This window comes from Chitinophaga deserti, assembly GCF_003149455.1.
Classification (GTDB): Bacteria; Bacteroidota; Bacteroidia; order Chitinophagales; family Chitinophagaceae; genus Chitinophaga; species Chitinophaga deserti.
In genome coordinates this window covers 112,394-170,064 of record NZ_QFFK01000005.1, presented here as the reverse complement: position 1 = coordinate 170,064, position 57,671 = coordinate 112,394, and the positions used below count along the sequence as shown (strand labels likewise).

General features: G+C 49.7%; 49 protein-coding genes, 6 tRNA genes and 1 other RNA gene (2 of these 56 running past the window's edge). 16 read left to right on the top strand and 40 right to left on the bottom strand.

Features of this window, described 5'->3' with window-relative positions; genetic code table 11:
• Positions 1-898: the beginning of a SusC/RagA family TonB-linked outer membrane protein gene (locus DEV76_RS13060; RefSeq protein ID WP_109698356.1), read on the bottom strand. It extends 2,597 nt beyond the left edge of the window; only the first 898 of its 3,495 coding nucleotides appear in the window; it begins with the start codon at positions 896-898; the stop codon falls past the left edge of the window.
• Between the two features lie 247 nt (positions 899-1,145).
• Here DEV76_RS13060 and DEV76_RS13055 point away from each other — a divergent pair, with 247 nt between their 5' ends.
• From DEV76_RS13055 to DEV76_RS13045, 3 genes are all read left to right on the top strand, one after another.
• Positions 1,146-1,700, top strand: a complete 555-nt coding sequence (locus tag DEV76_RS13055) for a sigma-70 family RNA polymerase sigma factor (protein ID WP_109698355.1) — start codon at positions 1,146-1,148, stop codon at positions 1,698-1,700.
• Between the two features lie 35 nt (positions 1,701-1,735).
• Positions 1,736-2,848 carry a FecR family protein gene (locus tag DEV76_RS13050; RefSeq protein ID WP_109698354.1) on the top strand — a complete coding sequence of 371 codons (1,113 nt, stop codon included), beginning with the start codon at positions 1,736-1,738 and terminating at the stop codon, positions 2,846-2,848.
• 343 nt (positions 2,849-3,191) lie between these two features.
• Positions 3,192-3,740, top strand: a complete 549-nt coding sequence (locus tag DEV76_RS13045) for a CAP domain-containing protein (RefSeq protein WP_109698353.1) — start codon at positions 3,192-3,194, stop codon at positions 3,738-3,740.
• Here DEV76_RS13045 and DEV76_RS13040 read toward each other — a convergent pair whose 3' ends face one another.
• The 13 genes from DEV76_RS13040 to rplK form a co-directional block, all read right to left on the bottom strand.
• A complete protein-coding gene (locus tag DEV76_RS13040; protein WP_109698352.1) occupies positions 3,741-4,520 on the bottom strand; it encodes a DUF4846 domain-containing protein in 780 nt (259 codons plus the stop codon). It abuts the gene before it with no gap.
• A gap of 865 nt (positions 4,521-5,385) precedes the next feature.
• A tRNA-Gln gene (locus DEV76_RS13035) sits at positions 5,386-5,456 on the bottom strand.
• Between the two features lie 106 nt (positions 5,457-5,562).
• Entirely contained in the window at positions 5,563-6,576 is a 1,014-nt protein-coding gene (locus DEV76_RS13030) for a glycosyltransferase family 9 protein (protein WP_109698351.1), read from the bottom strand.
• Positions 6,554-7,165, bottom strand: a complete 612-nt coding sequence (locus DEV76_RS13025; RefSeq protein WP_109698350.1) for a DUF4254 domain-containing protein — start codon at positions 7,163-7,165, stop codon at positions 6,554-6,556. Before DEV76_RS13025 ends, DEV76_RS13030 begins: the two co-directional genes overlap by 23 nt.
• Before the next feature lie 445 nt (positions 7,166-7,610).
• Positions 7,611-9,041 (bottom strand): APC family permease, encoded by a 1,431-nt coding sequence (locus DEV76_RS13020; protein WP_109698349.1) that lies wholly within the window; start codon positions 9,039-9,041, stop codon positions 7,611-7,613.
• A gap of 74 nt (positions 9,042-9,115) precedes the next feature.
• Complete coding sequence (locus DEV76_RS13015; protein ID WP_109698348.1) at positions 9,116-9,715, bottom strand: OmpH family outer membrane protein; 600 nt, start codon at positions 9,713-9,715, stop codon at positions 9,116-9,118.
• 183 nt (positions 9,716-9,898) lie between these two features.
• The gene (locus DEV76_RS13010; protein ID WP_109698347.1) at positions 9,899-10,921 is read right to left on the bottom strand and encodes a glycerophosphodiester phosphodiesterase; all 1,023 of its coding nucleotides are present in this window, start codon (positions 10,919-10,921) and stop codon (positions 9,899-9,901) included.
• Positions 10,922-11,148: 227 nt separating this feature from the next.
• On the bottom strand, positions 11,149-15,447 hold the full coding sequence (gene rpoC / locus DEV76_RS13005; RefSeq protein ID WP_109698346.1) for a DNA-directed RNA polymerase subunit beta': 4,299 nt from the start codon (positions 15,445-15,447) through the stop codon (positions 11,149-11,151).
• 169 nt (positions 15,448-15,616) lie between these two features.
• Positions 15,617-19,426 (bottom strand): DNA-directed RNA polymerase subunit beta, encoded by a 3,810-nt coding sequence (rpoB, locus tag DEV76_RS13000; RefSeq protein WP_109698345.1) that lies wholly within the window; start codon positions 19,424-19,426, stop codon positions 15,617-15,619.
• A 211-nt stretch (positions 19,427-19,637) separates the two neighbouring features.
• Positions 19,638-20,009, bottom strand: coding sequence for a 50S ribosomal protein L7/L12 (rplL, locus tag DEV76_RS12995; protein ID WP_109698344.1), 372 nt, complete (start codon positions 20,007-20,009; stop codon positions 19,638-19,640).
• A 76-nt stretch (positions 20,010-20,085) separates the two neighbouring features.
• Entirely contained in the window at positions 20,086-20,625 is a 540-nt protein-coding gene (gene rplJ, locus DEV76_RS12990; RefSeq protein WP_109698343.1) for a 50S ribosomal protein L10, read from the bottom strand.
• 69 nt (positions 20,626-20,694) lie between these two features.
• The gene (gene rplA / locus DEV76_RS12985) at positions 20,695-21,384 is read right to left on the bottom strand and encodes a 50S ribosomal protein L1 (RefSeq protein WP_172621379.1); all 690 of its coding nucleotides are present in this window, start codon (positions 21,382-21,384) and stop codon (positions 20,695-20,697) included.
• Positions 21,385-21,429: 45 nt separating this feature from the next.
• A complete protein-coding gene (rplK, locus tag DEV76_RS12980) occupies positions 21,430-21,873 on the bottom strand; it encodes a 50S ribosomal protein L11 (RefSeq protein WP_109698341.1) in 444 nt (147 codons plus the stop codon).
• Between the two features lie 410 nt (positions 21,874-22,283).
• Between rplK and DEV76_RS12975 the strand changes: the two genes are divergently transcribed.
• Positions 22,284-23,354, top strand: coding sequence for a lactonase family protein (locus DEV76_RS12975; protein WP_157962873.1), 1,071 nt, complete (start codon positions 22,284-22,286; stop codon positions 23,352-23,354).
• A 71-nt stretch (positions 23,355-23,425) separates the two neighbouring features.
• Positions 23,426-23,986, top strand: a complete 561-nt coding sequence (locus tag DEV76_RS12970; RefSeq protein ID WP_109698637.1) for a DUF1579 domain-containing protein — start codon at positions 23,426-23,428, stop codon at positions 23,984-23,986.
• Positions 23,987-24,453: 467 nt separating this feature from the next.
• On the opposite strand, the gene nusG is transcribed toward DEV76_RS12970, so the two are convergent.
• From nusG to rpsU, 11 genes are all read right to left on the bottom strand, one after another.
• Positions 24,454-25,020: a transcription termination/antitermination protein NusG gene (gene nusG, locus DEV76_RS12965; RefSeq protein ID WP_109698339.1), complete on the bottom strand. Its 567-nt coding sequence runs from the start codon at positions 25,018-25,020 to the stop codon at positions 24,454-24,456.
• Positions 25,020-25,214: a preprotein translocase subunit SecE gene (gene secE / locus DEV76_RS12960; RefSeq protein WP_109698338.1), complete on the bottom strand. Its 195-nt coding sequence runs from the start codon at positions 25,212-25,214 to the stop codon at positions 25,020-25,022. Before secE ends, nusG begins: the two co-directional genes overlap by 1 nt.
• 134 nt (positions 25,215-25,348) lie before the next feature.
• Positions 25,349-25,419: transfer RNA gene (locus DEV76_RS12955), tRNA-Trp, on the bottom strand.
• Between the two features lie 116 nt (positions 25,420-25,535).
• The gene (gene tuf, locus DEV76_RS12950) at positions 25,536-26,723 is read right to left on the bottom strand and encodes an elongation factor Tu (RefSeq protein WP_109698337.1); all 1,188 of its coding nucleotides are present in this window, start codon (positions 26,721-26,723) and stop codon (positions 25,536-25,538) included.
• Between the two features lie 227 nt (positions 26,724-26,950).
• A tRNA-Thr gene (locus DEV76_RS12945) sits at positions 26,951-27,022 on the bottom strand.
• 17 nt (positions 27,023-27,039) lie between these two features.
• Positions 27,040-27,112: transfer RNA gene (locus DEV76_RS12940), tRNA-Gly, on the bottom strand.
• A 62-nt stretch (positions 27,113-27,174) separates the two neighbouring features.
• Positions 27,175-27,258, bottom strand: a tRNA-Tyr gene (locus DEV76_RS12935).
• A gap of 17 nt (positions 27,259-27,275) precedes the next feature.
• A tRNA-Thr gene (locus tag DEV76_RS12930) sits at positions 27,276-27,349 on the bottom strand.
• Positions 27,350-27,581: 232 nt separating this feature from the next.
• Complete coding sequence (locus DEV76_RS12925) at positions 27,582-27,881, bottom strand: HPF/RaiA family ribosome-associated protein (protein ID WP_109698636.1); 300 nt, start codon at positions 27,879-27,881, stop codon at positions 27,582-27,584.
• Positions 27,882-28,134: 253 nt separating this feature from the next.
• A complete protein-coding gene (locus DEV76_RS12920; RefSeq protein ID WP_109698336.1) occupies positions 28,135-29,097 on the bottom strand; it encodes a tyrosine-type recombinase/integrase in 963 nt (320 codons plus the stop codon).
• Positions 29,098-29,177: 80 nt separating this feature from the next.
• Positions 29,178-29,375: a 30S ribosomal protein S21 gene (gene rpsU / locus DEV76_RS12915; RefSeq protein ID WP_109698335.1), complete on the bottom strand. Its 198-nt coding sequence runs from the start codon at positions 29,373-29,375 to the stop codon at positions 29,178-29,180.
• A gap of 124 nt (positions 29,376-29,499) precedes the next feature.
• On the opposite strand from rpsU, the gene DEV76_RS12910 reads away from it, so the two are divergent.
• The 4 genes from DEV76_RS12910 to truB are packed head-to-tail and all read left to right on the top strand — an operon-like array spanning position 29,500 to position 32,957.
• Positions 29,500-30,108 carry a riboflavin synthase gene (locus DEV76_RS12910; protein ID WP_109698334.1) on the top strand — a complete coding sequence of 203 codons (609 nt, stop codon included), beginning with the start codon at positions 29,500-29,502 and terminating at the stop codon, positions 30,106-30,108.
• A complete protein-coding gene (locus DEV76_RS12905; RefSeq protein WP_109698333.1) occupies positions 30,105-31,094 on the top strand; it encodes an NAD(P)H-dependent flavin oxidoreductase in 990 nt (329 codons plus the stop codon). Before DEV76_RS12910 ends, DEV76_RS12905 begins: the two co-directional genes overlap by 4 nt.
• On the top strand, positions 31,091-32,245 hold the full coding sequence (locus tag DEV76_RS12900; protein ID WP_109698332.1) for an MFS transporter: 1,155 nt from the start codon (positions 31,091-31,093) through the stop codon (positions 32,243-32,245). Before DEV76_RS12905 ends, DEV76_RS12900 begins: the two co-directional genes overlap by 4 nt.
• 19 nt (positions 32,246-32,264) lie before the next feature.
• A complete protein-coding gene (gene truB / locus DEV76_RS12895) occupies positions 32,265-32,957 on the top strand; it encodes a tRNA pseudouridine(55) synthase TruB (RefSeq protein WP_109698331.1) in 693 nt (230 codons plus the stop codon).
• Here the strand turns inward: truB and tamL are convergent.
• On the bottom strand, positions 32,945-35,374 hold the full coding sequence (gene tamL / locus DEV76_RS12890; protein ID WP_157962872.1) for a translocation and assembly module lipoprotein TamL: 2,430 nt from the start codon (positions 35,372-35,374) through the stop codon (positions 32,945-32,947). The two genes, truB and tamL, sit on opposite strands and share 13 nt — an antisense overlap.
• 47 nt (positions 35,375-35,421) lie before the next feature.
• On the opposite strand from tamL, the gene DEV76_RS12885 reads away from it, so the two are divergent.
• On the top strand, positions 35,422-36,198 hold the full coding sequence (locus DEV76_RS12885) for a TrmH family RNA methyltransferase (RefSeq protein ID WP_109698329.1): 777 nt from the start codon (positions 35,422-35,424) through the stop codon (positions 36,196-36,198).
• Here the strand turns inward: DEV76_RS12885 and DEV76_RS12880 are convergent.
• Positions 36,191-37,414, bottom strand: coding sequence for an ABC transporter permease (locus tag DEV76_RS12880; RefSeq protein WP_109698328.1), 1,224 nt, complete (start codon positions 37,412-37,414; stop codon positions 36,191-36,193). The genes DEV76_RS12885 and DEV76_RS12880 overlap by 8 nt on opposite strands.
• 44 nt (positions 37,415-37,458) lie before the next feature.
• Here DEV76_RS12880 and DEV76_RS12875 point away from each other — a divergent pair, with 44 nt between their 5' ends.
• A complete protein-coding gene (locus DEV76_RS12875; RefSeq protein WP_109698327.1) occupies positions 37,459-38,751 on the top strand; it encodes a type IX secretion system plug protein in 1,293 nt (430 codons plus the stop codon).
• Between the two features lie 132 nt (positions 38,752-38,883).
• Here DEV76_RS12875 and DEV76_RS12870 read toward each other — a convergent pair whose 3' ends face one another.
• From DEV76_RS12870 to DEV76_RS12845, 6 genes are all read right to left on the bottom strand, one after another.
• On the bottom strand, positions 38,884-40,233 hold the full coding sequence (locus tag DEV76_RS12870; RefSeq protein WP_109698326.1) for an NAD(P)/FAD-dependent oxidoreductase: 1,350 nt from the start codon (positions 40,231-40,233) through the stop codon (positions 38,884-38,886).
• Between the two features lie 254 nt (positions 40,234-40,487).
• On the bottom strand, positions 40,488-41,195 hold the full coding sequence (locus tag DEV76_RS12865; RefSeq protein ID WP_109698325.1) for an MIP/aquaporin family protein: 708 nt from the start codon (positions 41,193-41,195) through the stop codon (positions 40,488-40,490).
• 38 nt (positions 41,196-41,233) lie between these two features.
• Entirely contained in the window at positions 41,234-42,730 is a 1,497-nt protein-coding gene (gene glpK, locus DEV76_RS12860) for a glycerol kinase GlpK (RefSeq protein WP_109698324.1), read from the bottom strand.
• 174 nt (positions 42,731-42,904) lie between these two features.
• A complete protein-coding gene (gene fsa, locus DEV76_RS12855; protein ID WP_109698323.1) occupies positions 42,905-43,555 on the bottom strand; it encodes a fructose-6-phosphate aldolase in 651 nt (216 codons plus the stop codon).
• 106 nt (positions 43,556-43,661) lie between these two features.
• Positions 43,662-43,761: signal recognition particle sRNA small type (gene ffs, locus DEV76_RS12850), an RNA gene on the bottom strand.
• Positions 43,762-43,869: 108 nt separating this feature from the next.
• On the bottom strand, positions 43,870-44,574 hold the full coding sequence (locus tag DEV76_RS12845; RefSeq protein ID WP_157962870.1) for a hypothetical protein: 705 nt from the start codon (positions 44,572-44,574) through the stop codon (positions 43,870-43,872).
• Between the two features lie 96 nt (positions 44,575-44,670).
• On the opposite strand from DEV76_RS12845, the gene DEV76_RS12840 reads away from it, so the two are divergent.
• A complete protein-coding gene (locus DEV76_RS12840) occupies positions 44,671-45,471 on the top strand; it encodes a class I SAM-dependent methyltransferase (protein WP_109698321.1) in 801 nt (266 codons plus the stop codon).
• A 15-nt stretch (positions 45,472-45,486) separates the two neighbouring features.
• Here DEV76_RS12840 and DEV76_RS12835 read toward each other — a convergent pair whose 3' ends face one another.
• A complete protein-coding gene (locus tag DEV76_RS12835; protein ID WP_109698320.1) occupies positions 45,487-46,437 on the bottom strand; it encodes a nitrilase family protein in 951 nt (316 codons plus the stop codon).
• Positions 46,438-46,545: 108 nt separating this feature from the next.
• On the opposite strand from DEV76_RS12835, the gene DEV76_RS12830 reads away from it, so the two are divergent.
• Complete coding sequence (locus tag DEV76_RS12830; protein ID WP_109698319.1) at positions 46,546-46,911, top strand: DUF4406 domain-containing protein; 366 nt, start codon at positions 46,546-46,548, stop codon at positions 46,909-46,911.
• 86 nt (positions 46,912-46,997) lie between these two features.
• Here the strand turns inward: DEV76_RS12830 and DEV76_RS12825 are convergent, their stop codons facing one another.
• The 3 genes from DEV76_RS12825 to DEV76_RS12815 all read right to left on the bottom strand — a co-directional run bounded on the left by DEV76_RS12825 (position 46,998) and on the right by DEV76_RS12815 (position 50,184).
• Positions 46,998-47,720, bottom strand: coding sequence for a shikimate dehydrogenase family protein (locus tag DEV76_RS12825; protein WP_109698318.1), 723 nt, complete (start codon positions 47,718-47,720; stop codon positions 46,998-47,000).
• Positions 47,721-47,792: 72 nt separating this feature from the next.
• Positions 47,793-48,557 carry a phosphosulfolactate synthase gene (locus tag DEV76_RS12820; protein ID WP_109698317.1) on the bottom strand — a complete coding sequence of 255 codons (765 nt, stop codon included), beginning with the start codon at positions 48,555-48,557 and terminating at the stop codon, positions 47,793-47,795.
• A 196-nt stretch (positions 48,558-48,753) separates the two neighbouring features.
• Positions 48,754-50,184, bottom strand: coding sequence for a tetratricopeptide repeat protein (locus DEV76_RS12815; RefSeq protein ID WP_109698316.1), 1,431 nt, complete (start codon positions 50,182-50,184; stop codon positions 48,754-48,756).
• Positions 50,185-50,331: 147 nt separating this feature from the next.
• Between DEV76_RS12815 and DEV76_RS12810 the strand changes: the two genes are divergently transcribed.
• Positions 50,332-50,742 carry a hypothetical protein gene (locus DEV76_RS12810; protein WP_109698315.1) on the top strand — a complete coding sequence of 137 codons (411 nt, stop codon included), beginning with the start codon at positions 50,332-50,334 and terminating at the stop codon, positions 50,740-50,742.
• Positions 50,743-51,137: 395 nt separating this feature from the next.
• Here DEV76_RS12810 and DEV76_RS12805 read toward each other — a convergent pair whose 3' ends face one another.
• From DEV76_RS12805 to pafA, 3 genes are all read right to left on the bottom strand, one after another.
• Positions 51,138-51,800, bottom strand: a complete 663-nt coding sequence (locus DEV76_RS12805; RefSeq protein ID WP_109698314.1) for a hypothetical protein — start codon at positions 51,798-51,800, stop codon at positions 51,138-51,140.
• Between the two features lie 67 nt (positions 51,801-51,867).
• On the bottom strand, positions 51,868-52,641 hold the full coding sequence (locus DEV76_RS12800; RefSeq protein ID WP_109698313.1) for an enoyl-CoA hydratase/isomerase family protein: 774 nt from the start codon (positions 52,639-52,641) through the stop codon (positions 51,868-51,870).
• 112 nt (positions 52,642-52,753) lie between these two features.
• Positions 52,754-54,430: an alkaline phosphatase PafA gene (pafA, locus tag DEV76_RS12795; protein ID WP_232826939.1), complete on the bottom strand. Its 1,677-nt coding sequence runs from the start codon at positions 54,428-54,430 to the stop codon at positions 52,754-52,756.
• 138 nt (positions 54,431-54,568) lie between these two features.
• Between pafA and DEV76_RS12790 the strand changes: the two genes are divergently transcribed.
• Positions 54,569-55,810 carry an aminotransferase class I/II-fold pyridoxal phosphate-dependent enzyme gene (locus tag DEV76_RS12790; protein ID WP_109698312.1) on the top strand — a complete coding sequence of 414 codons (1,242 nt, stop codon included), beginning with the start codon at positions 54,569-54,571 and terminating at the stop codon, positions 55,808-55,810.
• 793 nt (positions 55,811-56,603) lie between these two features.
• On the top strand, positions 56,604-57,671 hold the 5' end (the start) of the coding sequence (locus DEV76_RS12785; protein ID WP_157962869.1) for a TonB-dependent receptor. It continues 1,275 nt past the right edge of the window; the window shows 1,068 of its 2,343 coding nt (coding positions 1-1,068); the start codon lies at positions 56,604-56,606; its stop codon lies off the right edge, out of view.

The window sequence follows — 57,671 nt, the reverse complement described above, 5'->3', positions numbered from 1 at the left end:
AAATGTTTTCGATATCGTTAGGATTGATGGAATTCATGTTTCCTTCATAAGGAAAATTATCCAGGACGATAAGCGGCCCTTCAATGGAAGTAGTAAGAGTACTCAGTCCCCGTAACCGAAGATTCCTGGGCTGAACACCATCCACACCGGGCTGTAGCCTGTTCCGGTCTGTCAGAATACTGGAAGTAAGCCCATCCAGCCGGCTGAGAACATCAGGGCCCAGCTTACGGTTTACCTGTTCATTTGTAACGAACTCAAACGCACCTGTAGCACGTTCCTTTGGTACTTCCTGATAACCTGTGGAAAAAACCTCTACCTCATTGATAGTACGGACATCGCGCTTCAGCGCCAGTTGTAATACAGCGCTGTTACGCACACTCCACTCTGCCGGATGAAATCCCGTATAGCTGACGACCAATATGGCTCCGCGCGGTACATCCGGTATCTGAAATCTGCCTTCCCCATCGGTGGTGCTGCCCTGTGTGGTGTTTTTCACTAACACGGTAGCCCCGGCAAGACCACGCCCTTCCGGATCCGTAATCTGCCCCCGCAGGTTATAAGCCGTATCAGCCACAGTGCCCATGGAAGAGGCTTTCGGCCGGAGGATAATGACCTCATCCCGCAGCTCCCACTCAAGGGGTTTTCCTTTAAACAAGGCAGTAAAAACATCATGGACTTTGGTGCGGTAAAAACGGATGGTCCGGGTTTCGGAATCGTTTACCAGGCGATCGGCATACATAACACGCAAATCCGTTTGCTTATGTATTTCCCGGAAAATATCCCGCAAAGGCATGCGTACGGCATCCAGGGTTACCAGATCATTTGCCTGGCGTAAGGCGGCCCCCTGCGCAGTATACGACAGGAGCCATGCGCAAACAAAACAGTAGAATAGTTTCATGACAGCAAGTATCAAATAGTGGTTCGAACAGCTTAGCTAAGAAGCGGAGAAATCATGTCTGGCTGTCTTAAATGGTAACAGGGAAACAAATGGTATACTCACTAATACCGGATCCGGAAGCCGGGGGAGTAAACGGACCATAAAAAAATATTTCACAAACTCATTGGAGGGCTGGCAATCAGAAAATATCCCTACTTTTAATGTGTATACGCTCCACTTATTATCTACCGCAACTTACCCATACCGAATGGCCGACGTTTGCAACGAGGTGGCTCTGCTGTTGCATCTACAGCAGGGAACCGGCGAATACGCATCCTTCTACCGTCATTACCGCAAATGGCTGCTCATTGCGGCTACCGCCATCCTTCAGCAGGAGCAGGAAGCGGAAGAGCTGGTACAGGAGTTTTTCACTGATTGCTGGGAACGGCAGTTATATCTCCGTATACCTGCCATCAGCAGAGACGCTATCCGTAATTATCTCTTTATTGCCATCAGGAACCGTTGCCTCAACCGTATGGCAGTTGCCGATACCCGGCGCAAAAGGCTAGCCATGCTCACGGATAGGCTGGAAGACGTTACTTACCCCGTATACAAAATGGAAACACAGGAACTGGGGAGGTCGCTGGAAGATGCTATCCGAAAGCTTCCGCCCCGGCAGGGTACTGTTTTCCGTTCCGCTTACCAGGAGGATAAATCGCGCCGTGAAATTGCCATAGAAATGAATATCAGCGAAAAAACCGTCAAGAAGCAAATGCAGCTGGCGCTCAAAAACCTGCGCGGGCTGCTGCGGCATTTGTATTAAGCTTACTCCGCACCAGCGGAAAAATTGTATTTCACATGATGATGACTGAAGGAGAACATATATTCAAACTGATGACGATGCGGCTTGCAGGGGATACAACGCCGGAAGAAACTGCAGAGCTGGAACGTCTTATCCAGACAGACCCTGCCATCAGGGCCAGCTGGGATATTATGTGTGCCACCTTCAGTAAGGAGGATATTGATAATAAATTCAGGCGGCTGGATCATAAACCCTGGGCCCCCATCTCAATAAAGCGTTCAGGACCTTTGCGTGCAGTACTCGCCGCAGCAGCCATAGCAGCCCTGCTGGCAGGATGCATCTGGTGGCTGCTGTCACCCTCCCGGACACAGCTTAGCCACGTAACTGCAATACAGGCAACCGGAGGCGTTACATTGTCGACCACATCCGGCCAAACGGTGGATCTTTCTCACTCATCAGGGACCAGCTCTATTAAAGGCTGGCAGGCGGAAGCCGACAGTCAGGTACTCCGAATTAATTCCATTGCCGAAGGCACATCCGGCCTCAACCGGCTGACTGTTCCACCCGGGCTCACCTACCGGGTAGTACTTCCTGACGGCAGCAAAATATGGCTCAATAGCGCTTCCGTACTCGATTTTCCTGGCAGTTTCCAGGGAAGTGAAAGGAGAATCCGCCTCAAAGGGGAAGCCTGGATGGAGATACAGGCAAACCCGCAACAGGTATTTGTTGTAGAAACTGAGGGCATGACGGTTACCGTACTGGGGACCGATTTTAATCTGCAGGCTTACGACCCGTCAGCCATACAATTATCCCTCATGTATGGTGCGGTGCGTGCGGAAGCTAATGGCCGGCAGGTTACATTACGCCCCGGCCAGCAGGCCTCATTGCAAAATGGCAACCTTACTACCGGAACATTCGATGAATCGGTAGTATCAAGCTGGCGAAACAATAAGTATTACTTTCAGCAAACCACCCTGCGCAATATAGCCTCGGTGCTGCAAAGAGCATATGAAATTGAAGTGGTAATCGATGACCCGGAGGCTGCAGAGCAGGCATTCAGCGGCTTACTCAATCAGCGTAAGCCGGTTAAAGTATTCCTCGATAACCTTCAAAGCACAACTGCCATCAGATACTATTTCGACGATAAAGGAAAACTGCATTTCAAATAACCCGTACTAACAGGTCAACCAGGTAACGCCCTCAGGCAGGCGAAAAACAACCGTAAAGCAAGCATCTCCCCTCTCCTTACGATCATCGGGACCATTGACGATGGTCATTGAACCGGTTTTACCGGTTACTTACATTTGTATCAGATTGAAGAAAGCACTGATGCAAAGTTGATGCGCCACCCGGCCCGAACCAATACACCGACAAACTATAACCTCCGTCTTCATTCCCAATTAATCCTTTACTGAAACCGACTGCTCCGGCAGACTGGCTTTCGCATGCCTGCGAGATACAGCTTTATCCGGCTGATGCCCGTTCCACCGGCAGCATTCTCAAAAGTGTTGTATGAAAAATCTGACGTTCGCATGCATTACGGCATGCCTGACCATCCTTTGTGCCTGTACTAAAGAACCACTCGAAGAATTCATTCCTCCCAATGGCACCTCCTCCACAACAAACTTTATAGTTAAAGACTCTACATTCGTTATGAACCCGCGGGTAGATAGCGCAAATATGCTGGCGCTGATTAATGCTTACCGCAGTAAAGGCTGTAATTGTGGTGATACCTGGATGCCACCCGCACCACCCCTGACATGGAATATCAGGTTGGAAAAAGCGGCATGGTTACATAGCAAGGAGATGAACGACAGCATTTATATGAGTCATACCGGGAAGAACGGAAGCACTGGTGGGGACCGTATTCGGAAAATGGGTTACAACTGGAAGTCTTATGCGGAAAACCTGGCATTGGGGATACTAACTGAAAAAACTGTTGTAGCCGGGTGGATGGGTAGCAAGTCGCATTGTTTGGCCATGATGAACCCGCTCCTGAAAGAAACCTGTATCGCCCGCATCAGCAATTACTGGACACAGGAAATCGGGTTGTCCTATTAACTACTGCGCAAAACGCATTAAAGCACTGCTCTTTCCAAACACCCATTCAGGGGTAACTAAATTTCCAACAGGTAATGGGTACCAGGCATTGGAAGCGGAAGGGTTCCGCAGCAGATGGATATCCTGAGCCGGCATATAACTCTGAGCAAGCAGGAACATCTTTTGTCCATGTTGATTGACAGCCACATCCATTACAATTACCGCATGACCCGGGGAACCAGCTTCAATGAATACATCACCCGGGATTACATCTTTTACATTCTGCACAGTTTTTAATTGCTTTTTCAGAGATATAGTTCCGGCGTAGGAGAATATGAATTCGAGGTAAGATTCGAGACACTGCCTTCCCTGACATGGTGAACCGCTATTAACTTTCATCAGTTTACTGCCGCGCAACTTCCAGCGCGTGCCGCGTTGCCAGCCAGCATAATCCAACACTGTACCATCGGTGGCATTGAAACTGATACGGTTCGTTTTTTGAGTGGCATATAGGTATTCCGCATAGAGACGCATTACTGCATCTGCACATTGCTGTAGATCTTTCTTACCGGTTGATATATTGAGGACTGCCACCTGGGCCGACTGGTTTCGTTTCTTCTCTCCATTAAAAAGATATACGGTAGAACTTTGTTTCAAAGGTACTTTTCGAAGCCATGCCCCAAACGAAGCCGTCGGTTGTGTTATCCTGCTATAACCTGCTGGTAATGGCCAGTTACCTACGGTCTGTGCATGGGCAATACCCACAAAAAAAACAGAAAGGATAATCAGGAAGGTGCGCATATTGAATAGATGCAGAAACCTGGTACTTCCATAAACCGGTGAACATTTAAGCTAGTGACCCTGGCTTATCTTCCTGTAATCAATATGCAATATTTAGGCTAAAGGGATGGAACACGAAGTGAACTCGGGGTGTACACCGGGTGAAATGGCAGTCAATTGCGGACAAAAGGTGGACTTGATGTGGAGATGATATGGAGGTCGGCTTAAGATGACAGCAGACAGATAAAGGGATGATCAGGTTTCTGTATCACATAACACTGAATGCCGGAGGATTGGCCTGCCGGGTAGTTTTTTTATGGCGATATGTTATTCCCATTGAAAGTTCGGTTGTTCGATTTGAGCATGGAGCGTTATAAGATTACCAAAACAATGAGTTCCTGCTATACCTGAATATACGTAACACGCAACAAAACGATGGCTTGAATGCAGTGAAGAATATTTAGCACTACCGCAGTACACTTTGCAGGATTTCAAAAGACGATGGAAGTGGGGTTAAATAATCCCTAAGCCAGCTTTCATCAGGCGTTAGAAGTTTTCGAAAATAATAATGACCTGGGATCGCGGTTGGCCTTTAGATTGGAAGAGGTATACCGGGCTTACTTTCCTGCAGAGAAAAGACATTTAAAAAAAGATGACACGACAGTATATTGATGTTGAAGAGGCGCGACTTATTACTGACTTCTTGAAATTAACCAAGTTGCATCAGCTATATTCCAGGGAAAAGTAATTGCATTTATAATAAGTGAGAGAAGTGCCGGAGCAAAGGAGGTTCTCTATTTCAGACAGGCTGAATTGAATGCGTATTACAATCCCGCTATAAACAAAAATCCGCAACAGTGATAAAACTATTGCGGATTTTCCCTTGTTGCCCGACCAGGATTCGAACCTAGACAAACAGAACCAAAATCTGTCGTACTACCATTATACTATCGGGCACCGTTCGTTGGGATTGCAAAAGTATAACTTTTTTTATTTCTGCAAAAAAATTGTTCGGTTTTTTGAAAACTTTTCACTGAAACTCACTGATACCAAGCCTTTCAACTTATAATAGCCGCATTACCTTATCCACAATGTGCTCCGGTGCCAGCTCCTCCATACAGGCATGATCTCCTCTGAAACAGGGCTTGCTGCCGAATACTGAACAAGGGCGGCAATACAGGTCCAGCTGCACTGCATTCTCTTCCTTCTGGCCGAATCCCATAAATCCTGCAGAAGGGTGTGTAGCGCCCCATACAGACACTACAGGTACCCCGAAGAGTGAAGCCAGGTGCATGTTAGCGGAGTCCATACTAACCATAACAGAAAGACCGCTTATGATACTTAATTCCTCTTCGAGAGAATGTTTTCCGGCTACCACCTGCAATCCATCCACACGTGATGCCAGGGCTTCCAGTTGCAGAGTTTCCTCCTTACCGCCGCCAAACAGCAGGATATCTGCCTTCGTTTGTTCGCGCAGCTGGCGGATGGCAGTTTCCATGCGGGAAATGGGGTAAGTTTTCTCACGATAAGTGGCAAATGGTGCAATGCCGATCTGCTGTTTACCGGATAAAGCACGGGGGAATGTTCCTGAAGCATTCGCATCCACCGGGTAACCCAGCTGTGCGAAAACGGCGCGGTAGCGGTTGATAGTCGTTGTAAGAGGCTGGAGGATTTTATTTTCCTTCCGGGTGAGAGCCTTCTTCCCTGCCCTGCCCTTATCTATCACAGCTACTTTCACAGCTGATAAACGGAAAAAGGAACGAAGTATCTGGCTGCGGAGCACCTGGTGGAGGTCAGCCATGGCACGGATACCGGGATACTGCGCACGAACTGAGCGGAAAAGACGGAAAAGGCCATTAACACCCTTATGCTCACCTTTCAGGTCGGCAGGTACGAAAATCAGCCGGGGAATCCCCTTACAGAGCGCACCCCAGTTTTTATTGGTGACGAAAACGATCGTGAGATCGGGATAGGTGTCCAGCACCTGCTTCATAACGGGAATGGTCATGGCCACATCGCCCATGGCGCTGAAGCGGACGGCCAGGAGGGTGGACTTACTGTCCGTTTTTTTGCCCATACAGTACAGGGTTGAGCGAAGGATCGTTGTACATTTTCATTTGCTTGTACACTTTCATGTACTTGCGGCCTTTAGAGATATCTTCCAGCAGCTCCTCAATCGCTTTGGAAAGATCCCGCTGCTGCTCCAGCAACACATCAAGCTTACGGCTGCATGCCTGGCGGTGCTCTTCTGTAGCATCGGCCCGGGTAGCTTCTTCGCGCATATGCCAGATTTTCAAACCCAGGATCGAAAGGCGGTCGATGGCCCAGGCGGGGCTTTCAGTATTGATTGCGGCGCCGGGTGCCGGAATTATGTTCTTGTATTTATCGAGGAAGTAACTGTCGATATACTCCACCATGTCCGTCCGTTCCTGGTTGGAGCGGTCGATCCAGCGCTTCATTTCCAGTGCTTTAACGGGGTCGATGGCCGGGTTGCGGATAACATCTTCCAGATGCCATTGCACTGTATCAATCCAGTTTTTGGAATAGAGTAAATGTTCGATGGAGGCGTTTTCATAAGGATTCCGGGCCGACTGGTGGATATCGTCTGCCACATGGTAATCGCGGATGCTCTGGTCAAAAATTTCGATGCAAAGTGCGGTAAACATGCAGCAAATGTAAATAAAAAAGCACGCTGTGGAAACAGTGTGCCGGGCATAAAATCATGTGAATGTTCGAGAATGCAATTGTGTAGGCTTTCAATGGTACTCTAAAGAGGGCTTCGATTTTCTTCCGAAACAAACGAAACCTTCCGGTGACCATATGATGCCGGCATGTTGGAGACGCCCGCAACAGTGCCGGCAACAATAGTCAGATATAATTGATGGGAAAATCCAAAGTGGAGATTTTCCGTGCCTTTCTGGTTAAATAAATTTTCAGGAATGCGTTCAGGGTTACAATCTGGGTCGCTGTCTTGCTAAATTGGCATTTCCTGGTCTTCTAAGTCTAAATTACGCCGCATGCCTGTATTATTCCTGCAGTGGTGAAAATTCTGTATTAAAAAAAGCCGCGCAACCATAATGGCAGCGCGGCTTTATGTCCGAAAAAACAAAACTACTTCACTTCTTTCCTGGCGGCATAATACAAGGGTATGCCTAAGAGGATGATACCCAGGCCCGGAACTGCATATTCAGGCTCATAAATGAGCAGCAGCACGGCCAGTGAAAGGGCTACTAGCACATAAATGGCAGGGAGAACGGGATATCCGAAGGCTTTATAGCTCCGGGGTACATCAGGCCGGGTTCTCCGCAGTACAAATATGCCAATGATGGTGATCACGTAAAACAGCAGTACGCCGAAAATAACCATGGTCAGCAGGTCGCCATATTTACCGGAAAGGCATAATAACGAGGCCCAGAGGCACTGAATCCAGAGGCCGGTGCCGGGCACGTCAAATTTGTTAAGCTCGCCTGCCTTGCGGAAAAACAGGCCGTCTTTTGCCATTGTGTAGTAAATCCGGGCGCCGGAGAGGATCAGGCCGTTGTTACAGCCAAAAGTAGAGATGATGATCATTACTGCAATGGCCGTAGCGCCCAATCCGGGGCCGAAAATTCGCTCCGCAGCTGCAACCCCTACTCTTTCATGCTCCGCAAAGGCAATCTCGTTAAAAGGCAGTACAGCGAGGTACATGAGGTTTGCAGATACGTAGATAATCGTTACGATGAAAGTGCCAAGGAAAAGCGCCCGACCGATGTTTTTCTGGGGATTTTTGATTTCCCCGGCTATAAAGGTCACATTGTTCCAGGCATCGCTGGAAAACAGGGTCCCTTTCATGGAAACAGCTATGGCACCCAGGAAGGCCATTCCGCTCAGCGCTGTGGTTACCAATTGGCCATCCACCATCTTGAGATTGGCAGTTTCCCAGGCATTGGTCCAGTTGGCGTTCCAAATTTCAGCTTTTGCTCCTATCAGCAACCCGAAAATGATCAGGCCGAAAAGGGAGAAGAGCTTGGTGAAAGTAAATACGGTCTGAATGATCTTCCCGTTTTTAACACCTTTTGTATTGATCCAGGTAAGGAGCACAATGGAAAGTATGGCGATTATCTGGGCCATATTGACCGAAAATGCCCACCCTCCCAATGGAATTTTAAATAACACGTTGGTTTCTCCCAATCCCGGGGCAAGATACCCGAGGTATTTGGCGAATGCCATGGCCACGGCTGCAATGGTGCCTGTCTGGATAACACCGAACTGCGTCCAGCCAAAGAGAAAAGCGATAAATGGATTGTAGGCTTCGCGGAGGTATACGTATTGTCCGCCGGCTTTCGGGAACATCCCGGAAAGCTCCCCGTAACTAAGGGCCGCAATAAGTGTAACGATACCCGCCAGCACCCACATTGCCATCATCCACCCGGAAGAGCCCATAGACCGGGCTACTTCGGCGGAAACAATGAAAATGCCGGAGCCGATCATCGAGCCTGCCACGATCATTGTGGCATCAACGAGACTAAGCGTTGGCTTGAAAGAATGTTCCTGATTGGACATGAAGAGGTTGATAAAATGGTTGATAAAAGAAAATCCCGGTAGCTACACCGGGATCAAACGTAGAAATCGTTCAATTATTTTTTGGGAGTCGCGTCGTTCAACGCTTTGATCACTTCTTCCGTAACATCATATGCATCGTCTTTGTAAAGGATGTTGGATGCACCTGCACGGTATGAGAAAATGAAAGCATAACGCTTGTCTGCGTTCACCTGTTTGATTGTTTCTTCAAGTCTTTTCTGCAGATCTTCGGAAAATTGTGCTTCCTGTGTTTGCAGTTGCGCGATGAGGTTCTGACGGTTTGCTTCATGCTGCTGAGCCTTGCGCTGGAGCGTAGCTTCAGCGGCCTGACCTTCTGCCTGCGTCATAGTCGGGGCTCTTTGCTGGAGTACCCGCAGTTCGTTCTGCAGTGCCTGTTCTTTGCTGGCAATTTCGTTCTGCGCAGCTTCCTTCTTACGGTCCAGCTCAGTTTTCTTGTCTTTGAAATAAACGTAGTGTGCTTCCAGCGAATCAATATCTACAAAGGCCAGCTTTTGCCCGCCGCCGGCAGACTGCACGGAAGAATCTTTGCCGGATGTAGAAGCCGTTTTGCCGTTGTTTTGCTGACAGGCCGCAAATACGCCGGCTATAGCCATCAGAAATAAACCATTTTTCACAATAAGTTGACGGGTGTGCATGTTGATCGGTAGATTTTTTTACGCTTGGATATAATTTAGTATTTCTTGCAGCGGCTAAAATAAGATTTTTGGGATATAAAAAAACGTTAAAAAGAAAATAGTGGAAAGATATGATAGGCAAGGGTTTGCGGGGCATTCCCCCCGTAAAAACGAAAAAGGGAGGCATCGCCCCCCTTCTCCTGGTTATTTTTTCACCTTTTCAAGTGCAATTTCCGGCTCGTCTGTGGTCAGGTAATCGGTTCCTGCCTTTAAATAAGTATCCATCTGGACAGGATCGTTTACCGTCCAGATATTTACGGTTACATTATTCTTCTTTGCCTCCTGGAAGATATTCATGTCTTTATCAATCACTTTGGAATTATAATCAAATCCCCAGATACCGTCTGCCTTTAACTGGGCAGGCGTTTTGTCGCCATTGAGGTAGGCCACTTTTGCATGCGGGTCGAGTGCTACGAGTTTCTTACAGATATTGTAATCAAAGCTGATGTACAGCATCCAGGCCTGCGATTTATGCTTGCGGATAAGATCGTAGCAGCTTTGTGCCAGTTGCTCGCCGCGGCCGGTTTTAGAGGGTTTCAGCTCCAGAACGAGGCGGGTCACATTCTGTTTCATACCTTCTTCGAGGTATTCTTCAAAAGTAGGCACACGGTCGCCGTTTTTCAGTTCGATGGTAGTAAGTTCAGCCAATGGTGTTTCTTCCACTACTTTACCGCCGATATGGGGGTCGTGGGAAAGAACGGGAACCCCGTCTTTGGAAAGCCACACGTCAAATTCTGAGCCTTCACATCCCAGGCGGGATGCTTCCCGGAGGGAGGTAATGGAATTCTGGCTGCCTGCAGTATGCTTCCAGGCTCCACGGTGTGCAACCACCTTATTGCGTGCGAAGTCGTCTTTCACAAAAATGAAAGATTCTTTCTGTCCGCCCAGCTCCAGCGTTACCGCATATTGAACAGCAGAAGCTTCATGGATGCTTTTCTTCTTCTTCAGTTTCACTTCTCCTTTCTTTCCGATCATAAACAGGCCGGAGGTATCTTCCGCCAGCTTCACTCCTGCAGCTGGTCCCTGAGGGGTAAATACCTGCCCGATAACCCCACCGGATTTCCCTTTGGGAATGGTGTAATTGTTTAAATGAAACGCGGGAGCCTGCCCGTTCACCGCCGCAGCGGCCAGTAATGCCGGGATCATGAATCGATAACGTAGACGCATGGTATTGTGTTTTCTATGCTTGATTGAATATTTCAACAACTTACGGAATATTATGTTCTGCTTTCAAATCAGTTACATAAGCTTACAAAATACGGTGGCGAACGGATAATTCAAAGGGGTTACTTTAGTTTTTAATGAGAACTTAATAATAGCTGAGGGTGGTGATTGTAGCATAAAAAAAGGCCGTCCCGGAAAGGGACGGCCTTGGAATATAGATCGGTATAAACCTATTCTTCTTCGTCGAACTGGAACACTTCTTTGGAAGATGCGAGGATGTCGTATTCTTCTTTGGAGCCTACGATCATGTTCTCGAATTCTCTCAGACCTGTACCAGCCGGGATGAGGTGACCGGTGATAACGTTCTCTTTCAGGCCAAGCATATCGTCCGTTTTGCCGTTGATGGCTGCGGAAGACAGTACTTTGGTTGTTTCCTGGAAGGATGCGGCAGAGATCCAGCTGTGCGTACCCAGAGAGGCCTTGGTGATACCGAGCAGAAGCGGGCTTGAAGTAGCCGTTTCAGCATCACGGTATTCAACAAGTTTCTTATCGGAACGGCGCAGTACGGAGTTTTCTTCGCGCACCTGGCGGAGCGTTACGATCTGACCTGCCTTCATGGTAGCGGATTCACCAGCTTCGGTTACTACCTTCTTGTCGAAGATCTGATCGTTTTCTTCGAAGAACTCGAACTTGTCGGTAGTATCGCCTTCGAGGAAGCGGGTATCTCCCGGATCTTCGATGGTTACTTTGCGCATCATCTGGCGAACGATCACTTCGATGTGTTTGTCGTTGATCTTTACACCCTGCAGGCGGTAAACCTCCTGGATCTCATTCACCAGGTATTCCTGTACGGCGAACGGACCTTTAATGGAGAGGATATCCGCAGGAGTGATAGAACCATCGGAAAGTGCGGTACCTGCTTTCACGAAGTCACCGTCCTGAACCAGGATGTGGCGGGTCAGCGGAACGAGGTACTTCTTCACATGTTGTTCGCGGCTTTCGATGATGATCTCACGGTTACCACGCTTGATGTTACCGAATGCTACTACACCGTCGATCTCAGATACGATAGCGGGGTTGCTCGGGTTACGTGCTTCGAAAAGCTCGGTAACACGCGGCAGACCACCGGTGATGTCGCGGAGCTTACCGATCACACGCGGGATCTTAACGATCACCTGACCGGATTTCACGCTAACACCTTCTTCCACGATGATGTGGGAGCCTACCGGAAGGTTATAGGATTTAACTTCCTTATTACCATCCACGAGGAGCGACGGGATCTTGTTTTTATCTTTTGTTTCGATAACCACTTTCTCACGGTGACCTGTTTGCTCATCAGCTTCTTCACGGAAGGTGATACCTTCAATGATGCTGTCGAAACGGATCTTACCGGCGATTTCAGAAACGATAACGGCGTTGAACGGATCCCATGTGCAGATCACATCACCTTTCACCACTTTCTGACCATCTTTCACTACCAGGGTAGATCCATAAGGAATGTTGTTAGTGATAAGGAGACGATCATTCTTCACATCCATGATCCTTAACTCACCGGTACGTCCGATAACCACCTGTACTTTCTCGCCTTCGTTGTTTTCGAAGGTAGTGGTACGGAGACCATCGAATTGGATTGTACCGTCGAATTTCGCAGCCAGGGTAGATTCTACTGAAGCAGAACCGGCCACACCACCTACGTGGAACGTACGAAGTGTCAGCTGTGTACCAGGCTCACCGATGGATTGTGCAGCGATGATGCCCACGGCGTCACCACGCTGTGCCGTGTAACCGGTAGCGAGGTTTTTACCATAACATCTTACGCACACACCACGTTTGCTTTCGCAAGTGAGTACGGAACGGATTTCAACTGTTTCGATCGTGCTTTCTTCGATCTTACGGCCAATTTCTTCCGTAATCTGTTCGCCGGCAGCAACAAAGAGTTCTTCGTCGTTTGCAGGGTTGAACACATCGTGGAGAGAAGTACGGCCAAGGATACGGTCGTACAGTGGTTCTACTACTTCCTCATTATCTTTCAGCGCAGAAGTTGCAATGCCACGGAGGGTACCGCAATCTTCTTCGGTGATAACCACGTCCTGTGCAACGTCTACGAGACGGCGGGTCAGGTAACCGGCATCCGCCGTTTTGAGCGCCGTATCCGCAAGACCTTTACGGGCACCGTGCGTGGAGATGAAGTATTCCAATACGTTCAGACCGTCCTTGAAGTTGGAGAGGATCGGGTTCTCGATGATCTCGGAACCGGAAGATCCGCTCTTACGGGGTTTAGCCATCAGACCTCTGAGACCGGCCAGCTGTTTAATCTGTTGTTTGGAACCACGTGCACCGGAGTCAAGCATCATGTACACGGAGTTGAAGCCCTGCTTGTCTGATGCCAGTTCGCGGATCAGTGTCTCGGTCACTTTCGTGTCCACACGGCTCCAGATGTCAATGATCTGGTTGTAACGCTCGTTGTTCGTGATAAGACCCATGTTGTAGTTATCCCACACTTCGTCCACCTCGCCGGCAGCACCGTCGATCATGAGCTGCTTAGCGTCGGGGATGATGAGGTCATTGATATTGAAGGACAGACCACCACGGAATGCCGTACGGAAACCCAATTGCTTGATATCGTCCAGGAATTTCGCGGTTTTTGGAATGTCAGTCGCTTTAATGATGTCGCCGATGATCTCACGCAGTGATTTCTTCGTCAGCAGGGCATTTACATATCCTGCTTCCTTAGGAACGTGCTGGTTGAAGATTACGCGGCCCACAGTGGTTTCGATCAGTTTGCGTTCGAGTGTGCCGTCTTCTTTACGTACATCAGCTTTAACACGGATGTTCGCATGAAGGTCAACACGTCCTTCGTTGTGCGCAATGATCACCTCTTCCGCGGAGTAGAAGGCTTTGCCTTCACCTTTCACGATTTCGGTTTCTGTGGATTTTTTACCCTTGGAAATGTAGTACAGACCAAGAACCATGTCCTGAGAAGGAAGGGTGATCGGCGTACCGTTCTGCGGGTTGAGGATGTTGTGTGAAGACAGCATCAGCAGCTGTGCTTCCAGGATCGCGGCGTTGCTCAAAGGCACGTGTACCGCCATCTGGTCACCGTCAAAGTCAGCGTTGAACGCAGAACACACGAGCGGGTGCAGCTGTATCGCTTTACCTTCCACCAGTTTAGGCTGGAATGCCTGGATGGAAAGACGGTGAAGTGTCGGAGCACGGTTAAGCATCACCGGGTGACCTTTCAGTACATTCTCCAGGATGTCCCAAACCACTGCTTCTTTCCGGTCTACCAGCTTCTTCGCTGATTTCACGGTTTTAACGATACCTCTTTCGATGAGCTTACGGATAATGAACGGTTTGAACAGTTCCGCAGCCATATCTTTAGGAAGGCCGCACTCATGCAGTTTCAGTTCAGGGCCTACCACGATAACGGAACGACCGGAGTAGTCCACACGTTTACCGAGAAGGTTCTGACGGAAACGGCCTTGCTTGCCTTTCAGTACGTCGGAGAGTGATTTCAGCGCACGTCCGCCTTCCGCTTTCACGGCGTTGGATTTACGGCTGTTATCAAACAGGGAGTCAACCGCTTCCTGCAGCATACGTTTTTCGTTACGCAGGATCACTTCAGGAGCCTTGATCTCGATGAGGCGTTTCAGACGGTTGTTACGAATGATTACGCGACGATAGAGATCATTCAGGTCGGAAGAAGCGAAGCGGCCACCGTCCAGGGGAACGAGAGGACGCAGTTCCGGCGGAACAACGGGGATGTATTGCATCACCATCCATTCCGGGCGGTTATCTACACGGCCATTTGCATCACGGAAGGCTTCCACCACGCTGAGGCGTTTCAGTGCCTCGGCTTTACGCTGCTGGGATGTTTCCGTAGCAGCCTGGTTGCGGAGCTGGTAAGAAAGGCTGTCCAGATCGATCCGGGCAAGCATCATTTCTACCGCTTCTGCGCCCATCTTCGCGATGAACTTATTCGGATCCTCATCAGGCAACAGCTGGTTATCTTTCGGAAGGGTATCCAGGATATCCAGGTACTCTTCTTCAGTCAGCAGATCTGCATAGTTGAGGCCCTTCTCCTGCTTCACTCCGGACTGGATGATCACATAACGTTCGTAATAAACGATAGTTTCCAGTTTCTTGGAGCTCATGCCGAGCAGGTAACCGATTTTATTAGGTAATGATTTAAAATACCAGATATGTACAACAGGCACCACCAGGCGGATGTGCCCCATTCTTTCACGACGTACTTTCTTCTCAGTCACTTCTACCCCACAACGGTCGCACACAATGCCTTTATAACGGATACGCTTATACTTTCCGCAATAGCACTCGTAATCCTTTACAGGACCGAAGATCCTTTCGCAGAATAAACCATCACGCTCCGGCTTGTAAGTCCGGTAGTTGATGGTCTCAGGTTTCAGCACTTCGCCATAAGAACGCTCCAGGATGGTGTCCGGTGAAGCGAGACTGATGGTAATGCTGCTAAAATTTGATTTGGGACGATTTTCTTTCTTGATGGCCATTGTATGTTGTTTAAAGAAAACTCAATGTCTTGCGTGAAGCCGGCAGTTCAGGTTTCCTTTTCCTTATCATTTGAACATTCACGCGGTTACTCCTGCATTTCGCTACGACGATATCTGAAGGAGGCCTGAGCCGGTTTTACACCGGCCAGGCCTCACTTGAATACAGTTATCAATCGAATTTCAGGTCCAGACCAAGGCCTCTCAGCTCATGGATCAGTACGTTGAAGGACTCAGGAACACCCGCTTTCGGGATGTTATCGCCCTTAACGATCGATTCGTAAGCTTTCGCACGGCCCACGATATCGTCGGACTTGATGGTGAGCAGCTCTTGCAGGATGTTGGACGCACCGTAGGCTTCCAGTGCCCACACCTCCATCTCACCAAAACGCTGACCACCGAACTGGGCTTTACCACCCAGCGGCTGTTGCGTGATGAGAGAGTAGGGTCCGATGGAACGGGCGTGCATCTTATCGTCCACCATGTGGCTAAGCTTCAGCATGTAGATGATACCTACTGTTGCTTTCTGGTGGAAGCGTTCGCCTGTTTCGCCATCGCTCAGGTAAGTGTGGCCGAAGCTCGGCAGTTTCGCTTCTGTGATGTAGCTCGCGATTTCTTCGGTGCTGGCACCGTCGAAGATCGGAGTTGCGAAGCGAACACCCAGTTTCTGACCTGCCCAACCGAGTACGGTTTCGTAGATCTGACCAAGGTTCATACGGGAAGGTACGCCCAGTGGGTTCAGTACGATATCTACCGGTGTACCATCTTCCAGGAACGGCATGTCTTCGTCACGCACGATCTTGGCAACGATACCCTTGTTACCGTGGCGGCCCGCCATCTTATCACCTACTTTCAGCTTACGTTTGCTGGCCAGGTAAACCTTCGCCAGTTTCAGTACGCCTGCAGGCAGTTCGTCACCGATGGAGATATTGAATTTCTCGCGTTTATAACGGCCCAGCTCCTCGTTGTACTTGATGTTGTAGTTATGGAGCAGGGTATTGATCTGATCGTTGGTATCCTGATCGGTAGTCCAGCCAAGCGGGTTAACGTTCTGGAAGTCCACATTCGCCAGGTTCTTGTTGGAGAACTTGGAGCCTTTGGAAATCAGTACTTCACCGTAGGTGTTGGTGATACCGGCAGAAGTTTTTTCCTTCAGCAGGGTCAGCAGTTTGCTCATCAATACTTCGAGCAGATCTTCCTCGTTCTTCTGGTGAATTTTCTCCAGTTTCTCGAGAGCTGCTTTCTCGCGCGTCTTGGAGTTTTTGTCCTTTTTAGCACGGGAGAACAGTTTTTTATCGATCACCACGCCTTCAGTAGACGGGGGTGCTTTCAGAGATGCATCTTTCGCATCGGAAGCTTTATCACCGAAGATCGCGCGGAGCAGTTTCTCTTCCGGAGAAGGATCGCTTTCACCACGGGGAGTGATCTTACCGATAAGGATATCGCCTTCCTTGATGTGAGCACCTACGCGGATGATACCGTTCTGATCCAGATCCTTAGTGGCTTCTTCGCTCACGTTCGGAATATCCGGAGTCAGTTCTTCTTCACCCAGCTTGGTGTCGCGCACTTCCAGTTCATATTCGTCGATATGGATGGAGGTGAACCAGTCTTCTTTAGCTACGCGTTCGGAGATTACGATAGCATCCTCGAAGTTGTAACCTTTCCAGGGCATGAACGCTACTTTCAGGTTGCGGCCCAGTGCCAGCTCGCCGGCGCGGGTTGCGTAACCTTCTGTCAGGAAGTCCCCTTCTTCCACCTTCTGTCCTTTCTTAACGGCGGGACGGAGGTTGATACAGGTGCTCTGGTTGGTTTTAACGAATTTGGTCAGCTGGTAGATGATCAGGTCATCTTCAAAGCTTACCAGTTTCTGCATTTCGTCGCGCTCGTAGCGAACGTGGATTTCGTTGGCGTCAACGAATTCCACCACACCTTTACCTTTGGAAGTGATCTGCAGGCGGGAATCGCGTGCAGCCTTACCTTCCAGGCCGGTACCCACGATGGGAACCTGCGGAGCGATCAGCGGAACAGCCTGACGTTGCATGTTCGATCCCATGAGCGCACGGTTGGCGTCATCATGCTCGAGGAACGGAATCAGGGAAGCGCTCAAACCTACGATCTGGTTGGGAGCTACGTCCATGAATTCTACTTCTCCCGGGTCTAGGATCGGGAAATCACCGGTTTCGCGGGATTTCACTTTATCGCCGGTAAACGCGCCTTTCTCATCGAGCGGAGCGTTGGCCTGTGCAATTTTAACGGAATCTTCTTCTTCAGCGCTCAGGTACTCGATCTTGTTCATATCTACTTTACCGTTGTTTACCTTGCGGTACGGTGTTTCGATGAAGCCCATCTCGTTCACCATGGCGTGTACGCACAGGGTGGAGATCAGACCGATGTTCGGACCTTCAGGTGTTTCAATGGTACAGAGACGGCCGTAGTGGCTGTAGTGTACGTCACGCACCTCAAAGCCTGCACGCTCGCGGGACAGACCACCGGGCCCGAGTGCGGAGATACGACGCTTGTGCGTGATCTCTGACAGGGGGTTGGTCTGGTCCAGGAACTGGGAAAGCTGGCTGGTACCGAAGAAGGAGTTGATCACGGAAGAAAGTGTTCTTGCGTTGATCAGGTCTACCGGAGTAAATACCTCATTGTCACGAACGTTCATACGCTCGCGGATGGTACGGGCCATACGCGCCAGGCCTACGCCGAATTGCGCATACAGTTGCTCGCCCACGGTGCGTACACGACGGTTAGACAGGTGATCGATATCGTCGATCTCCGCTTTACCGTTGGTCAGCTGCACGAGGTATTTAATGATCGAAATAATGTCTGCCTTGGTGAGCACCTTCATATCGAGCGGTGTCGGCAGTCCGAGTTTACGGTTGATCTTGTAACGGCCTACGTCGCCCAGATCATAACGTTTGTCGGAGAAGAATAATTTATCGATAATGCCCCTTGCTGTTTCATCATCCGGCGCATCGGCACCGCGCAGTTGGCGGTAGATGTGCTGAACGGCTTCCAGTTCGGAGTTTGATGTGTCTTTGTTGAGGGTATTGTAGATGATGGCAAAGTCTCCGCTCACTTCTTCCTTCTGCACAAATACGGATTTAACACCCATATCGGTGATCAGTTCGATGTTCGCTTCGTCGAGGATAGAGTCGCGCTCAAGCACGATTTCATTCCTTTCAATGCTCACTACTTCGCCCGTGTCTTCATCCACGAAATCTTCTACCCAGCTGCGTAAAACGCGGGCAGCCAGCTTTTTGCCGGCGTATTTCTCAAGATTTTTGCGGTCTGCTTTTACTTCATCTGCCATACCGAACAGCTCAAGGATGTCCTTGTCTGTTTCATAGCCGATAGCCCTTAACAGGGTGGTAACCGGGAACTTCTTCTTACGGTCGATGTAAGCGTACATCACGTTATTGATGTCTGTCGCAAACTCCATCCAGGCACCTTTGAAAGGGATCACCCTTGCAGAGTAGATCTTGGTACCGTTGGGATGCACGGACTGTCCAAAGAACACACCGGGCGAACGGTGGAGCTGGGATACTACTACCCGCTCTGCGCCGTTGATAACGAAGGTACCCCTGGGGGTCATGTAGGGAATGTTCCCGAGGAACACATCCTGCACAATGGTTTGGAAATCGACGTGTTCTTCGTCGTTACAGCTGAGGCGAAGTTTCGCTTTCAGCGGAACGGAATACGTCAAACCCCGCTCAATACATTCTTCGATGGTATAACGCGGAGGGTCCACGAAATAGTCCAGGAATTCCAGATTGAAGATATTTCTGGTATCTGTGATCGGGAAGTTTTCCTTGAATACTTTAAAAAGGCCTTCGTTGTTACGCTTGTCTGGTGTGGTTTCTAATTGGAAGAAATCCTTGAAAGATTGGATTTGGATAGCCAACAGATCCGGTGTCTCAGCAACTTGTTTGATCTTTCCAAAATTTACTCTTTCGTTAGTTTGGGCTTTTTTTAGAGACATATTCGAAGTTAGCAGTTAATATGACTTGTATTGAATAAGGGAAATTAACGATTCTTTGCCAAAAACATCCAATTTCTTGTATTTCAACCATCACGGCAGGTAATTTCCCGTTTGCCGGTCATGCTGGAAAAGATACGTTCCCAAAGGGAATAAGGCCAAAAAGTACCGGAGCACTTTTTGACCTTAAAAAGAATGTATATTAAACAAAGAATTACTGAATTTCTACGTCAGCGCCAGCTTCAGTCAGCTTCGCTTTCAGATCTTCTGCTTCTGCTTTGCTAACGCCTTCTTTCACTGATTTCGGTGCGCCGTCAACCAGTTCTTTGGCTTCTTTCAGACCGAGGCCGGTCAGGTCTTTTACAACCTTAACAACGTTCAGTTTGCTTGCGCCAGCAGATTTCAGTACTACGTTAAATGCAGTTTTTTCTTCAGCAGCAGCAGCGGGACCGTCGCCAGCAGCTACAACAACTGCAGCAGCAGCAGGTTCGATACCGTATTCGTTCTTCAGAACGTCTGCGAGTTCCTGTACTTCCTTAACAGTAAGACCTACTAATTGTTCAGCTAATGCTTTTACGTCTGCCATTGTATGATGTTTTTGAAATGTTTTTAAATTGTTGAATTTGAATATATTGTGACTTGGAAGCCAATGTTGTAACCGATTACTCGGCTGCGGGAGCTGCTACTTCTGCAGGAGCTTCTCCACCTTCTTTCTTGCCTTTCTCGAGCAGGGCAGCGATTACGCGCTTAGCAGGAGATTGCAGCAGACCGATAACTTCGCCGATGAGCTCGTTCTTGGTCTTGATTTTCACCAGGTTAGCCAGCTGGTTGTCGCCCAGATAAATTTCGTCAGCTACAAATGCAGCTTTCAGAACGGGTTTCTCCAGTTTAGCATTTGCCTTACGGAAAGTGCTCAGGATCAATGCAGGCTCTTTCGGGCTGTCGGAGAACATCAGGGCAGTAACGCCATTCAGTGCTTCGTAGATACCCTGGTATTTCTCACCATCCAGGCTTTCAAGGGCCTTTTTGATCAGGGTATTCTTCGCCACTTTCATTTCCACGTTCTTGTCGAAACAAACCTTTCTCAGGTGGTTCACCTGCGCTACCGACAGAGACTCGGTATTGGTGATATAGAAGTTGTTGTATTGAGTAAACTTGCCTTTCAGCAGCTCAATCACTTCATTTTTTTGCTCTTTGTTCATTGCAATTTGTTTAACATTGACTGCTTACTGCCTTCATTGCCTTTCGGCTCCGGCACCAACGGCCGTCAATTAGTTTTGAACAGATTTAGTGTCGATTACGATACCAGGGCTCATGGTCGCTGCCATGCTCAGACCTTTCAGGTAAGTACCTTTCGCAGTAGCCGGTTTCAGCTTGATAATCGCGTTGATCAGCTCCTGGCTGTTCTGTTCGATTTTCTCAGGTGCGAAAGAAATACGGCCGATAGAAGCGTGGATGATACCAGCTTTATCTACCTTGAAAGTGATCTTACCGCCTTTCACCTCGTTAACAGCAGCTGCTACGTCGTTCGTAACAGTACCTGTTTTAGGGTTAGGCATCAGGTTACGGGGACCCAGGATCTTACCCAGTTTACCGATTTTCGGCATGGTTGCGGGAGTCGCAATGATCACGTCTACATCAGTCCAGCCACCTTCGATCTTAGCGATGAAATCATCCAGACCTACGAAATCAGCACCAGCTTCTTTCGCAGCAGCCTCTTTATCAGGCGTGCAAAGAACCAGTACTTTCTTGGTTTTACCAGTACCGTGAGGAAGCGTTACAGAACCACGGATGGCCTGATCAGCTTTCTTGGGATCAACGCCCAGGCGGATGTGCAGATCGACAGAAGAGTCGAATTTGGTGCAGTTAATATCTTTAACAATGGTGGAAGCCTCTTTCAGGCTGTAAGCCTTATTCTTGTCCACCTTCGTATCAGCTACTTTTCTTTTTTTCGTTGCCATTTTCAGAATGTTTTACTTAGTTCCTGCTTACACAGGGTGAACAATTTAGTTTTCCCAGGGAGCTTTACCGTCTACGGTGATACCCATGCTGCGAGCAGTACCGGCAACCATTTTCATGGCACTTTCCAGCGTGAAGCAGTTCAGGTCGGGCATCTTGTCCTGCGCAATAGCTTCAACCTGCGCCCAGGATACTTTACCCACTTTGTTACGGTTAGGCTCTTTGGAACCACTCTGAATCTTCGCTGCTTCCAGCAGTTGAACCGGAGCAGGAGGAGTTTTGATAACGAAATCGAAGGATTTGTCCGTGTAAACAGTCAGTAATACCGGTAATACCTTACCCACTTTATCCTGGGTACGGGCATTGAACTGTTTGCAGAACTCCATGATGTTCACACCTTTCGAACCCAAAGCAGGGCCAATCGGAGGAGCGGGATTGGCTTGGCCGCCTTTCACCTGCAATTTCACATACGTTGCAATCTCTTTTGCCATTGTGTTGTTTTTAATTTGGTTAAACGTCTCCCCTTCCGTTCCCGGAAGATGAAACTCCCAAAACTCAAAAGTCGTCGTTAAAAGACATTTTAAGGGGGATGCAAAGGTAGGTAATATTTAATTGATTCGCAAAAAATATTTGGACTTCGGCATTTTTTTTGCTATTATACGGGGATAGGAAATTTACTTTATGACTAAGGAGCTGTAAATGAACGGGATATATCTCTATGGCCGAGGTCTGCAAAGTTACCTCTTTTTACCCGGATTTCCTCTGTCACCCGCTTTTCTTCCATTATTTTCTCCCCATCCCTCCCCGCTTTTCATTAAATTTATCCCCCAAAACCCGTTTTGTAATGTTGCTTCTCTTTTTTTCGCTTCTTTTTCAATCACCAGAAAACATCTCCCCACGCATGAAAAACACCGTGATTTTTACCGGCTCCTATTCCGAAGCCTCTAAAGATGGCATCCACGCCATGATCATGCTGGACAAAGCACCATATTCCAGGGGCCTCCGTGGCTTTAGTGGTATCCAAAACCCCTCATTCCTCAAATTTTCCGCAAAGCATAAAATGCTCTATGCCGTTTCTGAAGTAGCAACTGGTACAATTCAGGCATACGCCGTTGAATCCGTCGGCGGGTCAAATACCCCGGGCCTGTCTCCTGCCGGATCCCCGCAACCCGCGGGCAACGGGCCATGCCACATCTCCATTGACGAGCAAAGCCGCTACCTCATCGTCTCCAATTATGGAGGAGGCAGCCTCGCTGTATTCCCGCTCGATAACACCGGTATCCCCCGGCCGGCAATTCAACGGCTGATTTTCAGCGGCAATGGTCCAAACCCATCGCGCCAGGAAGCCCCGCATGCCCATTCGGCTATCTTCTCGCCCGACGGAAAACAAGTACTTGCTGCAGACCTAGGGACAGACCGCATCTATGTATACGAATACGAACCCGGTCACGCCAACCGCCCCCTGTCACCAGCCAAACAGCCCTTTGCCCTCACCGTTCCCGGGGGAGGTCCCAGGCATATGGCGTTCTCCGCGGATGGCAAACTGCTATTTGTTGTCCTCGAACTGACAGGCCAGATACAGACTTTCCGCTACCAGAACGGTGCCCTTACTCCCCTGCAAACCGTTTCCGCCGCGCCTGCTTCTTATAAAGGAGATAATTTCAGCGGTGCTGATATCCACCTGTCTCCTGATGGCAAATTCCTGTATACTTCCCTCCGTGGCGACGTTCACCATATCACCATTTTCCATATTTCGGGGAATGAACTGAAGCTTGCCGGCCACCAGGACCTCAACGGGCGCAAGGAACCACGCAATTTCTGTCTTTCGCCGGATGGTGCATTCCTCTATTGCGGATTGCAGAAAAGCGGGGTAATTGCGATATTTAAAAGGAATGCAGAAACCGGGCTTCTCACAGACACGAACATTGCTATCGAGGTCCCTTCCCCTGTTTGCCTCGAGCCCATGCAATAATTGCGTGTGGCAACAGGCAAAAGTTGCTGATACATGTATTTCGTAACTTCATGGTCTTAAACCCCTTAGTTATGAAACGCACGTGTTTGTTTATCGCAATTGTCTGCAGTACATTCTTATCCGTCAAAGCACAGGACGAAGCCGCCCAGAAAGCCTGGATGGATTACATGACGCCAGGCCCCATGCATAAAATGATGGCGATGGGTAATGGTACATGGAATACTGACCTCACATTCTGGATGTCGCCAGACGGGCCTTCCTCTAAATCCACAGGTTCTTGTACCAATCGTATGATTCTTGGTGACCGTTACCAGGAAACAGTTCATACGGGAGATATGGGAGGCATGCAATTCGAAGGGCATGGTATAACCGCCTACGACAATGCCAGAAAGGTTTTCCAATCCATTTGGTACGACAACATGGGTACTGGTATTATGGTCCTGGAAGGCAAGCTGGATGAAGCTACCCGGACGCTGACACTTACCGGAACATCCACTGACCCCACTGGTAAGCCGATGGGTGTTCGGGAAGTTTTCAAATGGGTTGACGACAACACGCAGTGGATGGAGATGTACATGATGCAGGACGGGAAAGAATTTAAGAGTATGGAAATGAAACTAACCCGGAAATAAGGCGTTGGTTTCTTAAAGAATTTTATGCGGCTGCGGTAACGCGGCCGTTTTTTTGTTACTCCAATAAGCCTGCAAATGGCAGTATCCCAATACACTGCAACTTCACCATTATTACGCCGGTACTGCTTTAATGCGTAACAATACTGTTACAATATGGTTAGAGGCCATTATAATACGGTTAGAAGATGGCCACAGTACGATTACAGCGCTACTACAGTATGACTACAGTATGATTACAGTGCTATTACAGTATGATTGCAGCGCGATTACAGCGCGATTACAGCGCGATTGCAGCCTAATTAGTGAAGGTTTATAGTCCAGGTACAGTCCGTTTACAATACTGTGTTCCTTTTGGGGTATACAGGCTAAATTCCCATCATCCTTCTATGAACTCTGTTCTTGCGAATTGTGGGCATAAAAAAAGAGGCTGCCTTGATGGCAACCTCTTGAATATGGTAAAACCAGTATTAGCTGATTTTTTCTACCTGCATGAAGTTCAGCTCTACCGGTGTGGCGCGGCCGAAGATCTTTACGGTAACCTTCAGTTTCTTCTTGTCTTCGAGTACTTCTTCGATGACACCGTTGAAGTCGTTGAAAGGTCCGTCGATGATCTTGATGGTTTCGCCGACGATGAATGGTTCGCTCATGGTGAGGCCCTGATCGGAGATCTCATCCACTTTACCGAGCATTTTATTGACTTCGGCTTTACGGAGAGCGATGGGCTTTTCTTTACCGAGGAAGTGGATCACGCCTGAAACGTTACGGATGGCCTGAATCACTTCGTCATTCATTTTCCCGTCGATGGCTTCGATCATCACATAACCGGGGTAGAAGTTTTTTTCGCGCATTACTTTTTTACCGGCTTGCACTTTATAAACTTTTTCCACGGGCAGAAATACCTGAGTGATCACGTTGCCCCAGTCGCTGCGGCGTACTTCGATATCCAGATATTCTTTTACTTTCTTCTCCTTGCCACTCACCACGCGCAGCACGTACCATTTGGTTTCCTGAGTGGGGATTTGGGCTTCATCCATTATTGAAACAGTTTATAGTATTGCGATAAAACCAGGTGGGAAGCTGTGTCCATACCCCAAACCATCAGTGTGATGATGATGGTGGCGACCAGAACGATCATGGTGGAGGACTGCAGTTCCTGCCAGGTAGGCCAGGATACTTTATGTACCAGTTCGTGGTAGGATTCTCTGAAGTAGTTGGTGATTTTGTTCATGCTGAAAATTTCTAGGGACTGAAGTTAAAAAACAATCCTGTTATGAACGATAAAAATTGCCTTCAAGGGAAATTGCGGATTTTTTTAATGGAAATCTGCAATTTAACTTTCCGGCAATTTACATTTTTAATCAGCACGGGCACTAGGATTCGAACCCAGATCAAAGGTTTTGGAGACCCGTATGCTACCGTTGCACCATGCCCGTGTATAAGCCATCAGTATCTTTCACTTTCACCGTCTGTAAAGATAATCTTTGGAAGATTACTTGTGTTAGAACTGATGGCTTTTTTTTATTTTCTCAGTAGTTAAACTACCGATTGATTATTTCAGGATATCAGTCACCTGACCAGCACCTACGGTACGGCCACCTTCGCGGATAGCGAATTTCAGACCTTTTTCCATAGCGATCGGCTGGATCAGTTTAACAGTCAGACCGATGTTATCACCAGGCATAACCATTTCAACACCTGCAGGCAGTTCAACCTCACCAGTTACGTCCGTAGTACGGAAGTAGAACTGAGGACGGTATTTCTGGAAGAAAGGAGTGTGACGGCCACCTTCTTCTTTGCTCAGTACGTAAACTTCGCATTTGAAGTCGGTGTGCGGAGTGATAGAACCGGGCTGGCAGATAACCATACCACGACGGATCTGAGTTTTCTCAATACCGCGGAGGAGCAGACCGGCGTTGTCACCAGCTTCACCTTCGTCCAGCAGTTTTTTGAACATCTCAACGCCGGTGCAGGTAGATTTCATAGATTCTGCTTGCAGACCTACGATCTCAACGTTCTCACCAACTTTGATACGACCACGCTCGATACGACCGGTAGCAACAGTACCACGACCGGTGATAGAGAATACGTCTTCCACAGACATCAGGAACGGTTGATCAACCGGACGGGGAGGCATGGGGATGTAAGTATCTACAGCTTCCATCAGCTCCTCGATTTTGCCAACCCACTGGGGATCGCCTGCGAGAGCGCCGGTAGCGGAACCCTGGATGATGGGAACATTATCACCGTCGAAACCATAGGAAGACAGCAGTTCGCGAAGCTCGATTTCAACGAGTTCCAGCAGTTCGGCGTCGTCTACCAGGTCTACTTTGTTCATGAATACAACCATACGGGGAACACCTACCTGGCGAGCGAGCAGAACGTGCTCTTTCGTCTGGGGCATAGGACCGTCGGTAGCAGCTACTACGAGGATAGCACCGTCCATCTGGGCAGCACCGGTGATCATGTTTTTCACATAGTCAGCGTGGCCAGGGCAGTCAACGTGAGCATAGTGACGATTTGCAGTCTGATACTCTACGTGTGCTGTATTGATGGTGATACCTCTTTCTTTTTCTTCAGGAGCCGCGTCAATTTCATCATAACCTTTCTTCTCAGCCAAGCCCTTGTTTGCCAGAATTGTAGTAATGGCAGCAGTCAAGGTAGTTTTACCGTGGTCAACGTGACCAATGGTACCAATGTTAACGTGGGGTTTATCCCGCTTGAAGGTTTCTTTTGCCATTGTATTTTTTTTTAAGATGGTTTGTAAAGTTTATTGCTTTATAGTTGTTTTAAAACTTACTTAACAAACTGGAGCCCGCCGCAGGAATTGAACCCGCTCCTTTTCGCTTACATGCGAAACGCTCATCCATTGAGCTTACCGACTGAGTTAAACTTCGAATTTCGGATACCGGCCACGGAAATTTCCCAGAAGGAGTTTTCCGGTCACCCAGCATCCGAAATCTTGTGAGCTGTTGATGAGAATTGAACTCACGACCTCTTCCTTACCAAGGAAGTGCTCTACCCCTGAGCTACAACAGCGTTGATGGTGCTTTAAGAGCGGGAGACGAGGTTCGAACCCGCGACCTACAGCTTGGAAGGCTGTCGCTCTACCAACTGAGCTACTCCCGCACATCGCCTTGCATCTCTTCAATTCCCCCCATGCACATAAAGCGCAAAGCTTAACAAAATAATGGTGGGCAGGACAGGATTCGAACCTGTGAAGTCGAAACAGCGGATTTACAGTCCGCCCCATTTGGCCACTCTGGAACCTGCCCAACTTAAATAACTTTCGAGCCAGCAGAGGGATTCGAACCCCCGACCCACTGATTACAAATCAGTAGCTCTGGCCAACTGAGCTATGCTGGCATTCTTTTGTCAAGAAAAAGCTTAACATTCTTGCTAAAAGGGAGTGCAAAATAAGGGTGAATTTTTTGATAAACCAAATATTTTTTTTCACTCCGAAAACATTTTTCCAAACTACCTAAAGTCGGCTAAAATGCCCTACAGCAAAGAACTTTACTACCTTCGCCGATCCCTTTTTGAATCGGGATGGCAAAGGTAGTAAAGAGAACAATATTTCCAAAATTATTTTGAGATTTTAATGTAAATTCTTTTCCTTCTTACGCTTAATCTGGGTTACAAGGCTATCAAACGCAAGATCGAAGGACTCTTCGAAGGATTTGCTCTCATGCTTTACAAAGAAACTATGGCGGGGTACATTTACGCGGATCTCCGCAATCTTGTCTTTTACCTGGTGGGCTAACTGATCTAACTTCAGGAAAATTTCTACTTGTACAATCTTGTCATAGAAGGTGGATAGTTTTTGGATTCTCTTATTCACATGATCAATTAATTTGGCGTCAGCATCAAAACGCACAGTTTGAATTTGAACATTCATAGCACTAAAATTTAACATTTAACAATCTGATTTCAAATTAGTAGTCATTCATCATAGGCGCGTCTTTTATATAAAGAACTGTATTACTAATATACACAAACTTCCAACTCAAAGCTCTATGCGACCCACTAAAAATTTTGTTAAAATGACCATAGTGTAATGTTAACCCCTTTTATCCCCTCATAAGATGACGCACGTCACCCGAAGAACTGTTTCTCCTTAGTGCATTTTTCTGTCAATATAAGTTTTGATACTATCCCCTCGGATGCGCCTGACGGTGCACCCGCCGAAGCTTCTCTATCGTATTGTGCGTATAGACCTGGGTTGAAGCCAGACTTGCATGCCCCAGCAACTCCTTCACCGCATTGATATCCGCCCCGTTATTCATCAGATGCGTCGCAAACGTATGCCGCAGCACATGCGGACTGCGCTTCTTCAGCGTTGTTACCTGCTCCAGCGCACGCCGCACCGTCCGGTATACATACCATGGCTGCACCGCCCGCCCGTCTTGCAGGCACAGCAGCGCTTCGCCTGTATAACCCGGCAGCAGTTCATCGCGCCGTGCTATGTATTCGCGCAATTCTGCCAGCACGGCCGGCCCCAGCGGTATAATGCGTTCCTTATTCCCCTTACCCAGCACTTTCATTTGCCCGTTGGAAAAATCCACACTCCTGTCGCGCAGCCCGGTAAGCTCCGCACGCCGGATTCCGGCATGGTACAGCAGGCGCAAAATGATCCGTTGCGTGTTACCGGCAAAATCGTCTCCGAACAGCGGGAGATCCTCCCCTGCACGGTTCGCTTCCACCAGCTCCATCACATGCTCATCCACAAACACGGGTAAGCGGCCAGGAAGTTTCGGTCCCGAAACACGGGCCATCGGGCTTTGCTTTACCGCGCCTTTGCGTAATGCGTACTTATAAAAGGATTTAAGGGCCGACATCTTCCGCCGGATGGTAACAGCCATTGCAGGCGGTTGCGCCCGTTTATGGGCATCTTCTGCCTTTTTACGACCTTCCAGACCGAGGGCAAGCCACGACTGTACATGCGAAGCCTTTACGCTTTCGAAGGGAATACCGCCATATTCGTCATGCAGATAGGTAAAAAACTGGCTGAGATCAAGGCAATAGGATTGCACCGTATGCGGTGAGTACCGCTTTTCGAGGGAGAGGTAGGCGAGGAAGTCCTGCGCCAGAGGTGGTAGGTGCGCTTGATCCAATACAAAAAAATTGATGATTGTAAAGATATAACATTCCTTACAATCATCAATTTCGTGTATAGAAAAGAATCAGTATCGAATTATTGATCGAACTTACCGGTCGCTACCTGCAGTTTGTAAACTGCTTTCAGCACCTGTGTGCGGCGACGGATAGACGGCTTGGTAAATGACTGACGCTCTCTCAGTTGCAGCAGAATTTTCGCTTTCTCAAATTTCTTTTTATACTTTTTGAGCGCTTTGTCAATGTTTTCGCAATCTTTGGAATCGATGATTAACATATTTATCCTTTATTCTGTTTTACAGTATATTTTTACGGATGGCAAAGATAAGTATTCCTTTTTTATTTCCAAAATTAAATCACCATTTCTTCCCCCGGCAATTCTCCATTAAATTTGTGGGATTATGTTTACTGGTATAATAGAAACAATGGGCATTGTAGCCGATGCCAGGCCCGGTGGCGGCAACCTGGAACTCACTATCCAATCACCCCTGGCCTCCGAACTCAAGATCGATCAGAGCGTATCTCATAATGGTGTCTGCCTTACCGTCACCTCCGTGGAAGCCGACCGCTACACTACCGTAGCCGTAGCAGAAACCCTGCAGAAAACCAATATCGGCGCCCTCCGCCCCGGCCAGGCCGTGAACCTCGAAAGGGCCATGGTCTTCAACAGCCGGATCGACGGGCACATTGTACAGGGCCATGTAGATGGAACTGGCGTTTGCCGCTCTGTGGAACCGCAGGACGGCAGCTGGGTATTCCGGTTCGGATTCGACCCCTCCTTCGCCCCGCTTATCGTGGAAAAAGGATCCATATGTCTCAACGGTATCAGTCTTACCGTATTTGATATTGCCGACGATGCATTTTCAGTTGCCATCATCCCATATACTTTCGAACATACCAATATCCGGCATCTGCAACCCGGCGACCCCGTAAACCTGGAATTCGACATCCTGGGCAAATACGTGGCGCGCCAATTACAAACCCAAGCGAAACCATCCCTGACAACATGAACCATCCCATTACAGACCTGCTGGGCATACGGCATCCCGTGATTATGGCTCCCATGTTCCTCGTCAGCAACGAGGCCATGGTAAGCGCCGCCATCCGCAGCGGCATCGCGGGCACCTTCCCTTCCCTCAACTACCGGAAGGAAGGCGAGCTGCATGCCCTCCTGGAAAGGCTCAACGCCGTCCGTGCCGCCCACCCCGGCGGTAACTACGGCGTAAACCTCATCGTTCAAAAAACGAACCCGCTCTATAAAAAGCACCTGGATGCCTGCGTGGCAGCCAAAGTTCCGTTTTACATCACCTCCCTCGGCAATCCCCGTGAAGTCATCGACGCAGCCCACTCCTATGGCGCCAAAGTCTTTTGCGATGTCACTAACCTTGAGCACGCCCAGAAAGCAGCACAGGTTGGTGCCGACGGTTTTATCGCCGTATGCTCCGGTGCAGGCGGCCACGCCGGCCCCTACCCTATGCATGTTCTCATCCCCGCTCTGGAAAAAGCCTTCCCCGGCATGCCCATCGTTGCGGCAGGCGGCATCGCTTCCGGTAAGCAAATGGCCAGTGCCATGGTACTAGGTGCTGATGGGGTTTCCATCGGCACCCGTTTCATTGCCAGCCCCGAAGCCAATGTGAGCGATGAATACAAACAGGCTATCGTGGATCATGGCATGGAAGACATCGTGCTTACCGAGCGCCTTTCCGGTACACCCTGCAACATCATCAATACCCCGGCCGCACAGAAACTTGGCTACAAACAAAGCAACTGGGAGAAATGGTTGTCGCGCAACCCGCGTACAAAGAAGTATTTCAAGATGATGGTACAGCTCAAAGGCATGAAAATGCTGGAGAAAGCAACCAAACCAAATTATTATAACCAATTGTGGAGTGCAGGACAAAGCGTGGAGATGGTAGACGGCATTGAGCCGGTGGAATCTATCATTGCACAGCTGACGGAGGAGTACCAAAAAAGTTTTCAGCCTTTCTGCTCATGAATGATATCAATCGTTATAAGGCCCGGCTTTCTGTCGCGGCCTTTTTCTTTTTAAATGGATTATGCTTTGCTTCCTGGGCTTCCCGCATCCCTGCGATACAGGAACACCTTGCACTGAGCGAAGCCGCGCTCGGCAGCCTTCTTCTCTGCATACCGGTTGGCGCTCTCATTTCCCTCCCCATCGCAGGCTGGCTCGTAACCCGCTCCGGCAGCCGCCCGGTTATGATATTAGCTGCGGTGTTGTATGCCGTATTCCTCTTCTGCATCGGCCAGGCAGGTAACCCCTGGATACTCGGGTTCGTCCTTTTCCTGTTTGGCTTCGCAGGTAACCTGGGTAATATCTCCGTAAATACACAGGCTGTAAGTGTGGAAGCATTATATGGCCGGTCCATCATGTCATCCTTCCATGCCGTATGGAGCCTTGCGGGGCTTGCAGGTGCCGGGATCGGTACGCTGATGGTAACCCTCCGTACACCTCCTTCCCAGCACTTCATGATGGTGGCGGGTGCAGCACTGCTACTGGTCATCCTTTCTTTCCGGAACGCGCTGCCGCATACCAAAACCGCCGGCGGCCATCAGCCAATATTTGTGAAACCTGATAAAACCCTCATCAGTCTGGGCATCATCGCTTTCTGCTGCATGATCTGCGAAGGCACGATGTACGACTGGAGCGGGGTATACTTTGCGAAGGTAGTAGAGGCCGATCCGGGAAAGGTGACCATCGGGTACACTGCTTTCACTGCTGCCACCACCTCTGGGCGCTTTATCGGCGACTGGCTCACCAAACGCTTTGGCATCCTCGGTATGCTGAAAGGCAGCGGTATATTAGCAGCGTCCGGCCTTTTACTCTCAGTCGCCTTCCCTACAGTATGGTTTTCTGCCCTGGGCTTTTTCCTGGTAGGCCTTGGCGTGTCTACCGTAATTCCCCTTGTGTATAGTGAAGCCGGGCGTAGTAAAACGATGAGCCAGAGCATGGCACTTGCGGCAGTAAGTACTTTCGGCTTTTTCGGTTTTCTGCTGGGGCCTCCGCTGATCGGGTTCATTGCACAGGCTTCAGGGTTACGGATTTCTTTCCTGTTCATCGCGGTAATGGCCTCCATGATCACGGTAATGGCGGTGCGGAAATCGCGCGGGACAAACGGAGGGAAATAAAACTTATTATCTTTGCGCCATGTCAGAAACACCGAATTTTCAGGAAGGCGCTGTGCTGTTGATCAATAAACCCTTGACCTGGACCTCGTTCGACGTTGTCCGCAAGATCCGCAATACCACCAAAGCCAAGATCGGCCATGCCGGTACCCTGGACCCTCTCGCTACCGGGCTCCTCATTTGCTGTACCGGCAAAATGACCAAGAAAATCAATGAATATCAGGCGAAAGAAAAAGAATATACCGGCACCTTTACATTAGGCGCCATAACCCCTACATTCGACCTCGAATCAGAACCGCAGGACCATCAGCCCGTTCCTGAGCTGGACAAAGCCGCACTGCAGGCAATTGCCGACAAATTCACCGGCCCTCTTCAGCAGTTACCTCCCATCCACTCTGCCATCAAACAAAACGGCAAGCCCATTTACCACCTCGCCCGCAAAGGTGTGGAAGTAAAAGTGGAGCCCCGTTCCATCGTGATTCATGCGTTTGAAATTACTGCGGTGGAATTACCCGTGGTACACTTCCGAGTGGAATGCAGCACCGGTACATACATCCGTTCGCTGGCCAATGACTTCGGTGCAGCAGTAGGTTGTGGCGGTTACCTCAGCAGCCTTTGCCGTACTCGCATCGGCCCCTTCAAACTGGAAGACGCCATGGATGTGGTACAATTCATCGAGGAATACAAGAAAATGCAGGAAACTCAGAACGGATAGCCGATCGCTACGTTCCAGATGATATTGTCGCGGCGCCAGCGGCCTTCGCCGAGCGTCCATTCACCTAAATACCAGCCTTTGCTGTTCTGGGTGGGGTAAGGTTTCTTGAGGGGTATGCCCCAGTCGAGGCGGATCACGAAGTAACTGAAATCCAGCCGCACACCAGCACCTGTGCCGATGGCAAGATCCTGATAGATATTCATGAGCTTAAATGCCGCTCCAGGCCTGCTGGTGTCTGTCTTCAGCATCCATATATTACCAAAATCCAGGAAGGTAGCTCCTTTCAGCATCATGGTTCCGCCAAATAAGCGGAGAATGTTGAACCGGTATTCCACGTTCCCTTCGAAGCGCATATCCCCAGTCTGATCCGGGAATATTGTAGCGGTATAAGATGTATCGCGGTAAGAACCTGGGCCCAGTGTACGCAGGCGCCATGCGCGGATGCTGTTAGGTCCGCCCGATGTAAATTGCCTTACATAAGGTAATACATCACTTTGCCCGTAAGGCAGGCCTAATCCCAGGTAGGCCCGGGTTGCCACGCTGCTGCGGTTGTAGTTCCAGAAATGACGGTAGTCCAGATCCAGCCGCACAAACCGCGAGATCTTCACATTCGCGGCTGTCTCAAGATTATCGCGCTTATTGGTAATCACATTCAGCAAACTGTTCACCCCTTCCAGCCAGGCTCCCGATTCTTCAAGGGCTGCACGGAAGTAAGTATTTTGCTTCTTATGAAAAATATCGTCGTTACTGAAGGTATACACTACTGCTTCTCCACCAATGAATGCCGGCTCGAAGCTGCGCTGCAGGTAAGGGTTTTCCTTTACCACCGTATCCCGGAACTCAGGCGTTAAGGTTACGCCAACATAGTTCAGGTTGAAGGGCTTCACGTTCCAGCGCTTGTAAATAGACTCGTTCCATTCATAACCCAATGCCCCGGTTACCGTACGGATATTGAACTTATCGATACGGCGAAGGTTGTTATACCCGGCTGAAATACGGGTTTTGGCGGTAGACTTGTAATTCTGCCGCACCCGGAACGGAAGTGCGAAGCGGGGTAATACATAATCTGCATTCACACCATATTCCTGCGCCTGCATGGAAAGGCCCACACGGTTCTGGTTCCGCAGCTCGATACCGCCTTTAACAGTAATATGCAGCTCGTTGGCTGCACGGTTCAGGTTGAAGTGACGGTACCCCACTGATATGGCACTACCAACAGCATAATCGTTGGATGTAGTTACGTCGAAGTTGGTGCTGAATTCCTGCTTTTTACGGGGTGATAACTGGATGTAGGCATCCAGCTTCTGCACAGTATCCTTAGCATCTTTATACTGCAGGCTCACGAATTGCCAAAGGTTGAGATCGTACAGGCGGTTGATGGTATTGCTGTAGTTGGAAGTGGAATACCGCTCGTTTGGCCGCAACTGAATAGCACGCGCTAATACCCGTGGCCTTACGATGTTCTGATGGTATTTGATGGTAAAGTTGCGTGTTTCGGTAGTATTGAATGCAGTATCGTCCGGGCTTTCCTGCAGGGCCATGTCCGGGTACACGATAATCTTGTTGAGGAAGAAAAGTTTGGTCTGATCGCTGGCGGAATCTTCGGGGGGTACAACTGCCACTTCCACATCAAGCGTGGGTTTCTCGTCTGCCCGGATGACGTTGGGCATCACCTCAAAGGGGTTCAGGGGATCTACAAAGAGCGATTTGTTCAGCGTATCTACCGTGAAAATAACCAGGTCGCGGTTGAATTTGTAATACCCGGCATCCCGGATAAGACGGGTGAGGCGCTCCCTTTCACTACTGAGGTCAGATGCCTTGTAGGGCACATCCGTTTTCAGGAGCGACAGCCGCTCTCCGTCCTTCACTACCTTCGCGATGGCGGAATCAGGAATATCGTAAGTGATTTTGCGGACAATGAAATTCTTACCGGTATTAACATCGTAGGTAACGGATGCTTTCCGGCCGCTTTCGCTTTGCCGCGTTTGTATGGTTGCATAGAAATAACCCTGGTTATTCAGATAGGCAACCATGCGCTGTACAGATTCCTTTGTTTTGACCGAATCGTAAATCACCGGGGCTTCCAGGTTCCGTTCACTGAGCATGAGGTTCCAGAACCAGTTACTCTTTTTCTCGTAATTCTTCTGATTATAAAGCCACACCTTCAGGCGGGAACCCAGGAATTTTCGGTTGGGCTGCTGCAGCTGGAGCGAACGGGATGACAGGTCGTTTTTCAGATCGTTCTTTTCGCTGGAAGCAACCGGCCCGGTCACTTCCACATCGGTATCTACGAGCAGGCTCTGATTTTCCTGAAGGTAACGGGTATTGGAGCAGGCCGTCAGAAACAGGCATACCATTAGCCAGAGCAAGCGCTGGTGGGGTAATCCGGAAGTGGATGGGTATGTCGGTTTCTTCACTGTAAGATTGAATTAACGGGTAAGTGCCGCTCCCGCCATGGCGGGACATGTTGGCTGAATGCCGGATTTCACGTAGGTTTGACCCTATGTTATCAAAGGCGCAAATTAAATATATTACCGGACTACAGCACAAAAAATACCGTCAAAAATTTGGCCAGTTTGTCGCTGAAGGAGATAAGATCGTACAGGAGTTGCTGGAAAACGGTGCTGGCGTGAAGACTATATTCGCTACCCGGGAGTGGCTGCTCGATAACCGGGCACTCGCCGAAAAGGCCGCAGCAGTGGAAGTGCTGGAAGTAACACCTGAAACCCTTCGGCAGCTAAGTTCCCTCTCCGCTCCCAACCGTGCCCTCGCCCTCGCCGATATCCCGCCTGCCCGCGATTTTGTTCCGGAAGGCGTTTCCCTCGCCCTCGAAACCATCCAGGACCCCGGCAACCTCGGTACTATCATTCGTATAGCCGACTGGTTTGGCATCCGCCAGATCGTTTGCTCACCCGATTGTGTGGACGCTTACAACGCCAAAACCATCCAGGCTACTATGGGCAGCTTCCAGCGGGTATCCGTTATCATCCGCGATATCCCCCAGTTCCTGGAAAAACATGCCGCCCTCCCCTCCTATGCCGCCACCCTTCATGGCAACGATATCACCCTCACTAAAAAAGTAACGGAAGGCATCCTGCTCATCGGAAACGAATCACGCGGATTGAGCGAAGAAGTGCTCCGCCGCAGCAGCCATCATATCACCATTCCGCGTATCGGCCAGGCCGAATCACTGAATGCAGCCGTAGCAGCAGGTATTATCTGCGGAAGACTGCTTATTTAAACTGAATGGCCCGCACCGGTAAAATCCTCCGGATGAGCATAGACGGGATGATGAGGATTAATACGCACACTGCCAGCGTACCCACGTTGATGAGTGCCACTTTCCACCACTGAATGGCGATTGGTGCCACCGACATGTAATATGACTCTTCCGGCAACCGGATGAAGCCCGTGTATTGTTGCAGTAAAGCCAGGCCCAGCCCAAGAATATTCCCGATAATGATGCCCACCACTACAATGTACCCCGCCTGGTAAAGGAATATGCCCTGAATGGAAGTGTTCCGCGTACCAAGGGCTTTGAGGATGCCTACCATATTGGTACGCTCCAGGATCAGGATAAGCATGGCTGTGATCATATTGATGACGGCCACAATGGTCATGATGATAAGGATAATAGTCTCGTTCTTATTCTGGAGCCCCAGCCAGTCGAAGATATTGGGGTAAATCTCCTGCATGCTGCGCATCCCCAGCTCGGCATCGCTGATTTCGTCGCTGATGAGGGAGGCAGCTGCGTCCATATCCCGAAATCGGTGGAGGTGTACTTCGTAGCCCCCGATATTATCGGGCGCCCAGTCGTTCAGCCGCCGGATGAGGTTGATATCCCCTACGATATAGGTTTTATCATATTCTTCGATACCGGTTTTGTATATGCCGCAGATGGTAAGCTTCCGCGCGCGGGGCTGTTGCCCGTCGCCCTGCATGAAATAAATAATAATTGCATCGTTCAGCTTCAGGTTCAGTAATGCCGCAGTGCTCGCGGAAATAATAACCTCGGGAGCATACCCGCTGTCGGTTGCCCGGGTGGCACGGCCTTCCGTAATAAACGGCAGCGCCTGCCCGCCGTTTACCCCTTTAAATATCATCCCTTCCGTTTCCCGGCCTTTTTTAACGATAACTGACTTGGTGGCGAAAGGGCTGACGGAACTCACCAAGGGGATAGCGGAAAGTCGCTTTTCGAGGGCACTGTCTTCCGGGAAAGGGCTCGGTTCGGCATTGGGCCCTCCCGTTTCACGGTACTCCGTGATATGGTAATGCCCCCAGAAACTGAAGATTTTATCGGAAATCACCTGCTGAAACCCGCTGATCATTGCCGTGGCGATAATCATCACCGCAACACTGAATGCAGTAGCCGCCATTGCGATGTTGATGATGAACCGTGAAAAGGAGGAAGAACGGTTAAAAGCTATCCTTCCGGCAATAAACATGGAGATGCGCATGGCGCGAATTTATACATTTTAGAAATTCATTGTAAATTACAGCTATGAGGACAGTCGCATTTGTTTGCTGCACCCTGGCGGCATTATTGTTTTTCCCCGGCGCCAATGGTCAGGTTAACAGCATCACGCCCGACCATATTTACCACCAGAACATCGCTACCGTGAAGCTGACCCCGCCCGGCGAAATGCTTGGCCTTCCCATATTATCCCTCAATTCGGGCGATCAGCTCGAGCTGCAGTTCGATGATCTGCAAAACGAGATCAAATCTTACTTTTATACCCTTCAGCTCTGTAATGCAGACTGGACGCCTGCCCAGGTTAATACCATCGATTACCTCCGTGGCTTTTCGGAAGTACAGATCCGCGATTACCGGTTTTCGTCAGTAGCCCTGCAAAAGTATGTGCATTACAAGGCCCGCATCCCCAGCGCTAACTCAACGCCCACACGGTCAGGCAATTACCTTCTGAAAGTTTACCTCGATGGTGATACCAACCGCCTGGCCTTTACCCGCCGCCTCATGGTCATCAACAGCAAGGCGGGGGTAGCCGGATGGATCTCCCAGCCAACCAACCCGAAGTTTTTCCGCAATTCCCAGAAAATTAATGTTTCCGTCAATACGAAAGGCCTCAATGTCCAGAACCCCTTTGATCAGGTGAAGATCGTTATCCAGCAGAATTTCCGCTGGGATAATGCCATCACAAACATCAAACCTATGTTCATCAAGGGCGATGTGATTGAGTATAACGCGGAGCAGGATTGTATTTTCCCTGCAATGAAAGAATGGAGGTGGGTTGATCTCCGGAGCTTCCGCCTGCAAACGGAGCGCGTTCAAAACACGCAATACCTCCGCAATGGTACCGTGATCAACGTAATGCCCGATGTACCACGCGATAACCAGATCTACCAATACCTCCGGGATATCAATGGCATGTTCGATCCTTCTACTATCGAAGATTATAATATCCAGTTCGAAGGGGATTACGCCCGTGTTAACTTCTCCTTTCCCATGAAAGAACCCTTTGCCGGTTATGATATGTACATTTTCGGTGAGCTAACCCAATATGAAGCGAACGACCGTAATAAAATGACCTGGAACGGCGAGAAGGGAGCTTATGAAGGCGCACTGTTTCTCAAACAGGGCTACTACAATTACGTGTACGGACTGGTAGACCGCACCAACCGCAACTCCGTTTTAAGCACGGAACTAACGGAAGGGAACTGGTGGGAAACAGAAAATGCCTACACCATTCTCGTTTATTACCGCACGCTCGGCGGGCGGCACGATGAACTCGTAGGCATGCTCCGTATGAATTCCCTCACTAACAGGCAGCGATAATTAACCTGAAATCGATCTGATTCCGGAAACAGAAAATGCCTACACCATTCTCGTTTATTACCGCACGCCCGGCGGGCGGCACGATGAACTGGTAGGCATGCTCTGTATGAATTCCCTCACTAACAGGCAGCGCTAGCGCACAGGGTGCACATCCGGCACCTGCGGATCGGATTGATAAATTGACTGTCTTAATTTTACAATGTTTGCCGCGCCGCGCTTGATTATAATCCGCGTACCACGGTCGTATGTGAAATACCGGTATATCCAGTTGATCATCACCACCAGCTTATTCCTGAAGCCCAGCAAATTAAGCAGGTGCACCACCATCCAGGCTATCCAGGCAATATAGCCGCTCAGCCTGATGCCGGCAAACTCAGTTACCGCACGGTTCCGGCCAATAGTGGCCATAGATCCCAGATCCTTGTATCTAAAAGGTTTCTGCGCCTGCCCTTTCAGCTGGTGTGCAATGTTTTTGCCCAGCTGCTTCCCCTGCTGCATGGCCACCTGAGCCACCATAGGGTACCCTTTGGAGAAACGCTCATCATTCACCATCATGGCAATATCACCTACGGCATAAATATTCTGTGTGCCTTTTACTAGGTTCAGATCGTTTACGTGCACGCGGCCGTTGGGCAACATGGCTTCTTCCGGCAGGCCGGGTATAGACATTCCCTTAACACCCGCCGCCCAGATGAGCGACTGCGTTTGCAGGGTTTCCCCATTGCCCAGGGTAAGCGTAAGGCCGTCATAATCTTTCACAGCCACATTTGTGAGCACTTTCACACCAATATGCTCCAGTGATGCTTTTGTTTTTTTGCTCGTTACTTCAGACATGCCCGCCAGTACACGGGGCCCTGCTTCAATGAGGTACACATCCATCAGGTGGATGGGCAGCTCAGGATAATCTTTCGGGAGAATATATTTCCGCAGCTCTGCGAATGCCCCTGCCAGCTCTACCCCGGTAGGCCCGGCGCCTACCATCACGAAGTTCAGCTTGGGACGGATGGAGGCCTCATCAGAGATCAGCAGCGATTCCTCGAACTGCTTCAGCACGTAATTCCTGATCTGCACGGCTTCAATGAGCGATTTCATGCCTATAGCGTGCTCCTCGATCATTTTGTTGCCGAAAAAATTGGTATTGGAACCCGTGGCAAGCACGAGGTAGCTGTAAGAGATATCACCAATGTTGGTTTCCAGTACATTATTGTTAGCATCCACACTTTTCACCTCTGCCATGCGGAAGTGGAAGTTCTTTTGGTTTTTGAAGATGCCACGGAGGGGGAAAGCAATACTGTCCGGCTCAAGACCTGCAGTTGCTACCTGGTAAAGTAACGGCTGAAAGAGATGATAGTTGTTCCTGTCGAGCAGTACCACCTGTACAGGGGCTTTTCTGAGTGATTTGGCAAGATTGATCCCGGCAAACCCGCCGCCAACGATCACGACCCTGGGAAGTGTTGAATCCGGTAAATTCGGTTGTATCATGGTTTGTGCATTTAGGATGGTACAACACCTTGGCCACAAATGCCATACCACCGAAACAATTCTCAAAATTACAAAACTTTCAGGATAAAATGAAAGATTTGAAAATATAGACATAATTATTCAGGAATCAGGCCACGTTAGCCGGGATATATTACAGTTAAAACAGTCGTTTGACTGATTGGCCTGCAAAGAAAAAGGCGCACCCCGGAAGGGATGCGCCGTGCTTAGTTGTGTATGTTTTTGAAAGATCGAAACTACTTGAGGGCGAGGTGCAGGGCGGTAGCCAGCAATGCGCCGATAATTGGGCCCACAACGGGTATCCAGGCATATCCCCAGTCGCTGTCGCGCTTTCCTTTGATGGGCAGAATTGCGTGTGCAATGCGGGGCCCGAGATCGCGGGCCGGGTTGATGGCGTAGCCGGTAGGACCGCCAAGTGACAGGCCGATACCCAGTACAAGAAGTGCTACTGGCAGTGCATCTACGGCACCGAGGCCCACATCACCTTTGGCGATGTAAAACACCCCGAAAATGAGGACAAACGTACCGATGATTTCTGTTACCAGGTTGGGGATAGTACTGCGGATGGCGGGTGCCGTGCAGAAAATACCCAGTTTGGCATCCGCGTCGGGCGTGATGTCGAAATGCTGTTTATAAGCGGCATAAACACCACATGCGCCGAGGAATGCTCCCAGCATCTGGGCACCTACATACATAGGCACCTGATCCCAGGTGATATTGCCGGCAGCAGCCATGGCGATAGTAACTGCGGAATTGAGATGCGCGCCACTGTATGCTCCTACGGCAAATACGCCTACGAAAACGGCCATGGCCCAGCCCATGGTAATAACCATCCAGCCGCCGTTCTGGCCTTTGCTTTTGTTGAGCAGGCAGTTAGCCACCACCCCGTCGCCAAGGATGATCAGGAGCGCCGTGCCGATAAGCTCTGCGAGAAAAATTGACATAGTCGGGAATTGTTTTTGATCAGTTCTGGATATTGGAATTATTCTTCAGCCCATACTTTAGCGGCCTTAACGGCACGTGCCCATCCTTTGGTAAGCTGGTTACGCTCGCTGTCAGCCATTTCGGGCTTAAAGCAGGCATCTTCCTGCCATTGCTTGCGGATGGTCTCAATACTGTCCCAGAACCCGGTGGCCAGTCCGGCCATATAAGCAGCACCCAGCGCGGTGGTTTCCGTTACTTTGGGCCGCACTACGTCCGTACCCACAATATCAGCCTGGAACTGCATGAGGAGGTTGTTGGCAGTAGCTCCGCCATCTACCCGCAGCTCGCGGATAGGCATACCGGCATCTGCTTCCATGGCTTTCAGCACGTCCATCGTCTGATAGGCGATACTGTCGAGCGCGGCGCGGGCAATATGTGCGTCTTTGGTACCACGGGTCATCCCCACGATGGTACCGCGTGCATATTGATTCCAGTGAGGCGCTCCCAGCCCGGCAAATGCAGGCACGAGATACACCCCGTCTGTATGCTCCACTTTAGCAGCGAGAGCTTCCACATCGGCGCTGTGGCGGATAATGCCGAGACCGTCGCGCAGCCATTGTACTACGGCACCACCTATGAAAATACTGCCTTCGAGGGCGTAAACGGTTTTCCCGTCTACCTGCCAGCCGATAGTAGTGAGCAGGTTATTGCCGGAAGTAATGGCTTTTTCGCCGGTATTCAGCATCATGAAGCAGCCGGTGCCATAGGTATTTTTCACCATACCCGGCTCAATGCACATCTGGCCAAAGAGAGCGGCCTGCTGATCGCCTGCGATGCCTGCAATGGGAATATTGAACGGGGTAAGGGTAGCTTCCGTTTGTCCGTATATTTCGCTGGATGCGCGAACTTCGGGGAGCATAGAAGCCGGTATATCCATCAGCTTCAGCAGGGATTCGTCCCACTTCAGGTCGTGGATATTGTACAGCATGGTGCGTGAGGCGTTGCTCACGTCGGTGATATGCAGCTTTCCTTTGGTGAAGTTCCATACCAGCCAGGAGTCTACCGTCCCGAAAGCCAGTTCACCAGCTTCGGCTCGGGCGCGGGCCCCCTCCACGTTATCGAGGATCCATTTCACTTTGGTGCCGGAGAAATAAGCGTCGATGATCAGGCCGGTGCGGGAACGGATGTCTTCCGCAAGGCCTTTGGCCCGCAGCTCATCGCAATAAGCTGCCGTACGGCGATCCTGCCAGACGATGGCGTTGTACAGGGGCTTACCCGTTTTACGGTCCCACACGATGGTGGTTTCCCGCTGGTTGGTAATGCCTATGGCAGCGATCTCATCGCCGCTGGCCCCTGCTTTTACAATTACCTCGGCGGCTACGCCGGCCTGGGTAGACCAGATCTCGTTCGGGTCGTGCTCCACCCATCCCGGTTGGGGATAAATCTGTTTGAATTCCTTCTGGGCAACGGCTACGATATTCCCCCCGCGATCAAATAAGATGGCTCGGGAACTGGTGGTTCCCTGATCCAGGGCCATGATGAATTTTGCTTCCATGCGAAACTGTTCTGGCTAATTGTTTAATATGATGAAATGTATTGTCTAACGTGGTACCTAGTTTTACGAGGTAGTAAGATACTAGGAATATTCTAAAAGTAAAAAAAATTTCCACTGCATAAAAAAAGGCCGCCCGGTTGAACCGGACGGCCTTTATATTAAGGTAATGTGCTATTACATTTTTTTCGCGTCTTCCAGGAACTTAGCCAGACCGATGTCGGTGAGGGGGTGTTTCAGGAGGCCGAGGATAGAATCGAGGGGGCAGGTGCAAACGTCGGCACCGTTCTCAGCACATTTCACAATGTGGAGGGCGTTGCGGATAGAAGCGGCAAGCACTTCGGTTTTAAAGCCCTGGATGCTGTAGATCTGAGCGATCTGAGCGATCAGTTCGATACCATCCCAGGAGCTGTCGTCGATACGGCCGATGAAAGGCGATACGTAGGAAGCACCTGCTTTAGCGGCAAGGATAGCCTGGCCTGCGGAGAAAACGAGCGTACAGTTGGTACGGATACCGTTATCAGTAAACCATTTGATGGCTTTAACACCGTCTTTAATCATCGGCACTTTCACCACAATATTGGGGTGAATGGCTGCGAGCTTCTTACCTTCTTCCACCATAGTGGCGAAATCGGTAGAAAGTACTTCGGCGCTTACGTCACCGTCAACCAGTTCACAAATGGTTTCGTAATGTTTCAGGATGGCTGCTTCGCCTTTGATACCTTCCTTGGCCATGAGAGAGGGATTGGTTGTAACACCGTCCAGTATGCCGAGGTCGTTTGCTTCCTGAATCTGAGCCAGGTTAGCTGTATCAATAAAGAATTTCATAAAAAGAGATTTAGTATTTCAGTGTTTGCGATGTGCAAAACAACAAACTAATTTCGGAAAATAAAAGGAGAATGTGAGGAGACAAAGCTTGCCAGAGGGGAAAAAAAAGTGGCAAGTTACTTATATCGCATCGCTTCAACCACCTACCCTTGCTACATTCCTGTCCTGGGGGAGTTCAGCAGGAGCTGACCGTATAAGACTTGCCGTTGCAAAGGTAAGGCAAAGCAGTATATCCTGCAAATAATTTCTGTTACGCTTCACGGCTAACACGCCAAAACCTTCTCCTCCACTGTATTACAAGGCTGCTAATTTATTTATTGACGCCGCTTTTTCTTCTTTTGCGTACCCTGCAGCACTTCACTTTCCGTCTTAATCAGAGATTCATCATCGGGCAATTGCTTCACCGGAATAACCGTTTCTATCCGCATGGCACTATCACCACGGTATATTGCCGTTACCCGGATATCCCGGGTAATAGTATCGGTTGCAGGTATCAGCAGATCCTGCCCGAGTATCTGTCCCTGATCAGCAGAAAAGCGGATGCGCGCCGTATCCAAGGGATAAATACGGCCACTGTTGTATATACCTTCCACATTCAGGTAGAAATGAATGCCACGCTTCAGACTGTCGGCATAATGCCTGAAACGGATACCGGTGAGGTATGGCAGCTGAAGCCCTGCCTCCCACCTTTTCCCCGGATGATCTGCAAATGAAACCTGCAGCCGCAGCAGGTAATTATCCGGCCGGGCTGCATTCCGGGAAAACTGCAGCACACCGTTGCGGACCTCGCCATGCGGCGTTTCCACCGTTACCTGATTCCACCGGATATCACCTCCCAGCAAACCTGCCGTCCGGCGTTCCGAACTGTCGGAATACTTCACCTTCAGCCCGATGCGGGTAGAACTATACAATTCCGCGACAGACGTGGAATCATAATCCGCCTCTACCCTTACGATCTGTTTTTGCTGTGCCATAACCGGGAGCACCGGCGCCAGGCAAATCAACATCAATTTGAGCATGCTGTAATAAGACTAAAACCGTTCCAAATGTAACGAAACAGAGGTAAGCGTGCCGACACTTGAAAAAAATATATATTTTCACGCAATTTTTAACTCATGGCACTCAAGCAGCACTCGGATGCAAATCTGAGATATCAACAGCAGGTAGAGAACTCCCGCAACTACGTTTTACCATTCATTCTCCAGGAATTCCCGGATATGAAAGGCCTCCGCGTCATGGAAATTGGCTGCGGAGAAGGCGGCGTGCTCACCCCTTTCCTCGAACAGGGCTGCCAGTGTGTAGGGGTAGACCTCTGGCCCGAACGTATCGAACTTGCCAAAGGCTTCCTCGAAAACTATGTAACGGCCGGACAGCTGCAGCTGATCGCCAAAAACATTTACGACGTTGATTTCTTCGGCGAATTCCGCCACTCCTTCGATCTCATCATCCTCAAAGATGCCATCGAACATATTCCTGATCAGGATAAACTGATTGCTTATCTGAAAGAACTGTTATCGCCGCGCGGACAGGTTTACTTCGGCTTCCCGCCCTGGTATATGCCCCACGGCGGCCACCAGCAGATCTGCCAGAGCAAAGTACTCAGCTTCCTCCCCTATATTCACCTGCTGCCGCGCCCGCTGTACCGCGGACTGCTCAAATCGGCCGGTGAAACCGAAGGCACTATCAAAGAACTGATGGAACTGGTAGATACCGGTATTTCTATCGAGCGCTTCGAGAAAATCGCCGCGCGCACCGGTTATGATATTACCCGTAAGAAATACTACCTCATCAATCCCATTTACAAATACAAGTTTAACCTGCAGCCGCGCGAGCAATTCGGCTGGATGAAAAAACTTCCTTTCATCCGCAACTTCTTCACCACCTGCATGTACTACCTGATCAAGCCAAAAGCCTGAGTGTAGCGGTATGCGCTACTTCTTATCCATCCACACCACTTTCTGTTCAGGCGTATGCGGCTGTGCAATGATGCTGCCATACAGATCAGGGCGGCGTGCGCGGATGTAACGATGTCCGCCTGCCTGCGTAAGCTTTTCCCGTGTGAGCGTGGCCGTTACCAGATCGTTTCCTAACTTTCTGCATTCAGCGATCACATCACCGAATGGGTCAAGGATCATGGAGCAGCCGTTCTTGAGCTGGTCATCATCCATCCCGATGGGATTGGAGAATACGCAATACATCGCATTATCGTATGCGCGCGCGGGCAGCCACTTCATAAGCCAGGCGCGGCCTTTCATACCATCAAATTCGAGGCGCAGTGAAGTAGGATCGTTTTCACGGTTATGCCATAATTCAGGATCTACAAATCCTGCGCCCGGACGGGTAGATGGTGTACACATGGTTACATGCGGCATAAACAATATTTCCGCACCGAGGAGCCGAGTGGCTCGTACATTTTCAATGACGTTATTGTCGTAACAGATAAGGATGCCGCACTGCCAGCCGTACAGGTCAAATACACAGTATTCACTGCCCGGTGTGAGGTGAGGATTGATGAACGGATGCAGCTTCCGGAATTTCGCTTTCAGCCCGGTTTTATCCACACATACATATGCTTTGAAGAGATTATCATCAGCATCTTTTTCGAACAGTCCGGCCAGGATGGCGATATCATTTTTAGTAGCAATTTCCTGCAGCTTACGGATACTGGGACCATCGGGAATAAACTCTGCCAGATCCGTCATTTGTGCACGGTCGAGATGCCGGGCAAAAGAGTATCCGGTGATGGAGCATTCATGAAATGCCACGGCCTGTGCCCCTTCGCGGGAAGCTTTTGCAGACAGCATATCTATCACCTGCAGATTATATGCTTTATCGCCACTGCGGTTCTCAAATTGTGCGGTGGCTATGGTAAGTTTTTCCATGGGTTATGTTTGGAGCGTTTCATCGAAATTAGGTGTTTTAACAAATCCTTTCCAATCTAATGTGTTTACTTTGACCGGATTTATTGAACCCACAAATCCACACCCAGCATGAAAAGACAAATGATCCTGGTAGCCGGCCCCTACCGCAGCGGCACCAATGATGATCCGGCATTAATCGAAGCCAATGTTAAACAGATGACCAGCGCTTCCCTTTCAGTATACCGCCGCGGGCACATCCCCATGATGGGAGAATGGGTGGCTTTACCGCTGATTGAAGAAGCAGGTTCCAAAGTCATGGGTGATGATATTTTCAACGAAATCTTCCATCCCATAGCTGCTAACCTGATCGATTTCTGTGATGGTGTGGTAAGGATAGGAGGCGCTTCTGCCGGGGCGGATTATATGCTCGAAGTAGCCCGCGAAAAAGGGAAAACGGTATATATGAACCTGGAAGAAATTCCGGAGTACAAATAATTTCAACGAAGCAAATACAAAAAAACCTCCAGGGATGTAATGCATCTCCCCGGAGGTTTTTTAATATTTTAAGTAGAATAGTGAACTTAACTGTTCCATATCTCCCACGAAGCTTCTGCCTGCAGGATGAGCATTTCATACCCGTTCTTGGCAGCTGCGCCGCGTTCCATTCCCTTTTTCATAAATAATGTTTCCGGCGGATTGTACACCAGGTCGTAAAACAGGTGTTCAGTACCGGCATGTTCGTACGGCAGTGGCGGAGCGGCATCAGTATTTGGGTACATGCCCAGCGGGGTGGTGTTGATGATGAGCTTGTGCGACTGCATCAGTTCAGGAGTGATAGCTTCGTAAGTAACCGGACCGCTCCGGCTGATCTCCGAATACCGGATATGCAATTGTTTCAGCGCATACTTTACCGCCAGTGCTGCCCCTCCGGTACCGAGTACCAAAGCATCGGTATGATCAGGAGCCAGTAAAGGCTGAAGTGACCGTCCAAACCCAAGTACATCGGTATTATGCCCGATAAGTCGCTTACCATCACGACGGATGCAGTTCACTGCACCGATGGCTTTGGCAGCATCCGTCAGCTCATCCAGATAGGGCATTACAGCCTGTTTGTAGGGGATGGTGACATTGAGACCTTCCAGTGCCGGGTTCTCTTCCCACAGGGCGGGAAACGCGGAAATATCAGGAATAGGAAAGTTTTCATACGCACAGCCGGCGATGTTTTCGCGGGAGAATTTCTCCGTGAAGAATCCTTTCGAGAAGGAGTGGCTGAGCGGGAAGCCGATGAGGCCGAATAATCGCACGTGAATAGATTTTCCGGTAATTGAAAAAGGCCAGGGCACACCTGCGTCCTGGCCTTTGATAAGTTATACTGGTTACTCTTTGTCGAGGAACAGGTGGAAGGTATCTCCACGAAGTCCTACGCGCATAGCTTCCAGGGGAATTACTTCATGCGGGGCAAGGTTGCCGAGGTTGGCGTTGCAGCCTACCAGCTCCAGGAAGTAGAGCTGCTGATCTTTCTGCGGCGCTTCCCAGATAATTTTTTCTGCGGGGATCTGTGTCAGGATTTCCTGCACCAGACCTTCACGCACCTCACCGCTGCCACGGTAAATACCTACGTTACCGCCTTCGCGTGCTTCTGCGATCACGTATGTGGAGCCGGCTTCGAGTTCGGCGCGCATCAGTTCGATCCACTTATAGGGAGGAATAATGTGCTCTGCATCTTTACTGCCAACTTCACTCAGCACAAGGCCATGCTTGGTCAGCTTCTCGATGTATCCGCATTTTTCCGCGTGCGGGATGGTGATAGAACCATCGGACACTTCCATGTAGCTGATACCATAGTCTTTGATCACGCGAACATATTCATCGAACTGGTTGCGGATGAGAAATGCTTCGAAAAGCGTGCCTCCGAAATACACGGGTATATTGGCGGCCTGGTACATTTCTATTTTGGTACGCAGGTTGGGCGTTACGAAAGAGGTTCCGAAGCCGAGCTTCACGATATCCACATGCGGACTGGCGGCGGACAGAAAATTCTTTGCTTCTTCTACGCTGAGACCTTTATCCATCACCATGGTGAGGCCATGGCTACGCGGTTTGCTGGTTCTTTCCGGAATTTGCGTGAGATTAAAATTCATTTTTCACGGTTTATATTCTTCTGAATGGTCATCACCTCTCCCTAAGTATCGGAAAATGTGTCTTTTACGATTCCCCCCTTTCAGAGCGGTGCCTGCTCTAAAATGGAATGCTGGTTGGCTTTTAAATTGTAACAAAATAAAAAACCGCGGCAAAAATAAGAAGTAATACGGATAGCGAGGCAAAAAATGACGAGGATCAGCGTTTACGCCTGTACCGGCCAATCAATTCCACGATTATGGGATGCTGCAGAATAGAGGGATCCAGCTCCAGGAAGCGCTTTACCTGCCGCGGGAAGAGCTGCAGGGCGGTTTCGAGGTGAAGCAATCCGTCTTTCGTACGGCCCATGGCAATGAGAATGGCGGCCCGGTAATAAATGAAAACCGGCTTGCGGCCTACTTTGGCCTCGGCATTATCCAGCTGAACCATGGCTTCGTCCGTATGGCCCGCGAGGTAAAGCCCGCGGATGAACTCCTTCCAGGCGGAAGTGTTCGATGGCCGGAGGCGTACCGCATTCAGGAACTGGACGAGGGCTTCCTTATCCATCCCCAGCTCGAGGTAACACTGGCCAAGGGTAATATTGTACTCTGCGCTTTGTTTATTGATGCGGAGGGCCGATTGCAGGGCGCGCACGGCGTTTTCCCAGTTCTCCTCCGTCATGTAACATTTGGCGATTTTGAGATACAGCTTATCGTCGCTGGGACTGAGATGCACGGCCTTGCGGTAGTAATAACGCGCCTGCGTATACTTGCGCATTTTCTCGTAACAGTGGCCAATGGCTTCATAAATCACATCTTCCGGCTTGGCGATCTCCAGATGCTTCTGCAATACTTCGATGGCATCGTTGTATTTGCGGAGCCGGATGTAAGCGTCGCCCATGTTACGATAGGCGTAATCGAACTTTTCATCGATTACAACGGCGTACTGATAGGCGTCGATGGATTTTTCGTATAGTTTGAGACCCTGATAGGCAGTTCCGAGATTGAACCAGGCCAGCTGGCTGTAAGGGTGCTCGTTGATGATGTTGGTATGAAGGCGGATGCTCTCTTCGTTGCGCCCGGTAAACTCCGTCCAGAAGCAGATCTTGTGGAGCGCTTCTTCGTTGGTGGGGTCAAATTCCAGGAGCATTTTGAGACAGTCGAACACTTTCTCGAATTCTTCCCAGTCGTCATACACATCGGCCAGTTCCAGCAACAGATCTGTCCGGTCTTCCCCATCGAAGTGTTTGATTTGCTCTTCGAGGAGGGCAGCGGCCTTTTCGTGCTGATTCATGGCGAGGTATACATCGGTTTTAAGGATGTACAGGTTGATATCGTTGGAATCGAGCAGGGCGGCCTTTTCGAGGAGCGCCAGGGCTTCGCGGTATTTTTTGGTTTCTATAAGAAGTGCTGATTTCTTCAGGAGCAGTGCAGAGGAGAAGGGGAACTGCTCGATGGCGATCTCTACCGCCTGGAGGGCGTTATTGAGTTCGTCGTGCTCATCGTAATAGTCAATGATCTGTTCGAAAGAATCTTCATCCAGAAAGGCGTGTGAGCGCCCTTCCTTAAGATTTTCAAATTGCTGAAGCAAGTCCCTCAAATCTTCAAAATCCTCGTTAAACTCATTAAATGATGGGAAGTCGTGATTCATTAATGTAAATATATGGGAATTTACCAGTGCCACCAAACAGGGAGACAGGTACCGCTTATGTATTTTTTAACATTTTCTTAAGGTTTCTGCTTATCTTGCGTTAGGATTATCTTATGATAGATAATTAAATCGTATATTTGCACTATAATGAAAACGATCAAAATCATAATGCGCACAGTTTCACTGGCTTGTCTTCTGGCAGGTACGTTGTTGCTTGTTGCCATCCGGGTTCATGCCCATGATATTGGCGTAGTTGACCCCGAATTAATCAACGACAATAACGACAAGTCGAAGAAAACGGAAACACCCTATCGCTTTTCCACCATGCCCAAAACGAGCCTTAGTCTCGATGCCGGCTCCAGAACCAGCGGTTTCCTCAGCAAAACATTCAACCTGAGCTCTGACAATGCCGTAAATGTAAGGTCTACCATGACCATCAGGAAAGGCAACGTTACCTATATCCTCCCCTATTCCACCAAGGTAGCACCGCAGGTGAATACTGTACCCGAAATGCAGTATCATCACTTCCAGGTTAAACTGCCTATCAGAAAAGGGTAAGGTTTCTTTTGAAAAGAGATTTTATGGAAAGGCTGCCGAAAGGCGGCCTTTTTCATTTCCAGCCTATCCCCCTCCTCCCTTAATCTACTTTAAACCAACTACTTAGACCTAAATCAAAATATCCCTTCCCCTTCTGTGATCCTTTTTACCCTACTGACATCCTACTGCCATCCTTCAGTGATCCTTCAGTGGTGCTCAGTGGTGGTATAGGTTTGAGGGTGTTTGACTGAAGGTTCACTGAAGGATCACTGAAGGATCGTTGAACAATTATTGGCTTTTTGGCAAGCGAAAAGTGACACTGATTGAATGCCGAATGGCATAAAGCACCCCCTCCGGTTATAAAAAAAAGCCACGGATTACTCCGCAGCTTTAGTCATATGTTGATTATCGGGATGTTACCCTCTTATCTTCTTCAATTCTTCCGAAGTGATCTCCCGGTATCCGCGGGGAACATCGAAAATAGAGGCCGGTACGGGACTGAGGTCTACCTTGGTGGCCACTGCCCGCATTTTAGAGCCTGATTTGGTGATGATCTCGTATTCGAGGGGTATCCCCTTCAGGTTCTGGAAACGGCGGTTGTAATAGGGGTTCTCGGGCACTATATCGGTAGTGTAATATACCTCAAAGGCTACACCGTCGGGCATGGTACCGATGGTTTTACGGCATTTATAACCGGCAATCTCCCGGGTATCGGACTGGTCCGCGAATACAATGGCCGCATATTTCTTCACATCTTCTTCGTATGATTTCTTATCCGTACGGATCAGGTATTTATCCCCGTGATTGTCCATCAGGGTAATAACATCCTCTTTCTGGGTATTAATGAGATAGATGTAGTTCACAATGTTGAAGTTCATATCCACACGGCTGAGGTGGCCGCGGATGTACTGAACCATGGAGCTGCCGGCGAACATGGCCTCCATTTGCAATTGCTCGGGCGGCATTTCCACCTTATAGGTGATTTTGGCATCCGAAATGGTCCGCTGCGCCGATGCCGGCAGCCAGGCGGCCAGTACAGTGGCCAACATCAGCAGGCGGATAGGTGTCAGTTTTCGCATATAATACTAGAATGATTGTTAAGATACAGGTATAAATGAAAAATCTGTGCCAAACGGCTGTTTCCCTCTACCATATTGGCTTTTGTTTATCGAGGAATGCGCTGATGCCCCGCTGGCAATCCGGATGGCGCCGGGTTTCGGCATTGGTACGGGCTGCCGCTTCGAGCCCTTCTTCGAGTGAGCTATCGAATACTGCGGCTATCAGTTGTTTAGTAACAGTCAATGAGTTAGAAGATGCGTCGGTACACAGGCCCTCTGCAATGGCGGCTACATGTGCCCTGATCTGATCTGCCGGCACCACTGCCGTAATGAGGCCATACCTTTCCGCCGTGGCGGCCGGTACAAGGCTGCCGGTAAGCATCAGCTCCCTGGCCCTGCCTTCCCCTACCTTACGGACGAGGAACACGCTCACCAGGGCAGGTACAAACCCTATTTTCACTTCTGTATACCCGAACCGGGCTTCCGGTACGGTATAACTGAGGTCCGCCACCGTAGCGAGCCCACAGCCTCCGGCAAGGGCATCGCCTTCAATTTGCGCAATTACCACCTTTTTAAGGGCATATATCTCGCGGAAGAGCTGCATCAGCTCCCGGGAATCGGCATAGTTTTCTTCAAAATCGTACTGCTGCAGCTGGCGGAGGTAATCCAGGTCTGCCCCGGCGCAAAATGCTTTACCATTGGCGGCCAGCACCACTACTTTCACCTTTTCGTCGGCTTCCGCCTGTGCAAATGCTTCGCGCAGTTCCCTTACAACGGCTCCGCTGAGTGCGTTCCGCTTTTCCGGACGGTTGAGGGTAATAGTGGCAATACGCCCCGCTATCTGATAGGTGATCCCTGACATGAACCAAATGTACAGGAATTATTTTTAAGGTTTAATACCCATGTGTAAGTGCATGAAAAACAAAGCGCCCCTGCCTAAATGGACAGGGGCGCACTATATTCCTAAATATTTCTTAGTGGGAAACTTCTGTGATGGGATGGCCTACGTTACCGTTGGGCATCTGAATCCGGAGCATGGCGGCCACAGTGGGCGCAATGTCGGTCATATGTGTGGTACGGTTGGTTTTACCCGGCTTTACGCCCCAACCCATCCATACTAGCGGGATGTGGGCATCGTAAGGGTTCCAGAGGCCGTGGGTGGTACCGGTTTTACCCCCGTCGAAGTAGCCGGGTTGCAGTATCAGCATGATATCACCACTGCGGAGCACATTGTAACCGTTGGTTACCATGTGGTGCTGCGGATTTGGCAGGGCAATCGAGCCAAGTGCATGCTGATCGAAGATGTTGGAAACACCCGGAAACTTCAGGCCTTCGCGGAGGATGATAGCTTTGGCTTCAGCAAGTTTACCGGCTTTTGCCAGTCCTTCGTTATCGAGCCAGAACTGGTAGTTATAGGAAGCGATGATGGCTTTTTTGAAGCCCAGTTCACTTTCCACAGCGGCGTTGAGCTTTTTAACCATAGCGCCATCATCCCAGGTTCCGGCGGGCATTTTGTTCTCATGCATAAAGCCGGGAACGTGCGCCACACCATGATCGGCGGTGATGAAGAAAAGCCACTGGCCTTTACCTACCTTCTGATCGAGGTATTTGAAGAACTCCCCCAGGTCTTTATCGAGGCGGAGGTAGGTATCTTCCGTTTCAACGGAGTTAGGTCCGTGCTGGTGGCCAACATAGTCGGGAGATGAGAGGCTCACTGCGAGGAAGTCGGTGACAGGGCCCTGGCCCAGCTGGTGGCCTTCGAGCGCTGCTTTTGCGAATTCGAGGGTGTAGGTGTTACCAAAGGGTGTGGAAGCGAGGATACCGAAAGCGTTACCTGCGGTGCCTGCCACTTCGTGGGGGAAAGAGGTATTGTCCTGCCCTTTGAAACGGCCTTCGTAAGGCTTTTCGTCGGCCGTGCTCTGCACGTATGTGTTTACGGGGTAGAGCGTAGTCCAGGGTTTGGAGATGTATTGCTGTGGCAGCTGGCGGCGGTTAAAGGCGTTTGCCCATGCCGGCAGCTCGTTCATGTAGAAGTTGGAGGTAATCATGTTACCGGTAACCCCATCATACCAATATGCCGCGGTGGCACTGTGGCCTGCGGGGAGGATGGCGCCGCGGTCTTTAATGGCGATACCTACCGTTTTGCTGCGGAAGTTGGTGGCAATGCGCAGCTCATCGGTAATGGTGGTGGTGAGCATGTTTTTAGGGCTCATACGGCCGGCGGCATCGCTACCGCCAACAGATACTGCATTGGAATCTTCCGTGCAATACATGGAACGGTTCAGCTGCTTATCGTACCAGTTATTCCCGATAATACCATGGATAGCCGGAACGGAGCCGGTATAGGCGCAGGTGTGGCCACATGCTGTGATGGTGGGAGTATAAGGAATGAGGGTGTTTTCGCAGGAGAAACCTTCACCGATCAGGCGCTTAAACCCGTCATTGGTATAGCGGTCGTAGTAACGATAGAGGAAATCCCATCTCATCTGATCTACTACCATTCCCACCACAAGTTTCGGGCGGGCTACATGATTCTGCGCTTTTTTCCCGTAGCTTGGCGGGAAGCCATTGGTTGGCGCGGTGGCTTTTTGACCAAAAGCTACCGGTGCCGCCATTAACAGGAATACGGCGAGCAATTTAATACGGCTCATATTTTGCTTTGAATTAGTTCTTAATTACAATGGTCCGTTCTGACGTGGAAAAAATAGGGTGTAAAAGTAACCTAAGTTTACAAAAAATAATATTTTAATACCTTTGTGGTCAAATTTTAATTTCATTTTAATCATCACATGGACATATTCGAGAAACTGCTGAAGCATATGGGACCGATCGGGGAGCACTCCGAGCGTGCCCATGGATACTTTGCTTTCCCTAAGCTGGAAGGCGAGATCGGCCCCCGTATGAATTTCCGGGGCAAGGAAAAGATCGTATGGAGCCTTAACAACTACCTGGGCCTGGCCAACCACCCGGAAGTGAGGGCTACGGATGCAAAGGCGGCGGCAGATTACGGTCTGGCCACGCCAATGGGCGCCCGTATGATGAGCGGTAATACCAATTACCACGAGCAGCTGGAAAAAGAGCTGAGCGAGTACATGGGTAAGGAAGATACGACACTCCTCAACTACGGCTACCAGGGTATCATGAGCGCCATCGATGCTATCTGTAACCGTCGCGACGTGATCGTGTACGATGCCGAGTGCCACGCTTCCATTATCGACGGCCTGCGCCTGCACCAGGGGCACCGCTATGTGTTCAAACATAACGATATCGAAGATCTCGAAAAGCAGCTCCGCCGTGCTACCGAGTACATCAAAACCTCCGGTGGCGGTATTCTCGTAGTTACCGAAGGCGTTTTCGGCATGGCCGGCGACCAAGGTAAACTGAAAGAGATCGCAGCACTGAAAGAGAGCTTTGAGTTCCGACTGATGGTAGACGATGCCCACGGCTTCGGTACCATGGGTAAAACCGGTGCCGGTACAGGGGAAGAACAGGGTGTTCAGGACCAGATCGATCTGCTGTTCAACACTTTCGCGAAAAGTGGTGCTTCCATTGGCGCTTTCATGAGCGGCGATAAAGCCATCATCAACTACCTGCGCTATAACATGCGCTCGCAGATCTTCGCCAAATCCATTCCTTTACCGCTCGTGATCGGTCACATCAAGCGCGTACAGCTGATGCGCAAACATCCTGAAATGAAAGCCAAGCTCTGGAGCAACGTTAATAAATTGCAACAGGGCCTGCGCGACAGAGGCTTCAGCATCGGCCGTACCAACTCCCCGGTTACGCCGATCTACCTGCAGGGCGATATTCCGGAAGCAACAGCTATGTGCCTTGACCTCCGTGAGAATTACAACATCTTCTGCTCCATCGTGGTATACCCCGTTATCCCGAAAGGACAGATCATTTACCGCCTAATCCCTACCGCGGCACACTCCGACGAAGATATTGAGCTGACGCTCAAAGCTTTCACGGAAACTAAAGCCAAGCTTGATGCAAAGGCTTACGCAGTAGCGGAAATTCCGGTGATATAAACCGCATTTCTTATGCAGAAAGCGCTCCCCGCAAGAGGAGCGCTTTTTTATTTCCCGTATCCAGCCAGGTAACCTCTTAGAGATGGCCTGTTAATAACTACCCGGAGTGCTTGAAAAGTGCTTGCTGAGTGCATGGTAAGTGCTTTCAGAGTGCTTGCTGAGTGCTTGCTGAGTGCTTGTTGAGTGCTTGCTGAGTGCTTGTTAAGTGCTTGACAATACCTTGTAATAAGGTAGTAATAAGGAAGTAATAAGCATGTTTCAGGCATGTTTCAGGCTTGTATTAGCCCGTTGTAAGCTTGTAATACCATGTTATCATATCCATTGCCGGAGAGGCCGGGGCAAAAAAAGGGGGCTGATGGTTAGTCAGCCCCATGCAAACAAATCGTTCTTTCACTAGGTGTAATACATGATCTTAAGAATCGATCGTTCAGTAGGACATGGTAATAAAAAGTTTAAGGCTATCATAGAACAGGGACGGCAAGCGCCCTTTCTAATAAATATGATAAGTCAGTTTATGCAAAGAGTTGGGAGACTTGTGTTTATGTCACATTTACGTGTACTTTTATAACATTCACAAGCTTTCCAAAAATAGCATTCCTGCGTGTATGCAGCTATAACACAAAGGTTGTATTTCGTTAAGGAGCTGTTAAAACTGCCGTTCTCATATAATTGACCCTCAAACGCTTGCCCACAAAGAATTTCCGGATTTCGTAAATGATTTTCCCGATTGCGTAAATAGCGCAGAGGAGGCCAGGGTTAACTTTGCGCAGCTTTTTCCTTAACTAAATTTTGCATGAGATCAGTTATAATGGCAGCAGTCCTGACTGCCGGCGCAACAGGCGCCTTCGCGCAGCAGGGTGTTATCCGGGGCACAGTCCGCAATGAGCAGGGCCAGCCCGTTCCATTCGTTAATATCAGCATTCCTTCCCTTAAAAAAGGTACCGTGGCTAATGGCGCCGGCACCTTTATACTCGCGGCTCCCCAGGGAGAATATAAAATCCGTATTTCCGGCGTAGGGCAGAAAAGCCTCGAGCAACCCGCCCACTTCTCTACAGACACCACCATTACCGATATCACCCTCCAATCCAACGGTGACCTCAACGAAGTAGTGGTTTCCGCCAGCCGCCGTAAAGAAACGCTGGACGAAGTACCATCTTCCATCACCATCGTTGGCCCCCGCGAACTGGAAGCACAGAAAGGTATCAGTAACAATATCATGGACATCCTGGCGGTTACCGTTCCAGGCCTCGGCTTCAGCGGTAACCAAACCGGTAATACCGGCCAGACCCTCCGCGGCCGTAACCTCCTTGTGATGGTAGATGGTATCCCGCAATCCACTCCCCTGCGTGCAGGCGGCCGCGATATGCGCACCATCGACCCTTCCGCCATCGAGCGTGTGGAAGTGATCAAAGGCGCCACCTCCATTTACGGTAACGGGTCCGACGGTGGCCTTATCAACTACATCACCAAAAAAGGCCAGCAGGGCAAGCCCCTCAGCGGTAAAACCACCGTTGGCGCTACCACCCAGCTGAAAAGCGCACAGCATACCGCAGGTATTGAACTGGGACAGCTCCTTTCCGGTGCAGCCGGTAAATTCGACTTCGTGGTATCCGGCCATTACGAGCAAACCGGTGTTTATAAAGACGCTAACGGCGAAGTTCTCTCCCCCGAATACGGGCTGGGCGAAACGCAGCTCTGGAACGGCTTCGCGAAAGTGGGCTATACCATTAACCCGAAAAACCGCGTGGAGCTGATGTACAACTTCTTCGGCAGCCAGCAGAAAAGTGATTATATCCTCAAACCAGGTAAATACCTTGATTCTGCCGCTATCGGCGTTCCGGGTAAACGTCCGGGTGCTGCA

Coding starts and splice junctions, on each gene's coding strand:
- DEV76_RS13055 (WP_109698355.1), top strand. CDS start 1,146: ATGGCCGACGTTTGCAACGAGGTGGCTCTGCTGTTGCATCTACAGCAG.
- DEV76_RS13050 (WP_109698354.1), top strand. CDS start 1,736: ATGATGATGACTGAAGGAGAACATATATTCAAACTGATGACGATGCGG.
- DEV76_RS13045 (WP_109698353.1), top strand. CDS start 3,192: ATGAAAAATCTGACGTTCGCATGCATTACGGCATGCCTGACCATCCTT.
- DEV76_RS13040 (WP_109698352.1), bottom strand. CDS start 4,520: ATGCGCACCTTCCTGATTATCCTTTCTGTTTTTTTTGTGGGTATTGCC.
- DEV76_RS13030 (WP_109698351.1), bottom strand. CDS start 6,576: ATGGGCAAAAAAACGGACAGTAAGTCCACCCTCCTGGCCGTCCGCTTC.
- DEV76_RS13025 (WP_109698350.1), bottom strand. CDS start 7,165: ATGTTTACCGCACTTTGCATCGAAATTTTTGACCAGAGCATCCGCGAT.
- DEV76_RS13020 (WP_109698349.1), bottom strand. CDS start 9,041: ATGTCCAATCAGGAACATTCTTTCAAGCCAACGCTTAGTCTCGTTGAT.
- DEV76_RS13015 (WP_109698348.1), bottom strand. CDS start 9,715: ATGCACACCCGTCAACTTATTGTGAAAAATGGTTTATTTCTGATGGCT.
- DEV76_RS13010 (WP_109698347.1), bottom strand. CDS start 10,921: ATGCGTCTACGTTATCGATTCATGATCCCGGCATTACTGGCCGCTGCG.
- rpoC (WP_109698346.1), bottom strand. CDS start 15,447: ATGGCCATCAAGAAAGAAAATCGTCCCAAATCAAATTTTAGCAGCATT.
- rpoB (WP_109698345.1), bottom strand. CDS start 19,426: ATGTCTCTAAAAAAAGCCCAAACTAACGAAAGAGTAAATTTTGGAAAG.
- rplL (WP_109698344.1), bottom strand. CDS start 20,009: ATGGCAGACGTAAAAGCATTAGCTGAACAATTAGTAGGTCTTACTGTT.
- rplJ (WP_109698343.1), bottom strand. CDS start 20,625: ATGAACAAAGAGCAAAAAAATGAAGTGATTGAGCTGCTGAAAGGCAAG.
- rplA (WP_172621379.1), bottom strand. CDS start 21,384: ATGGCAACGAAAAAAAGAAAAGTAGCTGATACGAAGGTGGACAAGAAT.
- rplK (WP_109698341.1), bottom strand. CDS start 21,873: ATGGCAAAAGAGATTGCAACGTATGTGAAATTGCAGGTGAAAGGCGGC.
- DEV76_RS12975 (WP_157962873.1), top strand. CDS start 22,284: ATGAAAAACACCGTGATTTTTACCGGCTCCTATTCCGAAGCCTCTAAA.
- DEV76_RS12970 (WP_109698637.1), top strand. CDS start 23,426: ATGAAACGCACGTGTTTGTTTATCGCAATTGTCTGCAGTACATTCTTA.
- nusG (WP_109698339.1), bottom strand. CDS start 25,020: ATGGATGAAGCCCAAATCCCCACTCAGGAAACCAAATGGTACGTGCTG.
- secE (WP_109698338.1), bottom strand. CDS start 25,214: ATGAACAAAATCACCAACTACTTCAGAGAATCCTACCACGAACTGGTA.
- tuf (WP_109698337.1), bottom strand. CDS start 26,723: ATGGCAAAAGAAACCTTCAAGCGGGATAAACCCCACGTTAACATTGGT.
- DEV76_RS12925 (WP_109698636.1), bottom strand. CDS start 27,881: ATGAATGTTCAAATTCAAACTGTGCGTTTTGATGCTGACGCCAAATTA.
- rpsU (WP_109698335.1), bottom strand. CDS start 29,375: ATGTTAATCATCGATTCCAAAGATTGCGAAAACATTGACAAAGCGCTC.
- DEV76_RS12910 (WP_109698334.1), top strand. CDS start 29,500: ATGTTTACTGGTATAATAGAAACAATGGGCATTGTAGCCGATGCCAGG.
- DEV76_RS12905 (WP_109698333.1), top strand. CDS start 30,105: ATGAACCATCCCATTACAGACCTGCTGGGCATACGGCATCCCGTGATT.
- DEV76_RS12900 (WP_109698332.1), top strand. CDS start 31,091: ATGAATGATATCAATCGTTATAAGGCCCGGCTTTCTGTCGCGGCCTTT.
- truB (WP_109698331.1), top strand. CDS start 32,265: ATGTCAGAAACACCGAATTTTCAGGAAGGCGCTGTGCTGTTGATCAAT.
- DEV76_RS12885 (WP_109698329.1), top strand. CDS start 35,422: ATGTTGGCTGAATGCCGGATTTCACGTAGGTTTGACCCTATGTTATCA.
- DEV76_RS12880 (WP_109698328.1), bottom strand. CDS start 37,414: ATGCGCATCTCCATGTTTATTGCCGGAAGGATAGCTTTTAACCGTTCT.
- DEV76_RS12875 (WP_109698327.1), top strand. CDS start 37,459: ATGAGGACAGTCGCATTTGTTTGCTGCACCCTGGCGGCATTATTGTTT.
- DEV76_RS12870 (WP_109698326.1), bottom strand. CDS start 40,233: ATGATACAACCGAATTTACCGGATTCAACACTTCCCAGGGTCGTGATC.
- DEV76_RS12865 (WP_109698325.1), bottom strand. CDS start 41,195: ATGTCAATTTTTCTCGCAGAGCTTATCGGCACGGCGCTCCTGATCATC.
- glpK (WP_109698324.1), bottom strand. CDS start 42,730: ATGGAAGCAAAATTCATCATGGCCCTGGATCAGGGAACCACCAGTTCC.
- fsa (WP_109698323.1), bottom strand. CDS start 43,555: ATGAAATTCTTTATTGATACAGCTAACCTGGCTCAGATTCAGGAAGCA.
- DEV76_RS12845 (WP_157962870.1), bottom strand. CDS start 44,574: ATGCTCAAATTGATGTTGATTTGCCTGGCGCCGGTGCTCCCGGTTATG.
- DEV76_RS12840 (WP_109698321.1), top strand. CDS start 44,671: ATGGCACTCAAGCAGCACTCGGATGCAAATCTGAGATATCAACAGCAG.
- DEV76_RS12835 (WP_109698320.1), bottom strand. CDS start 46,437: ATGGAAAAACTTACCATAGCCACCGCACAATTTGAGAACCGCAGTGGC.
- DEV76_RS12830 (WP_109698319.1), top strand. CDS start 46,546: ATGAAAAGACAAATGATCCTGGTAGCCGGCCCCTACCGCAGCGGCACC.
- DEV76_RS12820 (WP_109698317.1), bottom strand. CDS start 48,557: ATGAATTTTAATCTCACGCAAATTCCGGAAAGAACCAGCAAACCGCGT.
- DEV76_RS12815 (WP_109698316.1), bottom strand. CDS start 50,184: ATGAATCACGACTTCCCATCATTTAATGAGTTTAACGAGGATTTTGAA.
- DEV76_RS12810 (WP_109698315.1), top strand. CDS start 50,332: ATGAAAACGATCAAAATCATAATGCGCACAGTTTCACTGGCTTGTCTT.
- DEV76_RS12805 (WP_109698314.1), bottom strand. CDS start 51,800: ATGCGAAAACTGACACCTATCCGCCTGCTGATGTTGGCCACTGTACTG.
- DEV76_RS12800 (WP_109698313.1), bottom strand. CDS start 52,641: ATGTCAGGGATCACCTATCAGATAGCGGGGCGTATTGCCACTATTACC.
- pafA (WP_232826939.1), bottom strand. CDS start 54,430: ATGAGCCGTATTAAATTGCTCGCCGTATTCCTGTTAATGGCGGCACCG.
- DEV76_RS12790 (WP_109698312.1), top strand. CDS start 54,569: ATGGACATATTCGAGAAACTGCTGAAGCATATGGGACCGATCGGGGAG.